This window comes from Pontibacter sp. LHS1, from assembly GCF_058932855.1.
Genome location: NZ_JBZYWF010000013.1, coordinates 1 through 57,671 on the forward strand (window position 1 = coordinate 1; position 57,671 = coordinate 57,671).

At 49.5% G+C, this 57,671-nt stretch carries 46 protein-coding genes and 1 tRNA gene (1 of these 47 running past the window's edge); 12 read left to right on the forward strand and 35 right to left on the reverse strand.

Features of this window, described 5'->3' with window-relative positions; translation table 11 throughout:
- The coding region (locus AC5FXQ_RS18755) for an MBG domain-containing protein (RefSeq protein ID WP_493603950.1) at positions 1 to 1,343 on the reverse strand (1,343 nt) is incomplete at its 3' end.
- A gap of 525 nt (positions 1,344 to 1,868) precedes the next feature.
- Between AC5FXQ_RS18755 and AC5FXQ_RS18760 the strand changes: the two genes are divergently transcribed.
- Entirely contained in the window at positions 1,869 to 2,735 is an 867-nt protein-coding gene (locus AC5FXQ_RS18760) for a DUF2911 domain-containing protein (RefSeq protein WP_493603951.1), read from the forward strand.
- Positions 2,736 to 2,794: 59 nt separating this feature from the next.
- Here the strand turns inward: AC5FXQ_RS18760 and AC5FXQ_RS18765 are convergent, their stop codons facing one another.
- Genes AC5FXQ_RS18765 through mnmA form a run of 5 tightly spaced genes read right to left on the reverse strand, consistent with a single transcriptional unit; the run spans position 2,795 to position 9,447 of the window.
- Complete coding sequence (locus tag AC5FXQ_RS18765; RefSeq protein WP_493603952.1) at positions 2,795 to 5,224, reverse strand: TonB-dependent receptor; 2,430 nt, start codon at positions 5,222 to 5,224, stop codon at positions 2,795 to 2,797.
- A 19-nt stretch (positions 5,225 to 5,243) separates the two neighbouring features.
- Entirely contained in the window at positions 5,244 to 5,897 is a 654-nt protein-coding gene (rpe, locus tag AC5FXQ_RS18770) for a ribulose-phosphate 3-epimerase (RefSeq protein WP_493603953.1), read from the reverse strand.
- 57 nt (positions 5,898 to 5,954) lie between these two features.
- The gene (locus AC5FXQ_RS18775) at positions 5,955 to 7,589 is read right to left on the reverse strand and encodes a S8 family serine peptidase (protein ID WP_493603954.1); all 1,635 of its coding nucleotides are present in this window, start codon (positions 7,587 to 7,589) and stop codon (positions 5,955 to 5,957) included.
- 5 nt (positions 7,590 to 7,594) lie between these two features.
- On the reverse strand, positions 7,595 to 8,320 hold the full coding sequence (locus tag AC5FXQ_RS18780) for a hypothetical protein (protein WP_493603955.1): 726 nt from the start codon (positions 8,318 to 8,320) through the stop codon (positions 7,595 to 7,597).
- On the reverse strand, positions 8,320 to 9,447 hold the full coding sequence (mnmA, locus tag AC5FXQ_RS18785) for a tRNA 2-thiouridine(34) synthase MnmA (RefSeq protein ID WP_493603956.1): 1,128 nt from the start codon (positions 9,445 to 9,447) through the stop codon (positions 8,320 to 8,322). Before mnmA ends, AC5FXQ_RS18780 begins: the two co-directional genes overlap by 1 nt.
- Before the next feature lie 295 nt (positions 9,448 to 9,742).
- Between mnmA and trpF the strand changes: the two genes are divergently transcribed.
- Entirely contained in the window at positions 9,743 to 10,297 is a 555-nt protein-coding gene (gene trpF / locus AC5FXQ_RS18790) for a phosphoribosylanthranilate isomerase (RefSeq protein ID WP_493603957.1), read from the forward strand.
- 198 nt (positions 10,298 to 10,495) lie between these two features.
- Here trpF and trmB read toward each other — a convergent pair whose 3' ends face one another.
- The 9 genes from trmB to holA form a co-directional block, all read right to left on the reverse strand.
- Positions 10,496 to 11,149, reverse strand: a complete 654-nt coding sequence (gene trmB, locus AC5FXQ_RS18795) for a tRNA (guanosine(46)-N7)-methyltransferase TrmB (protein WP_493603958.1) — start codon at positions 11,147 to 11,149, stop codon at positions 10,496 to 10,498.
- Between the two features lie 2 nt (positions 11,150 to 11,151).
- The gene (locus tag AC5FXQ_RS18800) at positions 11,152 to 12,399 is read right to left on the reverse strand and encodes a bifunctional folylpolyglutamate synthase/dihydrofolate synthase (RefSeq protein ID WP_493603959.1); all 1,248 of its coding nucleotides are present in this window, start codon (positions 12,397 to 12,399) and stop codon (positions 11,152 to 11,154) included.
- Between the two features lie 59 nt (positions 12,400 to 12,458).
- The gene (locus AC5FXQ_RS18805; RefSeq protein WP_493603960.1) at positions 12,459 to 13,379 is read right to left on the reverse strand and encodes a hypothetical protein; all 921 of its coding nucleotides are present in this window, start codon (positions 13,377 to 13,379) and stop codon (positions 12,459 to 12,461) included.
- A gap of 13 nt (positions 13,380 to 13,392) precedes the next feature.
- Entirely contained in the window at positions 13,393 to 13,788 is a 396-nt protein-coding gene (locus AC5FXQ_RS18810) for an ExbD/TolR family protein (RefSeq protein ID WP_007656468.1), read from the reverse strand.
- Between the two features lie 2 nt (positions 13,789 to 13,790).
- Positions 13,791 to 14,444: a MotA/TolQ/ExbB proton channel family protein gene (locus AC5FXQ_RS18815; RefSeq protein WP_007656466.1), complete on the reverse strand. Its 654-nt coding sequence runs from the start codon at positions 14,442 to 14,444 to the stop codon at positions 13,791 to 13,793.
- A gap of 52 nt (positions 14,445 to 14,496) precedes the next feature.
- Positions 14,497 to 15,624 carry an HU domain-containing protein gene (locus AC5FXQ_RS18820; RefSeq protein WP_493603961.1) on the reverse strand — a complete coding sequence of 376 codons (1,128 nt, stop codon included), beginning with the start codon at positions 15,622 to 15,624 and terminating at the stop codon, positions 14,497 to 14,499.
- A 6-nt stretch (positions 15,625 to 15,630) separates the two neighbouring features.
- Entirely contained in the window at positions 15,631 to 17,322 is a 1,692-nt protein-coding gene (locus AC5FXQ_RS18825; protein WP_493603962.1) for a TonB-dependent receptor, read from the reverse strand.
- 32 nt (positions 17,323 to 17,354) lie between these two features.
- On the reverse strand, positions 17,355 to 20,405 hold the full coding sequence (locus AC5FXQ_RS18830; protein WP_493603963.1) for a tetratricopeptide repeat protein: 3,051 nt from the start codon (positions 20,403 to 20,405) through the stop codon (positions 17,355 to 17,357).
- A gap of 230 nt (positions 20,406 to 20,635) precedes the next feature.
- On the reverse strand, positions 20,636 to 21,685 hold the full coding sequence (gene holA, locus AC5FXQ_RS18835; RefSeq protein ID WP_493603964.1) for a DNA polymerase III subunit delta: 1,050 nt from the start codon (positions 21,683 to 21,685) through the stop codon (positions 20,636 to 20,638).
- Between the two features lie 149 nt (positions 21,686 to 21,834).
- Between holA and AC5FXQ_RS18840 the strand changes: the two genes are divergently transcribed.
- The 4 genes from AC5FXQ_RS18840 (at position 21,835) to tyrS (ending at position 28,429) form a co-directional block, all read left to right on the forward strand.
- Positions 21,835 to 22,554 (forward strand): 3'-5' exonuclease, encoded by a 720-nt coding sequence (locus tag AC5FXQ_RS18840; protein WP_493603965.1) that lies wholly within the window; start codon positions 21,835 to 21,837, stop codon positions 22,552 to 22,554.
- The gene (locus tag AC5FXQ_RS18845) at positions 22,551 to 24,455 is read left to right on the forward strand and encodes a DUF294 nucleotidyltransferase-like domain-containing protein (protein ID WP_493603966.1); all 1,905 of its coding nucleotides are present in this window, start codon (positions 22,551 to 22,553) and stop codon (positions 24,453 to 24,455) included. The genes AC5FXQ_RS18840 and AC5FXQ_RS18845 overlap by 4 nt, the downstream gene beginning before the upstream one ends.
- A gap of 25 nt (positions 24,456 to 24,480) precedes the next feature.
- Positions 24,481 to 27,054 carry a cellulase family glycosylhydrolase gene (locus tag AC5FXQ_RS18850; RefSeq protein ID WP_493603967.1) on the forward strand — a complete coding sequence of 858 codons (2,574 nt, stop codon included), beginning with the start codon at positions 24,481 to 24,483 and terminating at the stop codon, positions 27,052 to 27,054.
- Positions 27,055 to 27,124: 70 nt separating this feature from the next.
- The gene (gene tyrS, locus AC5FXQ_RS18855) at positions 27,125 to 28,429 is read left to right on the forward strand and encodes a tyrosine--tRNA ligase (RefSeq protein ID WP_493603968.1); all 1,305 of its coding nucleotides are present in this window, start codon (positions 27,125 to 27,127) and stop codon (positions 28,427 to 28,429) included.
- 78 nt (positions 28,430 to 28,507) lie between these two features.
- On the opposite strand, the gene AC5FXQ_RS18860 is transcribed toward tyrS, so the two are convergent.
- Together AC5FXQ_RS18860 and AC5FXQ_RS18865 are read right to left on the reverse strand one after the other, a co-directional pair.
- Entirely contained in the window at positions 28,508 to 28,699 is a 192-nt protein-coding gene (locus AC5FXQ_RS18860; protein WP_493603969.1) for a BF3379 family histone-like protein, read from the reverse strand.
- Positions 28,700 to 28,805: 106 nt separating this feature from the next.
- A complete protein-coding gene (locus tag AC5FXQ_RS18865; RefSeq protein ID WP_493603970.1) occupies positions 28,806 to 30,044 on the reverse strand; it encodes an aminotransferase class I/II-fold pyridoxal phosphate-dependent enzyme in 1,239 nt (412 codons plus the stop codon).
- 208 nt (positions 30,045 to 30,252) lie between these two features.
- Between AC5FXQ_RS18865 and accC the strand changes: the two genes are divergently transcribed.
- The gene (accC, locus tag AC5FXQ_RS18870; protein WP_493603971.1) at positions 30,253 to 31,755 is read left to right on the forward strand and encodes an acetyl-CoA carboxylase biotin carboxylase subunit; all 1,503 of its coding nucleotides are present in this window, start codon (positions 30,253 to 30,255) and stop codon (positions 31,753 to 31,755) included.
- Positions 31,756 to 31,881: 126 nt separating this feature from the next.
- On the opposite strand, the gene AC5FXQ_RS18875 is transcribed toward accC, so the two are convergent.
- From AC5FXQ_RS18875 to AC5FXQ_RS18915, 9 genes are all read right to left on the reverse strand, one after another.
- Positions 31,882 to 33,150, reverse strand: a complete 1,269-nt coding sequence (locus AC5FXQ_RS18875; RefSeq protein ID WP_493603972.1) for a hypothetical protein — start codon at positions 33,148 to 33,150, stop codon at positions 31,882 to 31,884.
- A gap of 80 nt (positions 33,151 to 33,230) precedes the next feature.
- Complete coding sequence (gene bshB1, locus AC5FXQ_RS18880; RefSeq protein ID WP_493604042.1) at positions 33,231 to 33,950, reverse strand: bacillithiol biosynthesis deacetylase BshB1; 720 nt, start codon at positions 33,948 to 33,950, stop codon at positions 33,231 to 33,233.
- Between the two features lie 14 nt (positions 33,951 to 33,964).
- On the reverse strand, positions 33,965 to 35,014 hold the full coding sequence (locus AC5FXQ_RS18885; protein ID WP_493603973.1) for a peptidoglycan DD-metalloendopeptidase family protein: 1,050 nt from the start codon (positions 35,012 to 35,014) through the stop codon (positions 33,965 to 33,967).
- Between the two features lie 135 nt (positions 35,015 to 35,149).
- The gene (gene trxB / locus AC5FXQ_RS18890) at positions 35,150 to 36,088 is read right to left on the reverse strand and encodes a thioredoxin-disulfide reductase (protein WP_493603974.1); all 939 of its coding nucleotides are present in this window, start codon (positions 36,086 to 36,088) and stop codon (positions 35,150 to 35,152) included.
- Positions 36,089 to 36,260: 172 nt separating this feature from the next.
- On the reverse strand, positions 36,261 to 37,124 hold the full coding sequence (locus tag AC5FXQ_RS18895; RefSeq protein ID WP_007656436.1) for a sigma-70 family RNA polymerase sigma factor: 864 nt from the start codon (positions 37,122 to 37,124) through the stop codon (positions 36,261 to 36,263).
- A gap of 192 nt (positions 37,125 to 37,316) precedes the next feature.
- Positions 37,317 to 39,455: a polyribonucleotide nucleotidyltransferase gene (pnp, locus tag AC5FXQ_RS18900; RefSeq protein ID WP_493603975.1), complete on the reverse strand. Its 2,139-nt coding sequence runs from the start codon at positions 39,453 to 39,455 to the stop codon at positions 37,317 to 37,319.
- Positions 39,456 to 39,602: 147 nt separating this feature from the next.
- Complete coding sequence (gene rpsO / locus AC5FXQ_RS18905) at positions 39,603 to 39,878, reverse strand: 30S ribosomal protein S15 (protein ID WP_493603976.1); 276 nt, start codon at positions 39,876 to 39,878, stop codon at positions 39,603 to 39,605.
- 117 nt (positions 39,879 to 39,995) lie between these two features.
- Complete coding sequence (locus tag AC5FXQ_RS18910; protein ID WP_493603977.1) at positions 39,996 to 41,423, reverse strand: LptF/LptG family permease; 1,428 nt, start codon at positions 41,421 to 41,423, stop codon at positions 39,996 to 39,998.
- 100 nt (positions 41,424 to 41,523) lie between these two features.
- Positions 41,524 to 41,925, reverse strand: coding sequence for an START-like domain-containing protein (locus tag AC5FXQ_RS18915; protein WP_493603978.1), 402 nt, complete (start codon positions 41,923 to 41,925; stop codon positions 41,524 to 41,526).
- 135 nt (positions 41,926 to 42,060) lie between these two features.
- On the opposite strand from AC5FXQ_RS18915, the gene AC5FXQ_RS18920 reads away from it, so the two are divergent.
- Positions 42,061 to 42,134: transfer RNA gene (locus AC5FXQ_RS18920), tRNA-Met, on the forward strand.
- 231 nt (positions 42,135 to 42,365) lie between these two features.
- Positions 42,366 to 42,851, forward strand: coding sequence for a DUF4168 domain-containing protein (locus AC5FXQ_RS18925; protein WP_493603979.1), 486 nt, complete (start codon positions 42,366 to 42,368; stop codon positions 42,849 to 42,851).
- A gap of 63 nt (positions 42,852 to 42,914) precedes the next feature.
- On the opposite strand, the gene AC5FXQ_RS18930 is transcribed toward AC5FXQ_RS18925, so the two are convergent.
- The 9 genes from AC5FXQ_RS18930 to AC5FXQ_RS18970 form a co-directional block, all read right to left on the reverse strand.
- On the reverse strand, positions 42,915 to 44,186 hold the full coding sequence (locus tag AC5FXQ_RS18930; protein ID WP_493603980.1) for an alginate export family protein: 1,272 nt from the start codon (positions 44,184 to 44,186) through the stop codon (positions 42,915 to 42,917).
- 230 nt (positions 44,187 to 44,416) lie between these two features.
- Positions 44,417 to 44,761, reverse strand: a complete 345-nt coding sequence (gene rplT, locus AC5FXQ_RS18935) for a 50S ribosomal protein L20 (protein WP_007656428.1) — start codon at positions 44,759 to 44,761, stop codon at positions 44,417 to 44,419.
- A gap of 97 nt (positions 44,762 to 44,858) precedes the next feature.
- Positions 44,859 to 45,053, reverse strand: coding sequence for a 50S ribosomal protein L35 (gene rpmI, locus AC5FXQ_RS18940; protein WP_007656420.1), 195 nt, complete (start codon positions 45,051 to 45,053; stop codon positions 44,859 to 44,861).
- 23 nt (positions 45,054 to 45,076) lie between these two features.
- A complete protein-coding gene (infC, locus tag AC5FXQ_RS18945) occupies positions 45,077 to 45,601 on the reverse strand; it encodes a translation initiation factor IF-3 (protein ID WP_007656418.1) in 525 nt (174 codons plus the stop codon).
- A gap of 119 nt (positions 45,602 to 45,720) precedes the next feature.
- On the reverse strand, positions 45,721 to 47,661 hold the full coding sequence (gene thrS, locus AC5FXQ_RS18950; protein WP_493603981.1) for a threonine--tRNA ligase: 1,941 nt from the start codon (positions 47,659 to 47,661) through the stop codon (positions 45,721 to 45,723).
- Between the two features lie 20 nt (positions 47,662 to 47,681).
- Positions 47,682 to 48,761: a tetratricopeptide repeat protein gene (locus tag AC5FXQ_RS18955; RefSeq protein ID WP_493603982.1), complete on the reverse strand. Its 1,080-nt coding sequence runs from the start codon at positions 48,759 to 48,761 to the stop codon at positions 47,682 to 47,684.
- Between the two features lie 148 nt (positions 48,762 to 48,909).
- Positions 48,910 to 49,701 carry a hypothetical protein gene (locus AC5FXQ_RS18960; protein ID WP_493603983.1) on the reverse strand — a complete coding sequence of 264 codons (792 nt, stop codon included), beginning with the start codon at positions 49,699 to 49,701 and terminating at the stop codon, positions 48,910 to 48,912.
- 61 nt (positions 49,702 to 49,762) lie between these two features.
- Complete coding sequence (locus AC5FXQ_RS18965) at positions 49,763 to 52,510, reverse strand: DNA gyrase/topoisomerase IV subunit A (protein WP_493603984.1); 2,748 nt, start codon at positions 52,508 to 52,510, stop codon at positions 49,763 to 49,765.
- Positions 52,503 to 54,365: a DNA topoisomerase IV subunit B gene (locus AC5FXQ_RS18970; RefSeq protein WP_493603985.1), complete on the reverse strand. Its 1,863-nt coding sequence runs from the start codon at positions 54,363 to 54,365 to the stop codon at positions 52,503 to 52,505. The genes AC5FXQ_RS18965 and AC5FXQ_RS18970 overlap by 8 nt, the downstream gene beginning before the upstream one ends.
- A gap of 346 nt (positions 54,366 to 54,711) precedes the next feature.
- On the opposite strand from AC5FXQ_RS18970, the gene AC5FXQ_RS18975 reads away from it, so the two are divergent.
- The 3 genes from AC5FXQ_RS18975 to fbaA all read left to right on the forward strand — a co-directional run.
- Complete coding sequence (locus AC5FXQ_RS18975) at positions 54,712 to 55,860, forward strand: AI-2E family transporter (RefSeq protein ID WP_493603986.1); 1,149 nt, start codon at positions 54,712 to 54,714, stop codon at positions 55,858 to 55,860.
- A gap of 137 nt (positions 55,861 to 55,997) precedes the next feature.
- Positions 55,998 to 57,407, forward strand: a complete 1,410-nt coding sequence (locus AC5FXQ_RS18980; protein WP_493603987.1) for an exonuclease domain-containing protein — start codon at positions 55,998 to 56,000, stop codon at positions 57,405 to 57,407.
- A 106-nt stretch (positions 57,408 to 57,513) separates the two neighbouring features.
- On the forward strand, positions 57,514 to 57,671 hold the 5' end (the start) of the coding sequence (gene fbaA, locus AC5FXQ_RS18985; protein ID WP_493603988.1) for a class II fructose-bisphosphate aldolase. Its footprint extends 913 nt past the window's final position; 158 of the gene's 1,071 nt are visible here — the first part of the coding sequence; it begins with the start codon at positions 57,514 to 57,516; its stop codon lies off the right edge, out of view.

Here is a 57,671-nt window from a genome sequence, read left to right on the forward strand (position 1 = left end):
GTGAACGTCTCGCTGCCCTCAGAGCCCAAGTGGTTGGCGCTCTCGGCGTAGGTGTAGGAAGCAGTGGCAGTGCCAGCGTTCATGTTGTTGACATAAGTCGCTGCCGGTGTCAGGTTCAAGCCGCCCGCTCCCGTAACGCTTACAGTGGCCGGCTCGATGGCTTCACCCGTGTAAATGAACGGCCCGCCGTTTATGGTCACAACTGTAGTGGTCGGTGCCTTGGCAATGCGCAGCGTGCCAGTAGCACTTCCATAATAGTTATCATTTACAAGCGTTGCAACTACGGCATAACCACCTTCTTTATGATTCATTGGATGCGTAGACGAACCATTGTAAGTAAACGTGAAGCTACTTGTACCTTGGACGTCGGTGGTAGCAGATGCAGATTTTCCATTTCCGTCATAAACATGTTCCAGACTTGAAAGCGTGACAGTTGCAGGAGCTTTACTAATCACCATAGTACCTGTTACAGACGTAGCTTCATAATTTGCATTATCTAGTCTCGCTTCAACCTGGTAACTTCCTGCAGCCGTAGGTACTGTTGTCGAACCATTGTAAGTTACAATTACACCTGCAACGTCAGGCGTAACCGTGACCGTGGCCGACTTCTCTCCGCCATCATACGTGTGGGTCAGGTTACTTAATTCGATTGTTGCTTTCCTTTTATTTACTACTTGTTTAAGTAAAGCTTCACTGTTCTCATAGCCATTATTTCCTTGTGAGGTATTGTCTGTCCCAGTAAAGACAGCTTTGATATCATTTTCTCCAGCAACTAATGTACTAATTGTTAAAGTCTTACTATTATTGTTACTAGTTATAGGAATAGAATTTCCTACTGCAACATCATTCACGTAAAACTGCAGAACACCACTAATAGTATTTATATTATTAGGATTTCCTCCATTTCTCTGTACCAAAGCTGTAAATGTTACAGTTTCTCCAGTTAAAGAAGGGTTCTTACTAGAAGTTAAAGTGATCTTAGTTGGTTGAGCGTCCGTGAAATGTGTCTCTGCCACATATCCTGTATTATTACCTTTAGCGGTCAAATGAAATTTTACGCCCAAATGCCTTTCATCTATTTGAAAAGGTATTGCCCATGTTCCATTTTCATTTACATCTACCTCAAATCTATTTTGATGATCATACGAAGGTTCCTCTTCAATAACTATACTAACCTTTGTATCACTAGTCCATCCATAACCTGAGATAGTAGCTATTTCTCCCGGAGCATAATCGTCCTTATCAGACATAACTTCAGGCTTGTACTCATTGAAGGCATTAACACCCGCAAAGGAAAGCGAAGCAATGAGCGTGACTACATACAGTAGCTTCCACTTCGCCATGTGATTTAGTAAAGTTTTACCATTCATAAATTTTTAATAAAGGATTTAGGGTTAAATACTTTTCAATCATCTCACCTTCCAGACTTAAGGTGCAAGTGGTAGTAGAGCAATAGTGAGCATTCAGGTATGGGCATAAAAAAAGAACATAGCTTTCCTGATTGATGCATAGCAACACTACAGAAGACATGTTCTTTAGAAATCACACCCAAGCTTATATAATTTAAAATAATTAATAGCATTATACAAAAATACGCCTTAAAGGTTATACTCTTCAAATATTTTTTTAGGTTATTTCTACTGAATACAAAAGTTTATATATGTTACAGCCTCTGTTAGGAGAGCTTCTATGCAATTATTTGCTCAAACTGCATGTATAGGCCATGTTATTGCGAAAACAACTTTCGAAATCAGTGCTATTTTTATTTAACTTTGTATCAGAATCTTGATATATATTTTTTTAAGCTCTGGCATAGTTTTTTCAGTATACGCTTATACTAACAAAGACTCGTCACACGTATAAAGATCATGAAGAAGTACCTGCTCAGTTTATTGGCTCTTATTTTTTGCTTCGCGCTTAGTCAGCAAGCTGCCGCCCAGATCAAGTTGCCGCAGGCCAGCCCTGCCGCTATGGTGAAACAAACTATCGGACTGACAGAGATAACGGTGCGCTACCATGCGCCTGGTGTTAAGGGGCGCCAGATCTTTGGTTCGCTTGTGCCGTATGGCAAGCTTTGGCGAGCTGGTGCCAACGAGGCTACTTTAATTACCTTCGAGGATGATCTCTTTCTCAATCACGAGCGTGTACCGGCTGGTACTTACTCCTTCTTTATCTTGCCAGAAAATGAAACAGAGTGGAACATCGTACTCAACAAAGACACGACGCTCTGGGGGTTGGAAGGGTATAGTGAACTAAATGACGTGGCTTACCTGCGTGTGACACCTAAGAAGATACCTTTCCAGGAAACCCTGCAATTCTCCTTTAGTGAGATCGGAACGAATACAGGAACATTAAACTTAGCCTGGGAAAACTCGCAGGTGTCCATCCGCATCGAGACGGAAATTGAGAAAAAGGCACTTGCCAACATCAACAAAGCTCTAAAAGAAGCTGCTCCGGATGATTGGTATACCTGGGCGCAGGCTGCCAATTACCTGACTGCGCGCAGAGACCAGCATGAAAAGGCCTTGGAATACATCAACAAGTCCATTGCCATCAAAGAGAACTTTTATAATAATTGGGTGAAAGCGAGGCTGTATGCACTTAACAGAGAGTATCAAGTGGCAGCCAACCTGAGCGCCAAGGCCATGCAACTGGGACCTAAGGAACCGGAAAGTTATCAGACGTATGCGCGGGAGATCGAGTCGGCGTATAATGAATGGAAAAAACGCAGGTAGTAGCGAAAGAAAGATCAAAAGAGGGCTTAGGTGAAAACCGGAGCCCTCTTTTGATTTGTCTAAAAGCGAGCGATGAAGCGTAGATTAAGGCGCCGGCCTGTCAGAAAATTAGGTATGGCGTAGGTCAGGTTGTTCACGTCGGTAACGTAACTGTAGGAAATGCGGTTCTGTGCGTCGATGATGTTGAGTACCTCCAGTCCTATCCAAAGACTCTCCAGCGATACTTTTTTCCGTTCCGTCAGGTCGTCCCCTAAAGCGATCAGCTTCGAAAAGCCAATGTCCACCCGCTTATAAGACTTCCCTGAAAAGGCGTTGCGGAACTCCGGACGATTAGGCGGACCAAAAGGCAGACCACTGCCATACACCGCGTTCAAATACATCCGGATGGTGGGGTTATCAGGAAGATGGTCCTGGAAAAAGACGCCAATGTTCACCAATTGATCCGTTGGCCGACGCAGATAACCACGATCCCGGCTTCCGATTACCTCGCCTGAACTATTGTATACCAGGCTGGAGTCGCCCTGTACGTTCTCTCGCGTCTGCATCAAACCTAGGCTCAACCAGGACTCCGCTCCTTGTATAAACTCCCCGTTTACCCGCACATCCAAACCGGCTGCATAGGCTTTCGCATTGTTCTGTCCGTAATAGCGCAGTCGCACATTGTCCAGGTCGTAGGGTACCACATTAGTCATGTGCTTATAGTAGGCCTCCGTGGTCAGCTTGAAGTCACGGTCCCAGGCTTTGAAAAGATAGTCGCTTCCGATGACAGCATGAATGGAGCGCTGAGCCTTTAGATCCGGATTAAGCTCTCCCTGAAAGTTGCGCAACTCTCTATAAAATGGCGGCTGGTAGTAAAGCCCGACAGCTGCTTTGAACGATAGATCAGGGTTATGGCGGGTGATAAACGAGTACTGCACCCGCGGCGTAATGGTCAATTCGTTGTTATAGCTCCAGTAGCTGGCCCGGATGCCGTAAGTGATCGTCCTGAGCGAATCCAGTTCGTAGGTATGTTGCACATAGCCGTTGTAGCGCTGCGTGTGCAGATTAAGTTCCGAATTGAGCTGGTAGGCCATTGTCACGTAATCGGAGGAATCGACAAAGCCATATTCTGCCAGCCGGTCGTTGATGCGCTCCAGACTGGCCTTTGCTCCTGCCAATATGGTGCTGCGTCCGCTCAACCGCCATGTATTACGGCTCTCGGCTGCCAGTACCATCGCTTTCAAAGCATTGCGGGCATGGTCAAACTGACTGCCTATGCCCCGGTCACGCAGGCACTCGCCCATGTCGTTGCGGCCTAGTGTGTTCACGTCGCAGAGTCGGTATAATGCTTCTATGTCCCGAAACTCCCGCTCCAGCGAGTGTACGCCCGAGACGATAAACTCTGTTAATAAATTGTCAGATACCTGATGACTCAGGTTAGCTCCCACCTGGTAGGTATCGTACTCCATGTTTTCCTGTCCGTCGTAGGCTACCAGCAGCCGAAGCGGCGCTTGCCGGGTGCCGAAGGTGGTTGTGCGGGTCTCAGGCTCCACACGGAAATTGTTGCGGGCATAACTACCGAGCAGGCCCAGTGTCGTGCGCTGAGGTTCTTTGCCCAGATCGAAACTCAGGTATACCTGCCCGTCAGTGAATACTGGCCGGTACTGGCCGTCGACCTGAAGCCCTTGCAACATATACTGGCTATTCTTATGGCGCAAACCCATTAGGTAAGACACACGTTTGTTCTTCGAGGCTTCCTCCAGGTGAATCGCACCGCCAGTCAGGCTACCGGTTACAGAGCCTGCAAATGAAGTTGGCCGCTTATACTGTATGTTCAACACCGACGACAGTTTATCGCCATATTTAGGCTGCCAGCCGCCAGAGGAGAACTCTACATTGGCGACCAAATCGGGATTTACAAAGCTCAAACCTTCCTGCTGGGCCGCTGAAATCAGAAAAGGGCGGTATATCTCAATGCCGTTGACATACACCAGGTTTTCGTCGTAGTTACCGCCGCGCACAGAGTAGGTGGAGGACAGTTCGTTGTTGCTGGTCACGCCGGGCAGCGTAGCCAGTATCATGTTGAAATCACCGAAAGCAGACGGAAGGTTTTTGGTGAGCGTCGGATCAAGGCGGGTCACGCTGACCTGCTCCCGGGTATCGTCTTCACGTTTGCCCCGCACGTCGACCTGCCGCAACTGCTGAGGATCCGCTTCTAACACAAAGTCGAGTACAAGCTCCTGCCCTGTTTCGAGACGAACAGTCCGCTCCTGTTGTTTATACCCTAGGTAGCGCACCACCAGCACCAGCTCTTCTGCAGCCGGTACTTTCAGGCTATACCTGCCCTGTGCGTCGGTTTGTACGCCAAGGGTACGGCCCTGCACCCCTACCGTCGCCATTTCGAGTGGCTGCCGGCTTTGGTTCAGAACCGTACCCTTTATCATCCCCTGCTGTGCATAGACACCTGCTGGCAGCAGCATCAAGAGCCATACCGCAAGATATCGGTGCATAGGGGGCGTTTAAGTTAAATTAAGCCTGGTTTTTCAGATTGGCGATGGTTTGCAACGGATCAGCGGAGTTGAATACAAAGCTTCCGGCCACCAGCGCATCAGCGCCCTTCTCAAGCAGCAAAGGAGCATTCTGCTGGTTTACGCCACCGTCTATCTCAATCAGTGCGTTTGAGTTGCGTGCAATAATCAGGTTCTTCAGCGCTTCGATCTTACGGTAGGTGTTCTCGATAAACTTCTGTCCGCCAAAGCCCGGGTTTACCGACATCACACAGACCACATCCACGTCAGCGATCACATCGTCGAGCAGTTGTACGGAAGTATGCGGATTAAGGGCTATACCTGCCTTGGCTCCTGTTGCTTTTATTTGCTGGATGGTGCGGTGCAGGTGGTTGCAGGCCTCCAGGTGCACAGAAATGATCTCCGCTCCTGCCTCTCTGAACTGCTCGATGTAAAGCTCCGGCTCCACGATCATCAGGTGTACATCCAATGGCTTTTTGGCATGGCGTTGGATGGCCTGCAGCACAGGAAATCCGAAGGAGATGTTCGGCACAAAGCGGCCATCCATGATGTCGATATGCAGCCAGTCAGCCTGGCTATCGTTCAGCATTTCTACTTCAGACTGCAGGTTGGCAAAATCAGAAGCAAGTACAGAGGGGGCGATAATTGGTTTCATGAAACAAATATAGAAATTAAGATAGAATCCTTCGATTGAAAATCATCCCCAGCGGCATCAGAGCCTGACAAAGCGAAGGGTGACAATTCTGCTGTTAGTACTCACCTGGCAAAGGTATATGCCTTTTTTGAGCTGCGTGGGTCTGATGCTAAGCGTATGTGCGGCCTGCTGTGCGGGTAGCAATTGAGTGTGCACCAGTTTACCGGAAGCATCATACAAATGTGCCAAAGCCTGCTCCTTCTGCCAGTTCTCGTCCATTCGCAGCACAATAGGCTCCTCTGCTACCGGGTTGGTGATGCTGATACCGGCTGCCTGTTCGTCTGCAAGGCTGGTGACGAGTCGGCTGTAAGTTGGAATGCCGTAACCGATGGAATTGTTCGGGTTGTTGTAATTACTCCCCAGTTGGCGCATCAGCTCCAGCAACTCCATGTTGGTGAGCTTCGGCCGGGCCTGCCAGATACAGGCGACCATACCTGCCATGATCGGTCCCGCGAAAGAGGTGCCACTGGAGCGGCCTAAATTACCGGAAGAGGACAGCACGTATACCTGCTGCCCCATCGCTACCACATCCGGCTTTAGTCTTTGATCGGCGGTAGGGCCCACTGAACTGAAAAGCGCATGTACAGCCAATGAATCTACTGCTCCTACAGTGAGCACGGAGTCGGCATCGGCGGGTGCAGAGATATAGCGCCAGGCTTTGTTGCCTTCGTTGCCTGCACTCGTCACCACCAGCATACCGGTAGCAGCAGCCAGGTCGGCAGCGCGGGTGACGATGGTGGTGTTGCCGTTGAGTTCGCTGTAGGTATAGCTGTAAGAAGGCGCATCAAATAAGGTATAGCCGAGCGAAGAATTGATCACATCTACCCCGGCACTATCGGCAAACTCTGCGGCCAACAGCCAGTTCACCTCCTCAATGTTATGCTCAGTGGCAGCATCTTCGGTGCGGAACAGGTAGTAGTCTGCTTTGGGGGCCGTACCTACGATGCGGCCGGGATCATAAGCAGCCATCGTGGAAAGCACCGAAGTGCCGTGCTGGCTGTGGCCGTAGACATCCGTCTTGTTGCCAACAAAGTCGTAGGTACCTTTGACCTGGCCGTTCTGGAAAAGGTGTGAGAAAGCACCGATGCTATTCACACCCGGGAAACCTGCGTCGAACACGGCAATGGTGATGCCTTCACCCTGGTAGCCAGCCGCGTGCAGTTCAGGTATACCCAGCATATCGGACTGGTGAAAGGATGGACCAAAATAAGAGGGATCGAATGAAAGCTTGGCAAGAGCCAGGCTATCGTTTGATTGCGTGGCTTTTTTATTCGAGGCAGGTAGTCGGTTGAGTTGCTGCGTTCCCTTCACAAAGGCAAGCGACTGTAGCTCGGCCAGCTTTTGGGGAGAACACTGTACGACCGCCGCATTGAACCAGCGGGAGGTATAAAGTACCGTAACACCTGTCGCCTTGAGACCGCTTACATAAGCTGGATTAACCGGCAGGTCACGAACAGAAAGCGCTATACCCTGCTTGCTGCGGCGTTCGATCGCCTTGGCTGAAAGGTATAGCGCTGGTTCTGCTACTGCATAAGGGGAATTGTTTTTGTCTGTAAAGTAGATCAGGTGCTTCTGCTCTGCGCCGCCACTCCCCTGCGCCTTTGCACAAAGGGCCATCATCAGGAGAAAAACAAGCAGAAACAGATGCCGCATAAGCTTTAGAGTTTACCGTGCTCGATTAAGATTTCCTCTCGTTCGTGGCCGCTTGTGATTTTAAACCCATCCACGCAACCCACACCACTTGCACAATTCTCGTAGTTCAGTCGGTCGGAAACACGATGCACCAGGCCTATACCTTCTGCATAAACTTCATAACGGTCATCGAGTTTTGTACTGTTTGTTAAGAACTTCTGAAGTACAGTGGCTGTAGACGGATAGGTTTCTCCAGCCACTTCATAGCTCAACCCTACATTTTCGTAGGTATAAACTTCCTTATTATCTCGTATCTTACCATCAGTCACTTGCCACGTATTGTACAAATCGCCAACAAACTCTAACCCGTTCTTAACTGGAAATACAAGCTTAATATAACGAGTATTATCTTTTGTAAGCACGACCTTTTGCTCATGCCTAGTCACAGTCATCACCGAATCATCAAGCCATGTTGCTGTTGCGTTTGAACGGATAGACCGAACAATTTTATAAACAAGCTTACCGGTCTGGTCATGAAAGCTGGTATCAATCCGTTCCCTCAGTTGGTAATTGCGCTCGGAAGGTGTTTCGCTGAAATAAAGTGTTTCCTTCACATCATACACCCGGTACTGCCCTACTTCCAGCGGGTAATAGTCGTAGCCCATTGCAACAGGATCGGGATCCTTGTATTTATTTTCGCAGCCGGCTACAAAAGCGGCCAGCACAACCAGGAGCAAGAGGGCTCTTCTCATTATTGCAACACGTTCAGGTTATAGTCTGAGTTATAGTTCGACTCGATCCAGCCGCCACCCACTACGTCGTTGCCTTCGTAGAAAACGGCCGCCTGACCAGGAGCAATCGCATGCACGCCGCTCAGGAAGTGTACTTTCATCTTATCACCTTCCTGTTCGATAATGGCCTCTGTTCCCGGGTCGTTATACCTTACTTTTGTAACTGTAGGTATAGGCTGACCGATCAGGTTTTCGTACTTCACCATGTTAAGCTTGCCTACGGTCATGGCATTCTTAGCCAGGTCTTCATAGTTACCAAGCACAACACGGTTCGAATCTTTTTCAATACGCGTCACATAAGCCGGGAAACCAAGTGCTATACCCAGACCTTTGCGTTGCCCGATGGTATAGAACGGATAACCTTCGTGCTTGCCTACCACAGTACCGTCTTCCAGCACAAACTCACCACCGGCTACCTGCTCCTCCAAACCTTCAACCCGGCGCTTCAGGAAGCCTCGGTAGTCGTTGTCAGGTATAAAGCAGATCTCGTAAGACTCCGGCTTGTTCACCAATTCAGTAAAGCCGCGGTCCATCGCCATCTGGCGGATCTCCGTCTTGCGCAGACTACCCAGCGGGAAAATCGTGCGGCTCAGGCTTTCCTGGGAAATACCCCACAGTGCATAGGACTGGTCTTTGTTCTCGTCCAAACCTTTGGAGATCACGTAGCGACCATTCTCTTCGCGCACATTGGCATAGTGCCCGGTGGCGATAAAATCACAGCCCAGCTGATCGGCACGACGCAGCAAAGCATCCCACTTGATATGTGTATTACACAGCACGCATGGGTTTGGCGTACGTCCAGCTATGTATTCGTCGGTAAAGTGGTTGATCACAAAATCACCGAACTCTTCGCGTATGTCTATAATATAATGCGGGAAACCAAGCTGTACCGCTATGTTTCGGGCGTCGTTGATGGAGTCAAGGCTGCAGCAACCGGTTTCTTTCTTGCTGGCCCCGCTTGAAGCGTAGTCCCACGTCTTCATCGTCATGCCCACTACTTCATAGCCTTGCTCATGCAACATCACAGCTGCCACGGAGCTGTCGATGCCGCCGCTCATGGCTACCAATACCCTTCCTAACTTACTCATTTATCTTCAGTATTGTAATTCTATTTGCTATAATTTTTCTACAAAGATAGTAACATCGGGGCACTAATAAAGATTCAGCCGGGCAAATATTGTAGCAACAACTGTTAGAAGATGCTGACACATTAAAAAAAACATTAAAAAATATGGCATCGTACCCGATAAGGAACTTACTTTGGAATTCAATAAGAATAACTGAACCGATCCGGTTTTTAAAAGATAGATTGCTATGGGCTTACGTACCTCTGTAATAGTAAATGGTATTAACAATTTGAGTGATGCTCGTTATTGCGCCGGCATGGGCGTAGATATTATCAGCTTCAACCTGAAACTGGACGATAAGGAGCGTATGTCTTCCGATACACTGAAGGAGATCGTAGGCTGGGTATCTGGCGTAAAACTGGCCGGCGAGTTTGAGCGTGCCAAGCCCGATATTATCAATCAGTATGCAGACGACTTCAGTCTGGATTACATTCAACTGGATACGCCTTACCTGATCGATGAGATCGAAGAGATCAACCGCCCGGTAATTCAGAAGGTTTTTATCAATAAAGATACTGTAGAGAGCGAGCTGCTGGAGATGATGGAGCTGTACGGTCCTTCAGTTGACAGCTTCCTGATCTACTCGTCAGATTTCGAAAACATCGACGACACTAATACCAAATTCTTGAGGAACCTCGCAAAGCGCTTTCAGATATACTTGGGATTTGGGGTTCACCGCCACAACATCAACGCGGTGCTAAAGGACATCAAACCTGCAGGCATTGGCCTCCGCGGTGGTCATGAGATTAAACCAGGTCTAAAAGATTTTGATGAACTGCAGGAAATTTTCGAAGAAATAGAGGAAAACTAGGGAGTTAGTGAGTTTAGGAATTTGAGAGTCTAAGAGTACAGCTCAGATCATACGAAACTAAATTTCACATTCTCAAATCATTCTGGCTATACCTGGACACGAACTCAAAAAATCAATTCTTGGATAATAAAAACGGTCCGCTATACCTGAGTATGGCGGACCGTTCTGTTTTGGAATACAGGTAATTCCATTTGTGACCTATACCTTGAACTGCAGGTATTTAATAGTGATTCCTTCAGCCAGGTAGCGTTTCTCGTAGGTGGTGTAGATGCCCATGGTGTGCTCTTGCAGATCAGACTGATATAGATCGTGGGTATAAAGCAGGTCTTTCGGGTTGCGCTCCAGCAGTACTTCCAGGGTATAGTCAAATAGCATCTGGTTGTCAGTCTTCAGATGCAGAATCCCGCCTGGCTTAAGAATCTTGGCATAAAGGTCCAGGAAACGTGGCGATGTGAGGCGACGCTTGATGTCACGGTCTTTCGGTCGTGGATCAGGGAAAGTAACCCATATTTCGTCAACCTCTCCTTCGGCAAAGTTGTCTTCCAGGTTCTCGATGAAAGTGCGTAGAAAGGCGACATTGTGCAGGTCCTCTTCTTCCGCCAGAGAGCTGCCTTTCCAGATGCGTGCTCCTTTGATATCCAGTCCCAGAAAGTTTTTGTCCGGGAACAGTCGCGCCATACCTACGGTATATTCCCCGCGACCACAACCAATCTCCAGGATCAGAGGCTTATCATTCTCAAAAAACTCATCCCGCCACCTGCCTTTCAACTGACCATAGAGTTCTCCTTCTGGTTCTATTACATTCTCACGCTCCGCTATAGCGGCAAACTTTGCTAATTTACTTCTTCCCATTTTTATAGTTCTTCGATCTCTGCGACCACAAAGGTACTACCTCCGATAAAAATTACCTCATCCGGCTCCGCATTTCCCCTGGCAGCAGCGATGGCTTCGTCTACAGTTAGATAGGCTTCGCCTCTCAGCCCGACCATTTTCGCTTTTTCCTGGAGCTCATCCACTGGCAAAGCACGCGGTATCTGCGCCTGACAGAAATAATAGGTATAATCCTTTGGCAGAAGCTGCAGGATGGTGGTCACGTCCTTGTCATTTACGGCGCCAAAAACAAAGTGCACCTGCTTAGGCGCTAAGGCTGCTAACTGAGCAAGTATTTGTTTAACACCATCCACATTGTGGCCTGTATCACAAATTGTTAAAGGTTGAATACTCAATACTTGCCAACGTCCCTTAAGTCCGGTAGTCGTTTTGGTTTGGGCTATACCTTGCCGTATGGCATCATCTGAAATTGTGAAACCTTGCTCACGCAATAACAACACTGACTTGAGCACTCCGGGCAGGTTAAATTTCTGGTATACCCCAGCCAGGTCAGACTGCAGGGACTGTAGCCAGCGATTGCCATGCAGGTATACATCGTATACCTGCCCCTCCAAATGCTGCTCCAGCACCTGTACAGTGATGCTGTCGGTGGCAAAATACAGTGGTGCCTGTTCAGCAGCGGCCTTTTGCTCAAATACATTTGTAATATCAGACTGCTTGGTGCTGACCACAGCAGGTACATGGGGTTTGATGATGCCGGCCTTCTCTCCTGCTATCTCTGCCAGGCTATCGCCAAGTAGCGCCTGGTGGTCAAAGCCAATGTTAGTGATCAGCGAAAGCTCCGGGGTGATGATATTCGTAGAATCGAGTCTTCCGCCCAGTCCGACCTCGATCACAGCAATATCTACCTGCTCGTCAGCAAAATACTGAAAGGCAAGTGCCACGGTCATTTCAAAGAAGGAAGGCTTAACCTGCTCAAACAGCTCCTTGTGCTGCTCTACAAAAGAGATCAGGTAGTCTTGTGGCAGTTCCGTTCCGTTCACACGCACCCTTTCTGTAAATGACTTGAGGTGCGGTGAGGTATAGAGGCCCGTTTTGTAGCCTGAACGCTGCAGTACTGCGGCCAGCATGTGCGAACTGCTGCCTTTGCCGTTGGTACCAGCCACGTGCACCGTCTTAAACTTGTGCTGCGGCTGCCCCAGTGCGTCACATAGGGCAATTATGTTGTCGAGGCTCTTCTTAAAAGCAGCATTGCCGATGCGTTGAAACATCGGCAATTGCTGGTATAGGTAATCAAGACACTCTTGATAAGTCATGAAATCAATAGAAATTAGCGTGATCTGATCACAAAAGTAACGGTACCCGTGGCGCCTGTTGTGCTTCTGCCTCCACCCGTGCGGCTGAAGGTTGTTTTCTGAAGCTGTTCGCGGTACCACTTCTCTACGTGCGGTGACACTGTGCTTTCCAATCGGTCGATGCCAATCAGGTTGCCGTCAGCGTCGATACGGATGCGGAACTTCACAAAACCAGTTTCATTCTCGTAAGGGTCGCGCTTCGGAGAGATGTCATAACGCCAGCCGGCCATATCCAGACCGTCGCCTCCGCCACCGCCGCCCGGCGTACCTTCGTAATTCTTGGCAGTCATCTGACCGCGTGGGTCCCCTTTGTCACCTACTTTATTGGCATCGTTGCCATTGTTGTTGCCAGTGGCCTCGTTTGATGTGCCGGCTTTACCTGTGCCTGTGCTTTCGGTAGGCTTGCCAGGGTATAGCGTACGAGGCTTCTCTGGTTCTGGCTTCTTAACCTCTTCCTTCGGCTGCTCGACCGGCTTCTTCACTTCTTCCACTTTGGGCTGCGGCTTCGGCTGCGGCTTAACTTCCTCTTTCACCGACACCGGCGATTCCACAGGGGCTGTCACTACTTTTGGTGTTTCTACAGGAGTAGGTGGTGTAGGAGTAGCAGCCGCAACAGGCTTGGGTTCAGGAAGCGGATCCGGCTGCGTAGGAGCAGGCTTGCTATCCTGGACATTCTTCGACTCGTTCGGAGTAGCCTTCGACTGCACGTCGCCGCTGCCCATGGCGTCAGTGCCATAGTTTATCTCAATGCCGATCTCCTCGTCCGGGTTGCCGGGGGCACCATTCCAGGCCAGCAGGAAAAAGAGCAGCAATAGAATGATGATGTGCAGGGTAATACTGATACCTGCAGCAATCTTCTTATTCTTTTCCTCTTCCTGTGATAATGCTATCTCCATGTGTAATTCAATACTACTTTGTAGGCTCAGTGGCCAAAGTTACTTTCGCTTTCAAGCTGGCAGCTATACCTGCCACCTTGGCCAGATACTCCACCGGCACGGTCTTGTCTACGTTCAACACCACCACACCTTCTTCTGTTCCCTGCAAAAGTGCTGCCAACTGTGACTCCAGTTGCGACTCGTCAATTTGCTTACCGTTCAGAAAATACTGTATGTCTTTCGTAATCGTGATGTTTACCTTTTCCATCACGATGTTAGACACCTTGCTGGAAGGTAAGCTAACCGGCAGACCGGTAGGTGTCACAAAGTTTGAGGTAAGCATGAAGAAAATAAGCAACAGGAAGATGATGTCCGTCATAGAGGACATATTGAAATCGGGGTTGATCCTGTTTTTAGAGCGTAAATTCATGCTTAAAGTTGTGGTTCTTGTAACAGATCAATGAATTCAATAGAAGAGTACTCCATGGCGTGAACGATGTTATCGATCTTAGACACCAGGTAGTTATACCCTACGTAAGCTGGCAGACCGATCATCAGACCAGTAGCTGTTGTTACCATCGCCTGGTAGATACCAGCTGACAGCAACTGCGGGCTCACAGAACCTTCAGCCTGCGCAATGGCGATGAAGGCCTGGATCATACCTGTAACCGTACCTAGGAAGCCCAGCATCGGAGCGGCACCTGCGATTGTTGCCAAGGCAGCCAGGTTGCGCTCCAGACGGCTGATCTCAATTTTGCCGACGTTCTCAATAGAAGTCTCAATGTTCTTAAGCGGGTTACCAATGCGGCTAACACCCTTGCCCAGCATGCGCGATACTGGCGTGTTAGTCTGCGCGCACAGCATACGGGCACCATTGATGTCACCGGCTAATACCATGCTCTTGATGCGATCACTGAAACCATCCGGGTTTTTGGCAGCCTTCTTAAGAGTCAGGTAACGCTCAAAAAAGATGTAAACGGCAGCCAGCGACAAAAGCAGCAGTGGGATCATGGCCCAACCACCCGCCATTGCCAAATCCAGTAAGGATACCGAGCTTTCCGCAGTTTCTGCTCCATCAGCCAACATAGAAGTCGTGTCAGCAGGAGTTGTCGTAATTTGTAAGAAGAGAGATGTCATGTTAATTATTAAAAACCCAAATATTTTCTCCGAATGTTTGTCTGTAAGTGTTCATGGCAGCTTGCGCCTCCTCTGCTGATGCAAAGTCAGCAACTGATACTTTAAAGAGCCTGCTGCCTTTGCCAGGCTCCAAAACTTTGGCCTCGTGGCCGAACTCCGCAATTTCCTGACGGCTAAACTCTGCGTTCAGCATACGGGCATAACCGCCTGTTATAATATAAAAGCGACCGTCCTTGCCGCTCACCGTCGTGCTGGCATGTGCTGGTGCAGCTACTTCCGCAACAGACTCGCTCTTATCATTAACGAATTCATCTGCAGCATATTGGGTTTCGGGGCTAGAAGTACTGCTAGAGGCATCACTCCAGGCGTCAGCTTCATTTTCTATACCTGAATCCACTGCATCAAATGCATTGGTTCCAGCAACGTGCCCCAGGGTGGCTTCGTTTTGAACTGGTACTGTAGTAGCAACTGCTGTCTGTTCCTCCACCGCCTGCTTATCGCCATTGATCAGCGAAATCGGATTCAGGCTGCTCAGGTTATAGTCTGTTTGCAGGGAAAGCATGTAAAGCGTCGCTCCTACCAAACCTGTTAAGGCCAAACCTGCAGCTACGTGGTAGGCGCGCTTCAGACGGGCTTTGAAAGGCTTTCTGGCAGGTGCAGACTCTGCGGCCTGGCGCTCCTTGATCAGGGTGCGCAGGACTGCCGGCTCTTCATGACGAATCGGTCTGGCAACAATCTCAGGCAGACCAAAGCTCGCTTCCAACAGGTTGTCGCCTTCTGTGTAGTCAAATACCAACTTTCGTTCATGGTTGTATTTGAACACACCGATGTCAGTCAATTCAAACCGTTGCTCATTGTCCAGCCGTGTGCGAACCTCATGCACAAAAGACATAACCAGTTGCCTGGCCTCTTCTTTAGTGATGTTGTTGGCATAGGCGATGGTGCTGATAAGTAGCCCATCGTTCAGCACGAGTTTCTCGTTGAAAGCAATTTTTTTGGACGGTGGCACCAGCGTATGCTTCACCGGATTGATCCGGGCGGGCACATAGCGCGTGATCAACCCGCCAAAATCAGGTATGATCACGCAGTCGTGATTGTAGAGCAGGTGCTTGATGTGCTTTTCTACCATAGGCACTTAGAATGAATAAGAGACGCCTCCTATCAGGTTTATACTTTTGTTCGGGTAATTTACAAACCTTTCGTACTTCTGCGCAAACAAATTATTTACCATCAGGAAAGTCGTGAATCTGTTGGAGAATCTGTAATCCGCCTTCAGGTTCAGGTCCACGATCGTATCTGTTTCCCGCAGCACAAATGTGCCGTCAGGACGGGTAATGCGCCCGAAAGAACTCCCAATATAGTAAAGTTCTGAATTAAAGAGAATCTTATCATAGAAGTTGTAGGTAGCGAAAACGCTTGCCATCAACTCCGGACGGTGAAACGGCTGCTCTAAGGTAGCTGTGCTATATTTGTTATAATCAGCCTTTAATCCTATGCGCAGTTCGTCTGAATAATTAAAAGTGGCTTCACCATAAATATTCAAAACATTTGTCACGCCGTCATCATACACCAGGTCAAACTTGGTAGAGTCGCTTGCCGAGTTGTTGTAGAAGTACATGTTGCGGAAGTTCTGGTAGGCCACACGACCTGTCAGGTGCACAAAGTTGGCAATGTTAGCCTGCATACCGCCGTATACCTCCAGCCCTTTATTCTGATCAGCTACTCTTACATTCGGTGCCAGGAATGGGTTCTCCTGTGTCAGCTGATATAAAGTAACCCTTTGCAAGTCACCCCCTATACCCGCATAAATCAACAGGTTATCTTTAATAGGCTCCACTCCTACTCGTACTGTTGGGTACACATTGAACTTGCGTGCGTCGTTCACGGTATCGCCTGTGTAAGCCACGTTTGCACCAATCGAAAGGCGGATCGCATTCAGCTGGCGCTCGTACTGCGGGTGCAGCTTAAACAAGGTGCGGCTAACAGAAGCAGAGTCCTTGTGAGACACCAGCGACAGGTCGGCATCAACCTTGAAAGCTGACACATCATCCAGGCCATACTCGGTGTTCAACTTAGCTGCGATATTTGTCTCCCGCATGTCGTAGTGGTCGTTCAGGTAGTTCACGTTCAAACCGGCTTTGAACAGAAGTGGCATACCTGCGCCGTGATTATGCATATATCCTTCGGCATGCACGCGGTTGAACACCTGGCTGATGGTATCGCGATCCACGGTCGTTTCCTGCACCGGGCTGTATCCGTAGAAGTGATACTTGTCGCGTCCGTAGCCTAGTTTACCGCCTAATGTAAGGCCTTGCAGGTAGCTCTCGCCGTTCACATTGATCGCCGAATTGGTCACAGCAGAATTTCTGCCGTCAACCGGACCTCTGGCGGAAGTGATATGGCTAACATCGGCTCCATACGAAGCCACATTGCTGCGCTTGTTGTGGAAGTAGCCCTTCAGGTATAAAGTACCGTAGTTGCCTATACCTGCCTTTACATAATTGCCGTACAGTTTGGTCAGTTCGTCCTGTTTGATGGTGAGCACACGCACCTGAAGGTTCACATCCTGGTCCTCGAGGCGGTAATCATTGAAACGATAACGTACATTGCGCTCGCCCGGCTCTGGCTGCACCACCGCAAATTTCTGGTAGTTGCGCGACGCTCTCGGCAGTTCGATCTTGCGATCTTTTTCTACCACTACCTCCGCATCCTGTAGTTTGGCACCTTCGCCCCAGCCTGTTGTCTGTGCCTGGGCATTGTTCAGAAAGCTGTATCCAGCACACAGCACAATCACTGCTATGGAAGCCTTTTTCAATCTATTCTTCATGTTGATGTTTCTCTTCAGCTTGATCTGATGCATTATCTTTTTCTTCCCTTCACTGTGTCAGCTGGGGCCGTACTCGGTGCACCACCCAATTTAGCCAGCTTCTGCTTCGCCTCTGCCACAATTTCCGGCACTGGCGAGTGCTCAATGATAGAGTTAAGTGTTGAAGTTGCCTGGAAAGTTTCGTTCTGCGCCACATAATTGTCGGCGATGATCAGGAAGGACTTGCCCAGCCAGAAGTCGTAGCTGGAGAACTTCGTGTTGAAGTCAAAGGCCACATCAATCGACTCGGCATACTTCTTCTGCTTGTACAAAATCTCGGCTACCAGGTAATGTGCCTCTGCCCCGTTTTCGTCGGTTGCAGACGAGGACGCCTCACGCAGCTCTTTCAGGGCCTGATCCAGGTTGCCTTCTGCGTAAGTAGCTTTGCCTTTGTACAGCTGTGCTGTGTTGTAGACATAAAGCGCAGAATTACCCTGGCTGATCAGCTCGTTGGCAATTCGCTTCGATGCTGCATAGTCGTTCGACAAGAAGTGGCTCTTCATCAGACCAGTCAGCGCTGTTTGCTGCTCACGACGGTTAATAGCCGTATCGCGCAGACGGCTGTAGTACTTGATTGCTTCCGCGTAGTTCTTATTCTCAAACTCCGCATCAGCCACTTTCTGGATGGCACGGTTCACATACTCGCTCTTGTTTTCCTCAACAACAGCTTTCATGCGCTGCAAGCCCTGCTCTGTCTGGTTGGTGCGCAGATACGAATCAGCCAGGAAGTAACGGGCGTCACTCACAAAAGGACTGTTTGGATACGTCTTCAGGTAACTCTCCAATTTAGTCAGTGCCTGATCGTATTTCTCGTTGAAATAAAGCGTTTTAGATGCTTCGAATTCAATGCTTTCTAAAGCATTACTTTCCGGGTTTGCCGTTCTGAATTTCTCTGCATAAGTATCAAATTCACTGCTGCGGTTCTGTGTAGCCAGTACCTCCTGCAGGCTGTAAAGGGAACCGCTGGCAGAACGTGAGTTCGGGAATTCGTCGAGTACGCGCTTATAGTCAGCTGCGGCTTCAGCGTTACGTCCCAGGTTAGCATAGGCTATACCTCGTTTCTCCAGCGCATTCGGCACGAGGCGGCTTTGCGGCCTGCTCTGAATAAGCGCAGTAAAACCTGATACAGCCGATTCGTAATTGCCTGATTCAAACTCAATGATAGCACGTTGATAAATGGCAGGCTCTACGTAGCGCGACTTCTGGTACTGGCTGTACACGGTCTGCAGATTCTGCTTCGCCGCTTCCTTGTTGCCCATCAGACTCAGCACGATACCTTTCTGGAAGTATACATAGTCTTTGTCATTGGAATTAGAAGCCAGTACTTTGTCGTAAAGGGCCAGGGCAGGCGCATACTGCTTGTTCACATAATGCAGGTCAGCCAGTCGCATCATGGCATCGTAGTGGTTTGGATCACTTGTACTGGTACCGTCCACATAAGCCTTGAAGTGCGGTATGGCTTTGTCGTACTCTTTGTTATTGTAGTAGGCGTAGCCTATACCGTAGCGCGACTTCATGTAGTATTCCGACTTACGTGCCTCACTGTTACGGAACACAGCCGCATAGCTGTTGATGGCATCCACGTAACGCTGCCCCATAGAGTAAGCCTCTCCTTTCACAAAGTGGCTGGCTGCTGTGATTTCCTTATCGTATGGATACTGCAGCGATTTATCCAGCATGGAAACCGCCGTCGGGAACTTACCTTCGTTAAAGAGGTTTACGCCGTACAAGTGCGTCATGCGCTGGTAAGTTTCCAGTATCTTATAGCTCTTGTTCGGCATGCTCTCGATGTGGCGAATAGCCTCCGAGTAGTTGTTCGAGTTAAAATACGCCTCTGTCAGCAGGTTGTCGACATCGGCGGCGTGTTCTGACTTAGGAAATTGCTCGTTGAAATTCTGCAGCGAGTTAAACACGTCACGGAAGTTGCCCAGTTCGTAGCTTACCTGCGCAAACTTAACGGTAGACGCTTCGGTGATGGTTTTGTCCTGGTCATTTTTGCGGGCCTGGTCAAAAGCGGTCAGGGCATACTGCTTGTTGTCTTCTCGCAGATAGCTCATACCTAAGTAATAAGCCGCATTCTGACCGAGGGCGTCTTTCTTGCTCGCTACTTCCTTAAAATTGGCAATCGCATTTTTAAAGTTACCGTTCTTGTAGTCGGTATAGGCGATTTTATACTGGATCACCGGATCAAGCTTGCGCTTGCCCTCAGCGTACTGGCTAAAGAACTGCTCAGCAGTCTTGTACTCACCACGCTGGTAATAGGCGTCACCCACTAACAGGGCAATTTCGTCGGCCTGTTGTACCTTAGGGGTTTTAGCCAGTGCTGCTTCCCCGTACCGGATCACTTCAAAGATATCGTGCTCCTTATACAGGATCTCCGTGATCATGTAAGGGACGATCTGGGCGTAAGCTTCGTTCTTTTCGGCAATCAACAGATCCGCTTTTGCGGCGTCGTAATCACCTTGGCGGTAAGCTATATAGCCCGCATAATAGTTCGAAGCATAGGCAAAGCGGTGCTCGTCTTCTCTAAAGCCTGTCGTCTTGTTCTTATCGAACCAGATCTTGGCGTTTTTGAAATCCTTGTTGGCGAAGTAAGAATAGCCGAGTTTAAACTCCAGCTCTTTGTTCTGCTTGATACTCAGAAGATGTGTGGGCGCATTCTCCAGCTTCTCCACCGCCTTCTTGTAATCCTTGTTTTCGAAGTAGTACAGACCCAGCTCGTAATTAGCCAGGGCCGTCTTCGGGTGGGTCGGGAATTTGCGGGTGAAGTTGAGGATCAGCTGTTCGGCGTCCGGGTGCAACAGGTATAGTCCGCTCAGTGCATAGTAATACTGTGCGTCCGCTGTCTTGGCATCGTCTCCGATCAGGTTGATGTACTTGCGGAAGGCCTCCTGAGCTGCTCCGTACTTGGCTCGGTCAAACAACTCCACGCCTTCGTGGTAGTGCTTGTCTTTTGCGGTGAACACCTGTGTGTGCTGGGCCACCGCTATGTGGCTTCCTCCAGCCAAAACCGATGCCAGCGCTACTTTATAGGCTATCTTCATATGTATCTTACTGCTCGCTTATGAGCTATTCTTATGACTTAATCTTAGAAATCAGGTATATGCACCAGACGGCGCTATGCCTTACAGGCAAATTCAAAGTTAGTTAAAATTCGATAACCGCACGAACCAAAGGCGATAAACATCCCACCGAAAAGGGCTGACGCACACTTCACACCTCTATACAATGCAGCATCAATAGCAAATATTGTGCTGATCGTGTGAAATTGTACTTAATGATAGGCTAAAGTCCGTGGTACCGGATGCAAAATCTTGAACACCAGCTCTTTTAAAATTTCAGATTCGCCCATATCGCCACCACTTATGCCCTTCACCTGCAGATCGGCCACCCGGATATGGTGAATGATATCCACGACACGCATCAGCGGGAACACCCGCAGGGCCTGCATGTACTCTTTTACCAGAAAACCACGGTTGCCCAGACTCTTTCGCACGCCGGATTCTGACTTGTCGGCAGACTGGTGCAAGGTCAAAAGCTTGGTGAAAAACGTAAAGAGCAGGCTCAGGTTAGGTATGAGCGGATTATTTTTTGGATTGGCCTCAAAATACTGGATGATCCGGTTAGCCTTGAGCGCATCCTGAGCAATGAGTGCCGATTGCAGCTCAAAGATGTTGTACTCCTTGCTGATGCCCACATTCTCCTGCACCACCCGTTCGTCTATCGCCTGTCCAGGTTTCAGATTAATCAGCAGCTTATCGATCTCATTTGCCTGCCGCGACAGGTCGGCACCGATAAACTCACTCAGCAAAAGCACCGCTTTGGGACTGATTTGTACACCTTTGCTCTTCACATACCCTGTGATCCAGGCAGGTATCTGGTTGTCGTACAGCTTTTTGGTGGTCAGCAGCACGGCGTGTTTCTGCACAGCTTTGCCTAAAGCCTTGCGCCCATCAAGAGTTTTGTGCTTGTGGCAAAATACCAGAATAGTTGAGGGCAATGGGTTCTGAAGATATGCCTCCAGCTGCTTCATACCTTCTTCCCGCTCCAGGTCCACAATGCTCTGCGCTTCCTTCACGATCACGACCTGGCGCTCGGCCATCATCGGGAAACGCTTGGCTTGAAGCAATACGGTAGCCACATCTACATCCTTGCCGTATACCACAACCTGGTTGAAACCCTTTTCGTGCTCCTGCAGGGCGTGTGCCTCAATAAAGTCGGCAATCTGGTCAATATAAAAAGGCTCCTCTCCCTGAAGAAAATACACAGGGGCGAACTGCCTCTTCTTTAATTGCTCCATGATGCCCTCTGGGGTGTGCGACATGCTGTTTGAAAGGTATAAATTGGTGATCGTTCAGGTATACAGACATCAAATATACTGGTATCTGCGCTGCAAATGAAAGGCTGAAGGGCCAAAATAAGAATAAAATCCAATATATTCTGACTGTCCTGAATATTGTCTAATTTTATAAAGTGAACGCCTATCTGCTCTTTGTCGACACCGAAACCTCGGGTTTGCCCAAGGACTGGAGCATGCCCTATTCGGCGCGCGACAACTGGCCACATATCGTACAGGTTGCCTGGGAAGTCTATACCCAACAAGGGGAACTTATTAAGTCTGAAAACTTCTACATCAAGCCCTCGGATTACGAAATGGATGCCGTTTCTGAACGCATACATGGTATCAGCCTGGAATTTCTGGAAAAGAATGGAACAGGTCGCTACGAAGTCTTACACCTTTTGCAGCAGGACCTGGTTCACTACCAGCCACTGGTTGTGGGGCATTTTATGCAGCTCGATTACAAAATGCTGGGCCTGGGCTTTTACAGAGCAGGGCTAGACAACCCGCTGGAGCATCTGCCTACTTTCTGCACCATGCTTGCCACCAACCACTTTGTGCGGGAAGCAAGGCACCGTCAAATGCGCCTGGGGGAGCTGTACATGCGCCTTTTCGATGAACCCCTGCAAAACGAGCATGATGCACGCAACGATGCGCATGCTACGGCCCGCTGCTTCTTTGAGCTGTGGCGCAGAGGAGATATTGACGAACAAACTGTGCAACTGCAGCAGGAACCTCCTCCTCCACTGCCGCTCCGCCGAAGGCCGCGCAGTCACCGACATAGGTTGCTGTATTTTGCCGGATTCCTACTCCTTGTTTTCCTCCTATACCTGATCGCTTTGTTACTGACATGAACCCGAAACACGAATTTCTGAAAACTGTAAAGCCTTTTAGTCTCTTGCCAGACGAGGTAATACAGGGCGTTGCCGAGCTGCTGGAAGAGGTGCACTACCCAAAAGAGCAGATCCTATACCTGCAGGATGAATCAAAATTGCGCGGTGTCGATCTGATTGTGCGGGGGGAGTATGAAGCCTTTTTTTACGACAGCGAACAGAATAAGCGGCTGGTAGCCACTTACGGTAGCGCCTACTGCTACGGTGGAACTTCCATCCTGCTTAATCGCCGTCGCTCCTTCCGTACGGTCATCACCCGAAAAGGAACTGTTGTCTATACCTTGCACCGAAAGGAATTTCTAGCACTGTGCCGGACTTACGAGGCATTCCTTCATTATTTCACTGCGGAGTACGGTCGGCGTATGCTGAACGAGGAATACGCCCACTTTATAAGACCTTCGCGCATACAACCCGAAAACAACATAGCCGCCGATCAGCTCTATTCCCGCAAACTGGAGACGCTGGAACACCGCGCCATTGTTTCCTGCGCTGACAATACACCTATTGCCGAGGCCGCGCAGATGATGATGAATCAGAAAGTAGGTTGCCTTTTCGTGAGGAACGAACAAGACCAGATCACCGGTTTTATCACAGACCTGACCCTGCGCAATAATGTAGTAGCCAGTCAAATCCCCTATACCCAGCCGGTACGCGATGTGATGGACCAGCCCATTGTCTCGATCGGAGCGCAAGCCTATATCTATGAAGCCGTCTTACTGATGTTTCAGACCCGCGCCCGCTATTTATTGATTTCAGAGGGAGGTAGCTTTACTGGTTTTATCAGCCGCAACAAACTGCTGAGTAGCCTGGCACAGTCACCTTTCATGTTCATACAGTCGGTCAAGCTGGCCCGCAGCATACCTGAACTGAAGCAGCGCTGGCACAAAGTCCCCGAACAGGTATACCAGCTGCTCAATCGGGGCGTCAAGTCTGAGATTGTGAACCAGGTGATCACTACCGTTGCCGATACCATTGCCATCAACGTCATTGAGGGTGTGATCGCCGAAATGGGTCCACCACCGGCCAGGTTCGTGTTCATGGTGCTGGGCAGTGAAGGCCGGAAGGAGCAGACCTTGCGCACCGACCAGGACAATGCCATCATCTACGAAGACAAGGCCAACGAGCAGCGCGAGATCGTGCGGCAATACTTTCTGGCCTTCGCCTCCACCGTTTCGGAACGGCTCGACCATATTGGCTTCAGCTTCTGTGAAGGAGGCTTTATGGCCAAAAACTCCAAATGGACGCACTCCCTCTCCCACTGGAAGCGCAACTACAGCAACTGGCTGCAGGAATCTGACCCGGAGGCAGTTCTGAAAGTGGCCACCTTCTTCGACTGCCGCTTCTTGTATGGTGAACAAAGTATAATGGATGAACTGAAAGCGTTTCTGCATCAGGAACTGGAGAGACCCAAGTATATCTTCCTGCACCACATGGCCCAGAATGCGCTGCAGTACGAACCGCCGCTTACGTTCTTCAATAACATCAGAACATTCAGCAAAGGCAGTCAGCAGGTATTCAACCTCAAAAAGACCATGACCCCAATTGTAGACCTCGTAAGGGCTTATGCGCTGCGCAACCGTATTTTTCTCACCAACACCGGTGAGCGACTGGAGGCATTGGCACAAATGGGCATTTTCACGGAAAAAGAGCGCCAGGAGCTGTTGCAGGCCTACTATTACCTGATGGGTATGCGCCTCAGGAAGCAGGCGATCCAGATCATTGACGACCGTAAAGAACCGGACAATCTGCTTGATCCCAAATCGCTCACTAAGATAGAGCAGGTCACACTGAAGGAGATTTTCAAGGTTATCAGTTATTTCCAGACTAAAATAAAGGTGGGCTTTATGGAATCGCTCCACTAAATTCACAACAACACGAATGAAGTATATGAAATGCAGCCTTCGGTCAGGTATAGCCCTGCTACTGATAACTTGGTTTAGCACCAATCAGGCAGCCTATGGTCAATCCACTAACCCCGTGTATGTCGACAAGCAGGGTGTGCTGCGCTGGCAGAAAGGAAACACCGAGGCTAACTTTTTCGGAGTCAACTACACGGTGCCCTTCGCCTATGGCTTCCGTTCACACAAAGCTTTAGGTATAGACATTGAAAAGGCTATTGACCAGGACGTTTACCACATGGCCAGGCTTGGTTTCAATGCTTTCCGGGTGCATGTATGGGACACCGAGATCAGTGATTCACTGGGTAATTTGCTGGAGAACGAACACCTGCGCCTTTTTGACTACCTGATCTACAAACTGAAGGAGCGCAACATCAAAATACTGATCACCCCTATCGCCTTCTGGGGGCCCGGCTATCCCGAGCCCGATTACAAAACGGGTGGCTTTTCGAGCATCTACAACAAGCAGCAGGCTGTTACCGAAGAAACCGCCTTCCAGGCGCAGGAGCGATACCTGGGGCAGTTCTTTCAGCATGTCAACCCCTATACCAAGGTTTCTTACCAGGACGACCCCGATGTGATCGCAGCGGAGGTGAACAACGAACCGCACCACACCGGTCCGAAAGAGCGGGCTACGGAATACGTCAACCGCATGGTGAAAGCTATACGAGGCACAGGCTGGACCAAACCGATCTTCTACAACATCAGCGAATCACCGCGCTATGCCGATGCGGTAGCCAAAGCCAATATCGACGGCGTGAGCTTTCAATGGTACCCAACGGGTTTGGTAGCAAACCGCACCCTGCAAGGCAACTTCCTGCCCCATGTGGACAGGTATAGCATCCCTTTTGACACCATACCTGCCTTTGCAGGCAAAGCGCGGATGGTCTACGAATTCGACGCAGGTGATATCGCCTCTCCAACCATGTATCCGGCCATGGCCCGCAGCTTCCGGGAAGCGGGCTTTCAATGGGCCACGCAGTTTGCCTATGACCCCATGGCGACTGCCTACGCCAACACTGAATACCAGACCCACTACGTTAACCTGGCCTATACGCCCGAAAAAGCCATTAGTCTGCTGATCGCCTCCAAGGCTTTCCAGAAGCTACCCCTCCTGAAAAGCTACGGTACCTACCCCGCTGATAGTGTATTTGATGTATTCCGAGTGAGCCACCGGCAGCAGCTAAGCGAGATGAATACCCCACAGGAGTTCTACTATGCCAACACGACCAGCACCAAACCTGCCAGCCTGAACAAGCTGCAACGACTGGCCGGTGTGGGCAACTCCCCGGTTGTGCACTACAGTGGTCGCGGCGCTTACTTCCTGGACAAGCTGGAGAACGGGGTGTGGCGCCTTGAAGTAATGCCCGATGCTATACCTGTCAGCGATCCCTTTGCCAAAGCCTCGCCACAGAAAGAGGTAGTACGCATACAGTGGCGTGCCCATACCATGCAAGTACAGCTCAGTGACCTGGGTGAGGCCTTTACTGTGGAGGCTTTGAACAAAGGCAACAGGTATAGCACCCAATCCATCAAAGGCAGCTTCACGATACAGCCAGGCTCATACCTGCTTACCAGAAATGGCAAGAGGTATAAGCGCAACCAAAACAGCATCCAAAACCTGAGGCTGGAAGAGTTTGCAGCACCACAACCGCGATCTGCTGAGCCGACAGTTTATCATCAACCAAAACAGGAAGTAACAACCGGCGAACCATTATCTATCAAGGCACTAATAGCAGGTATAAAACCTGAAGATAAGGTTACGCTGTTGATGAACAACTTCTCCGGGGTATGGGAAACCATCGCAATGCAGCCTCGGGATGCCTATACCTGGCAAGCCGATGTACCGGCTGATATCTTATCTCCCGGGTTGATTCAGTACCGCATCCTGGTGCAAAAAGGGCAGGATGACTACACCACCTTCCCCGGTAGCTACAAAGGAAACCCACATGCCTGGGACTATCACCAGCAGGACTACTGGCAGATGTGGGTAGCCGCCGAGAACGGTGCGCTGGAGCTATTCAATGCTGCCCAGGATCGAAATCTTGCTGTATACCCTAACCTGTGGCGCCCGGAGGAGAGACAGTTGATCACCACAGGAACCCCAGGCCAGATGGCGATCAAACTAAATCGTAAGGATCTGAAAGAAGGGGAGCCGCTTATTGCATGGCAGCACTTCATAGGCGACAGACTGCAGAACAGACAATCTGAGTTGCCGGACTTTAAGCGCATCATAGTGAAAGCTCGAACAGAAAATGCGCCTGTACAAATGAAAGTAACCCTCATCACAAGAAACGCAGCAGCCTATTCCGCAACTGTGAAGCTTGATCAGCATTTGCAGGATATTGAAATCCCGCTGGAGTCGCTCCAGCCGGACAGTTTTATCCTGCTCCCAAGGCCATACCCGGGTTTCCACCCTTTCCGGTTTAAATCTGTCTCGGCTGGTAAATTTGATCTTAGCCAAATCGAGAAAATAGAGGTTTCCATTGGAGAAGGTATAGCGCCTGCAGCTTATGGACAGCCTTCTACCTTCGAGGTAGCCTCAATTTGGCTGGGCCGTTAAGCCAGGACAGGCCACTATTCTGCCAACTCTTTCCTATATTTGCTCTGAACTGATGATTTTTTAGGCTTACATGAATCTGATAGAAGAATTAAGATGGAGAGGCATGCTCCACGATTTCATGCCCGGTACAGAAGAACAGCTTGCTTCCGGCATGACAACGGGTTATATCGGTTTTGACCCGACTGCGTCCTCCCTGCACATTGGCAACCTGGCAACGATTATGCTGCTCGTACACCTGCAGCGTGCAGGCCACAAGCCGATTGCGCTGGTAGGCGGTGCCACCGGTATGATCGGTGACCCATCGGGCAAGTCAGCAGAGCGAAACCTGCTGGACGAAGCTACCCTGCAGGCTAATCAGGCAGGTATACGCAAGCAACTCGAGAAATTCCTGGACTTCAACTGCGGCGACAACGCTGCCGAGATCGTGAATAACTACGACTGGTTCAAAGAGTTCAGCTTCCTGGGCTTCCTGCGTGAGGTGGGCAAGCACCTAACCGTGAACTACATGATGGCCAAGGACTCGGTGAAGAAGCGTATCAGTGCAGACGAAGAAGGCAACCGTGCCGAAGGTCTTTCCTTTACTGAGTTCTCTTACCAGCTTATACAAGGCTACGATTTTTACCATCTGTACAAGAACAAGAACGTGCGTCTGCAGATGGGCGCATCGGACCAGTGGGGTAATATCACCACTGGTACTGAGTTGATCCGCCGTATCGACGATGGCAAAGCTTTCGCGCTGGTAGGTAAATTGGTGACCAAATCGGATGGTACTAAATTTGGCAAGTCTGAAGGCGGTAATGTGTGGCTTGACCCGGCTTATACCTCCCCTTACAAATTCTACCAGTTCTGGCTCAACCTGTCAGATGAGGAGGCAGAAAAGCTGATCAAGGTATACACCCTGCTGCCACAGGACGAGATTGAGCGCCTGACGGAAGAGCACAAACAGGCTCCTCACCTGCGTGTACTGCAAAAAGCCCTGGCTAAAGATGTTACAATTCGCGTTCATTCCGAAGAAGACTACAAATCAGCAGTGGATGCGTCTGAAATTTTATTTGGAAAAGGCGATTTAGAGACGCTAAAAGGCCTAAAAGAGGATGTTTTGCTATCTGTATTTGAGGGCGTGCCGCAAATAGAAGTGAGCAGAGGCAACTACGAAGGAGCAGCTACGGTAAGCGATTTGCTTTCTGACGTAACGGGGGGCCAGATTTTCGAATCGAAGGGGGAAGCTAAGCGCATGATCAAGAACGGCGGCGTGAGTATTAACCGTCAGAAAATTCAGGGCACGGAAGACCCTGTAAACTATGAGCTGCTGCAGGAGAAATACCTGGTAGTGCAGAAAGGAAAGAAAAACTATTTCCTGGTATCAGTTAACTAACTGATACATACATACTTAAAAACAAAAAAGGTGATCTAAATAGATCACCTTTTTTGTTGCTATTGCTAAAAGAGTTACTTATTTCTTCTCAGTAGCGCTGTTTTTCATGTCCTGAACTTCCTTACGGATGTCCTGAGCCATGTTTTTCAGGTCCTGCATGCCTTTACGTACGCGAGTACCGGCAGCTGCATTGTTCTTGTCGTAGAATTTTTCGAAGTCAGCTTCCAACGACATTACGAGGTCCTTGAGTTTGCCAAAGTTGTTGTTCATTTGAGGTGTTTATTATAGTGAAACATTTGTTTTTACTGCTCCAATATACACATTAAATGATAACATGCAAAGATTAGCAAACTTTAATATATGCCTTTAAAGCAAATTAAGCGGACACAGAGGCCTTTGAGTATAGACCTTTATCTAGTTTTTGTGCAATCTTTTCAAATGCGTCGATCGTCTCCTTCACATCGTCGAGCGTGTGCACGGCTGTTGGAATAAGACGAAGCATGATCACATCCTTCGGCACTACTGGATACACCACGATAGAGCAGAAGATGTTGTAGTTCTCACGCAGATCGAGTGTCAGCTGGGTAGCATCCGGAATCTGACCGTTCAGGAATACTGGCGTTACAGGCGACTCAGTTGTACCGATATTGAAGCCTTTTCCGCGCAGACCAGTCTGCAGCGCGTTTACCACTTCCCAAAGTTTGTCTTTCAGCTCTGGCTGCGTGCGCAGCAACTCCAGACGCTTGATAGCACCAACTGTCAATGGCATTGGAAGCGACTTGGCAAAGATCTGGGAGCGCATGTTGTAGCGCAGGTACTCTACCACCTGCTCGTCGGCAGCCACAAAGGCACCGATGCTGGCCATAGACTTGGCGAAAGTAGAGAAGTATACGTCGATACCGTCCTGCACACCCAGGTGCTCACCTGTACCGGCACCGGTCTTACCCATGGTACCAAAACCGTGTGCGTCGTCAACCAATAGTCTGAACTGGAATTTCTTCTTCAGCTCAACCACTTCTTTCAGTTTGCCCAGGTTACCAGACATACCGAATACACCTTCCGTGATCACCAGAATAGCACCACCTGTATTTTCAGCCCAGCGTGTAGCACGCTCCAGCTGCTTCTCAAGGCTGGCCATGTCGTTGTGACCGTATACAAAGCGCTTACCCTGGTGCAGACGCACACCGTCAATGATACAAGCGTGTGATTCTGCGTCGTACACGATCACATCATGGCGATCTACCAGCGCATCAATGATCGACACGACACCTTGATAACCGAAGTTCAACAACAGGGCGTCAGGCTTCTGCACAAATTCAGCCAGATCAGACTCCAGCTTTTCGTGCATGTTTGAGTTACCGGACATAATACGGGCACCCATCGGGTAGGCCATACCCCACTCAGCAGCGGCTTCAGCGTCAGCTTTACGCACTTCCGGGTGATTAGCCAGACCCAGGTAGTTGTTAAGGCTCCAGGTAAGTACCTCCTTGCCCCTAAACTTCATGCGCGGAGCGATCTCCCCCTCAAGCTTTGGAAACGTGAAATAGCCATGCGCATAATGTGAGTGGCTGCCTAACGGACCTCTGTTGGTCAACAACTTTTCAAATAAATCCACCTTGTGTTTAATTAAGTTTCGGGATAATTTAAGGTTCTGATATAGCTAGTTATACTATATATTCAGTTCTAAGTATAATGCCTGCAAATTTATGATTTTATAGATTCATAAACAATTTCTAATACTCCTCCCGCTCCTTTTTCGGGTGCTCATTTTTAAGTTTGCCTGTTATACTGTTTCTTTGAAGAAAATAAAGCTTAGCTCCTGCATGAGAAAAATCAACAAGATACTGGTAGCCAACCGTGGTGAAATAGCCTTGCGCGTGATGCGCTCTGCCAAAGAAATGGGTATCAGCACGGTAGCCATCTACAGCGAGGCCGACCGAAACGCCCTGCATGTGCGCTACGCTGACGAGGCTGTTTGCGTAGGTGGACCCAAGTCAAATGAATCATACCTGCGGGGCGATGTAATCATCGAAGTTTGCAAAAGACTGCAGGTAGATGCGATCCATCCTGGCTATGGCTTTCTTTCTGAGAACGCTAATTTTGCCCGACAGGTGCAGGAGGCAGGCCTTATCTTCATCGGCCCTTCTCCAGAAGCAATTGAACTGATGGGTAGTAAGCTTGCCGCCAAAGCCGCTGTATCCAAGTATAAGATCCCGATGGTACCGGGCACTGAAGAAGCTATTTCGGATGTGGAAGAAGCCAAAGAGATCGCCTCCAATGTAGGTTTCCCTATCCTGATCAAGGCCAGTGCCGGTGGTGGCGGTAAGGGCATGCGTGTAGTGGAAAGCGTGGATGTGTTTGAAGAACAAATGAAGCTGGCTGTGAGCGAAGCGACTTCTGCCTTCGGTGACGGTTCCGTTTTTATCGAAAAATACATCGGTTCTCCTCGTCACATCGAAATACAGGTGCTGGGTGATACGCATGGCAACATCGTCCATCTTTTTGAACGTGAGTGTTCTATTCAGCGTCGTCATCAGAAAGTGATTGAGGAAGCTCCTTCTGCTGTCCTCACACCTGAGCTTCGCGATGAGATGGGCCGTTGCGCTGTGGATGTGGCCAAGGCCTGCGACTATGTGGGTGCTGGCACCGTTGAGTTCCTGGTAGATGAGAACCTGAACTTTTACTTCCTCGAAATGAACACCCGTCTGCAGGTAGAGCACCCGGTAACAGAGCAGATCACGGGTTTGGACCTTGTGAAAGAGCAGATATTAATTGCGGAGGGCAATCCGCTTAGCTTCCACCAGGAAGACCTGACCATAAACGGCCATGCACTGGAACTGCGGGTATACGCCGAAGACCCTGCTAATAACTTCCTGCCTGACATCGGCCGCTTGGAAACCTACGTGCGTCCGCAGGGGCTTGGTGTGCGCGTAGATGATGGCTTTGAGCAAGGTATGGACATTCCGATCTACTATGACCCGATGATCGCCAAGCTGGTGACCTTCGGAAAAGACCGCCAGGAAGCTATCGAGAAAATGCTGCGGGCTATCGACGAATATAAGATTACAGGTATAGAGACCACACTTCCATTTGGCACATTTGTGCTCCAGCACGAAGCTTTTGTTTCAGGTAACTTCGACACCAAATTCATTGAGCGCTACTTTAGCCCGAGCGTACTGGAGCCAAAGCCAACTGAAGACGCAGAAGAAATAGCTGCTGTGCTGGCCGCTATGTTGTTAGGAAACAATAAGCCTACAGTAAGCGCACCGAGCACCGGCACACAGAACGGTACGGTTTCTAACTGGCGCAAAAACAGAGTAAAATAAGGTATAGCCTAATTACAATACATGAGTCATCCCGAATTTAGGGATTGACATTGTGTCCAAACATGCATGAGAGCTGTTCGGACGCGGTAAAGCGGCACCAGGGCTTCCTGGTGCCGCTTTCCTGTTCTATGGCACCCCCACCGGAGCAGCTCCTGGAGCTCTTCTGCCTGCAGCAGGCTCAAGAGGAAGGCATACACCACCGAGAGGATCATCATCAGCTTCAGGCGGTTTTGCCAGAACCAGAGCCGGGGGCTTTCCAGGGCCAGCTCGGATTTGGAGTAGCGGAAGGCGGCCTCCACCTGCCAGCGTCTGGCGTAGCAGAAGACCACCCGCCAGGCCTTTTTCACATTGGTGACGGGCAGGTTGGTAAGCATATAGAGCGGGGCGTGCCCCTTGCCGGGCCTGAGGATGATGAGAAAGAGCTTTCTTTTGGGCCAACGGGGGTGGAAGACGGGCTGGAAGTAGAGGCCCATGCGGCGCTGGCACCTGCGGGGCGTGTCCTTGACCAGGCGTTTGGAGAGGCTGCGCCTGCCCCTTGCCAGCTGCCAGCAGGGAAGCTGCCGGCCCTGCTCGTCTACCAGCGCGTACGCCTTGTTCCAGCGCAGGATAAAGTGCTGGCGGCGCTTTAGCAGCTCCTTTAGCCAGGGGGGCACCGGCGTAGCCGCGGTCAAAGACGTGGATGACCCGGCGGCCGAAGTCTTTCACCGCCTGCTCCAGGCACCGCCGCCTGATCGCGGCCGCCTCCTCCCTGCCGCCCTCCGGGCGGGTGCTCCACCACTGCTGCAGGTACAGGCGGGGGGCCGTGTGCAGGCCCATGAGCAGCAGGCCCAGCCAGTGAAAGCCCGGCACATGGACCGGGCGCTGCAGCGGCGGGTTGAAGAAACCCGGCCGGATGCGCACCAGCCGGCGGGCCTTGGCGCTGCGGACCGGGCACAGGCCCTGGGCGCCGATGCTTTCGGGCTTCTCCACCACGCTCTCGTCCCAGTGCAGGAGCACGGGCTGGCCGGGCCACTGCTGCATGGCGGCTTTGGCCTGCGCGCGCAGCCAGTCTGAGAGCAGGCCATAATGCCACTTGCCTGAGCGCAAAAGGTTGCTGATGCGCTTGGTGCCGGCAGGGGCCTTGGCCGGGGAGAGCAGGTAGGCGCCCAGCTCGCTTAGCAGCAGTCCGTGCTGGCGGTGGCGAAAACGGACAATGGCGGCCACCAGCAGCGAGAAGGTACGGACCAGGCGCCGGTCCAGCCGCGCGTCCAGCACCCAGAGCAGCGGGGAGAGAAAGTCCGAGAGCCGGTCGTGAAAAACAGAGCCGATCCGCTTTATCCTTTCTGCCGGCGGCTGCGTATGGGTAAGTAAATGCATAAAGCCTCCTTTTCTAAAGTGATCTGATGCTACTATCACTTACGAAAAGAAGGCTTTGGCTTTTAAGCAATCCCTATCCTAAAGTTCGGGATGACTCATGTATATGATGCGTTAAAATTTTAGATCAGGTTAAAGAGGTTTCGAACGCCTACCTGCTTTGCAGATGTAAAGCCCTCACCAAAGGTTACCCCAATTGCATGCCCATATTCCCTGGCTCTTGCCTCAATAAAATCAAGAAACTCGGGCGAAGAGATGTAGGTGTTAGGAGAATTATCGTCAGGATTATAGAACTGCGTTCTGAAGGCCCGAATGGTTTCGATTTTCTTTTCCCAGTAAGGTGTCACATCCATCACAAAGTCTGGCTTGATATACCGGTCCTGAATGAAGTTGTACATCGCTTTCGGTCGCCATGCCTGCTGCTCTAAACCATCATCGCCCAGGGTCTTAATCATCTTCAGTCCCGCCAGAAAGCAGGCTTCTGCCACTACCGCTGCTCCACGCCCATGGTCTGGGTGCCTGTCGTGCAGCGCATTCATCAGCACGATATCAGGCTGGTACTGCCGCACCTTACGCACAATCTGCAACTGATGCTCCTTGTCGTTGGAGAAAAAACCATCTGCAAAACCAAGATTGTCACGCACTGAAAGTCCCATGATTTTGGCGGCTTCCTCTGCTTCTGCCACTCGCTCAGCGGGTGTGCCGCGTGTACCGAGCTCACCTCGCGTCAGGTCCACCACCCCGGCCTTCTTGCCTGCGGCGATATGGGCTATCAGCGTACCGGCACAGCCAAGCTCTACATCATCCGGGTGTGAGGCAAAGGCAAGTATGTCTAACTTCATCATCAGTATCTTTCTTATTTGATTCGGAGCGAACGCCCAACCTTCAGGGTGGTACGCGTACTGATGCCGTTCAGTTTAGTGATCTGGCTCACAGATACGCCATAGCGCTTTGCTATACCTGACAGGGTATCCCCGCTTCGTACTTTGTGGTAAGAGGCCTTGCGGGATCCGCTGCTGCTACTGCCCTTGGCCCTGTTATAATAGTTGAACAAAGCGGAGGTGATAACGAAGCTCTGTCCTTTGAGCAAATAGTCAGGGAAGTCATACATCAGCTCCGGATCTAGTGGATTGCCCTGGTAGCGTACTTCGTAGTGCAGGTGTGGCCCGGAGCTTCGGCCGGTGCTACCACCTAAACCGATCACTTCGCCAGCCTTCACAAACTGTCCCGTCTCTGCGATGGTTTTACTCATGTGCCCATAGAGCGTCTCCAAGCCGTTGTAATGGCGCAGCACAATGTAGTTGCCATAACCTCCGCCATCCCACTTGTTGATGCGGACAACCCCGTCAAAAGCGGCGTAAATGGAGTCACCGGTGTTCAGGTCAATATCAGTACCGTAATGCCAGCGGTAACCTCTATGTCCGAAACGGCTTGTTACAGGCGTTTTCTCCAGTGGCATTTTGTAATCGCGATTGGATCTTGGATCATACAGTGTTATATCCACTGTATCTTTGAGCTGACGCCCATCCATCCGGTACGGGTTGATGTTCCGTGTATCCCAGATGGCATAGTAACCTGCTATCTTAATCCAGGCCGAGTCAATCAGCACCTCTTCCGATACTTCCACAATGTGCTGCTCCCCTAAGTCAAGCTCTGAGGTATCTTCACTAACAATCGAAAGCTCTCTTTTTGGGTTAAAGAAGATCGATTTGCCAGCATCCGATTCATCTTCCGGAAACTCCTCATACTTAATCAGAATAGTGGTGTCAGGCCGAACATAATCTATCTTAGGTGACTTTACCTTAAAAAGATCCTTGACCTTACCCTGAGCAAAGGCACTTTCAGTCCCAGCTGTAAGACAGAGCAAAAAGAGTGCAATCGTAAGGGGTGCTTTATACTTTAGCATTATATCGAATATTAGGCGGAGCTGTATCAGTAGGCTAATTCACGCAAAACTAACTACAGCAACGCCATTTTATTGTGGTCAGCCCTTACCAGACTAAAAAGAATGTGCTCGGCAGGCTTGACAGATAGGTAATTTTTAGTGCAAATCCTGAGCAGCCAGATAACGTTCGGCGTCCAGCGCAGCCATACAGCCTGAACCGGCAGCTGTCACAGCCTGACGGTAGGTAAAGTCCTGCACATCACCGCATGCAAACACGCCATCAATATTGGTCTTGCTTGTACCAGGAATCGTGCGGATATAACCATTCTCATCCAGGTTCAGGTAATCAGCAAAGATATCGGAGTTAGGTTTATGCCCGATCGCCACGAAAAAGCCCTTGACAGGAATCTCGCGCAACTCGTCTGTCAGCACGTTTCGCACTCTAACACCGTCTACTACCTCCTCGCCCAGTATCTCGTCGGTTACAGAGTTCCAGAGGATCTCGATGTTTTTGGTTTTCTTCACGCGCTCCTGCATGATGGTGGAGGCACGCATTTCGTCGCGGCGGACAATCATGTATACCTTGTTACAGATGTTGGAAAGGTAGGTTGCCTCTTCAGCCGCTGTGTCGCCTGCGCCTACAATGGCCACGTCTTGTCCACGGTAAAAGAATCCATCACAAACGGCACAGGCACTTACTCCATTACCGTTCAAGCGGGCTTCCGACTCCATGCCCAACCACTTGGCAGATGCACCGGTTGAGATGATCACTGTATGTGCCTCAATTACTTTCTGATCGTCAATTGTCACTTTGTGCGGCTGCGAAGAAAAATCTACCGCTGTTGCGATGCCATACCTTACATCAGCACCGAAACGCTCAGCCTGGCGCTTAAAGTCCTCCATCATCTGAGGGCCATTAATGCCATCCGGGTAGCCAGGGTAATTTTCTACATCATTGGTAATGGTCAGCTGACCGCCTGGCTGCAATCCCTGATACAATACAGGGTTCAATCCGGCACGGGAAGCATAAATAGCTGCTGTATACCCTGCGGGACCTGAACCGATGATCAGGCATTTTACTTTTTCTATTTCCATGTTTATGTAGTGCTTTATCGAAATTGGTTGCAAGTATACAAAATTTCTCATGCTCTGCCTGCATACTTCCTATGTTAATTAGCCTGAACACGGCAGACAGCGTGCTCGCATAGCCAGAAATGCAAAGAGCCCTGACCTTACGGACAGGGCTCTTTGTCATGTTATTATTAGCTTAACCTAGATAAGGCTTCAGTGCTTTGCTTCTGGATGTATGACGCAGTCTGCGAATGGCTTTTTCCTTGATCTGGCGTACACGCTCACGCGTCAGGTTGAACTTCTCCCCGATCTCCTCGAGTGTCAGTGAATGTTCACCGTTCAGGCCAAAGTAAAGCGTAATCACGTCGGCCTCACGCTTGGTAAGGGTCGAGAGTGCGCGCTGCACTTCTTTGCGAAGCGAGTCGTTCATCAAACCAGTGTCAGGTGACTCTTCGTCTTCGTTCTCCAGCACGTCCAGCAGGCGGTTTTCTTCGCCCTGCACGAACGGAGCATCTACAGAGACGTGACGTCCAGAGATCTTAAGCGTGTCCACAACCTCAGCAGTTGTCAGCTCCAGTACCTCTGCGATCTCTTCCGGAGAAGGCTCACGCTCAAATTTCTGCTCCAGTTCAGAGAAAGACTTAGAGATCTTATTAAGAGAACCAACACGGTTCAGCGGCAGACGCACAATACGAGACTGCTCGGCCAATGCCTGCAGAATAGACTGACGGATCCACCAAACTGCATATGAGATGAATTTGAAACCTCTTGTTTCGTCAAAGCGCTTGGCAGCTTTGATCAGACCCAGGTTACCTTCGTTGATAAGGTCGCCTAGTGAAAGGCCCTGGTTCTGGTACTGCTTGGCAACCGACACAACGAAACGAAGGTTAGCTTTCGTCAATTTCTCAAGTGCAAACTGATCTCCCTCTTTGATTCTCTGAGCAAGCGATACCTCCTCATCTGGTGTAAGCAAATCAACTTTACCAATCTCCTGAAGGTACTTGTCCAGCGACTGGCTTTCGCGGTTGGTGATCTGTTTGCTTATCTTGAGTTGTCTCATCAGAGTATGTTGTTATTACAAAAAATGTGAAAATCTTAATTCCGGGCTCGGAGTGGTAACATCAGAAAATCGCGCAAAGTTCTTACATTTTAAGAATAAAATCAAGAAGCTAGTACGCGACAGCAAAACATAATACTCCTGACACCACTCCGCCTTATACGGAACGGGCATCAGGAGTATTAATAAGTTTGATTATTGTTGCGCTTCAGCGCCCGGCTTTGGTAATATAGCCTTACGGGAAAGCTTAAATTTACCTGTTTTCTTATCGACGTCGATGAGTTTCACTTTCACTTCTTCACCGATCTCCAACACGCCATCCATCGTTTCGAGGCGTTCGTGCTTGATCTCTGAAATGTGCAGCAAACCATCTTTGCCTGCCATGAACTCTACGAAAGCACCGTAAGGCTGAATCGATTTCACTTTACCAATGTATACCTCTCCAATCTCAGGCTGCGCCACGATCGCTTTGACCTTACTAACGGCACTGTTCATGGAGTCCTGGTTGCTGGCGAAGATGTTCACATGGCCTTTCTCGTTCTTCTCCTCGATGATGATCGTAGCACCAGTGTCTTTCTGGATCTGCTGGATCACTTTACCACCTGGTCCGATTACAGCACCAATGAACTCTTTGTCGATCACCATGTTGAACGAACGTGGCGTATGCGGCTTGTAGTCTGCAGCCGGGGCAGAGATTGTCTTGTTCATCTCACCGAGAATGTGCAGACGGCCGTCTTTTGCCTGGGCCAAAGCCTGGCTCAACACTTCATGAGACAAACCTTGTACCTTGATGTCCATCTGGCAGGCAGTGATACCTTTGCTGGTACCCGCTACTTTGAAGTCCATATCACCCAGGTGGTCTTCATCACCCAGGATATCAGAAAGAACGGCAAACTTGCCTGTTTTCTCGTCAGTAATCAGACCCATTGCTATACCTGACACGGCATCCTTTACAGGAACACCTGCATCCATCAGTGCCAAAGAGCCGGCACATACGGTAGCCATAGAAGAAGAACCGTTAGATTCCAGGATATCGGAAACGATACGGATTGTATATGGGTTCTCAGCGTCAGCTGGAAGTACTTTCTTAAGAGCACGCAGCGCCAGGTTACCGTGACCAATCTCACGACGTCCAGGGCCTCTGTTTGGCTTCACCTCGCCAGTTGAGAAGGCGGGGAAGTTATAGTGCAACAGGAATTTGTTTGAGCCAGATACCATGGCGCTGTCGATCATCTGCTCGTCCAGCTTGGTACCCAGTGTCACTGTAGTCAGCGACTGTGTTTCGCCACGGGTAAATACAGCAGAACCGTGTGTAGCTGGCAGGTAGTTTACTTCTGACCATATAGGGCGAATCTCGTTCAGCTGACGGCCATCCAGACGCACGCGGTCGTTCAGGATCATGTTGCGAACCGCTTCTTTCTCCACATCGTGGTAGTAGGTCTTGATCAGGCCAAGGTCATACTCGTGCTCCTCACCCAGCGATTCGATAAATTCATTCAATACAGAAGCAAATCCTTCTTTACGCTCAGATTTGTTAGCACGGCCACGCTTTGCTACTTCGTAAGCTTTCTCGTAAGTGGCATCGTATACCTTCTGGCGCAACTCGTCGTTGTGAGTTTCGTGTGAGTACTCACGCTTCTGCAGCTTGCCAACCATTTCGGCCAGTTCCAGCTGCGCCTGGCACTGCACTTTGATTGCTTCGTGTGCAAAGGCAATAGCCTCAAGCATTTCTTCTTCAGAAACCTCGTTCATTTCACCTTCCACCATGGCTACGCTGTCCATAGAGGCACCCACGATCATGTCGATGTCGGCGCGCTGCAGGTCAGATGCCAGCGGGTTGATCACCAGCTGACCGTCGATACGGGCAACACGAACCTCAGAAATCGGACCGTTGAAAGGGATATCAGAAACTGCCAGTGCGGCAGAGGCAGCCAACGCAGCAAGTGCGTCTGGCAGGATCTCTGTATCAGCAGAGATCATATGTATTGTCATTTGTGTTTCGGCATGGTAGTCACCCGGGAACATAGGGCGCAGAATACGGTCTACCAAACGTGAAATCAGAATTTCATAGTCAGAGAGACGAGCCTCTCTTTTGAGGAAACCTCCAGGGATCTTACCGGAAGATGCGAACTTCTCCTGATAGTCTACTGATAAGGGCAAAAAGTCAACTCCTTCGCGGGCTTCTCTGTTTGAAACAACGGCTGCCAACAGCATGGTATTACCCATTTTTACTACAACAGATCCGTCAGCCTGCTTGGCTAATTTACCAGTTTCGATTATGATCTCCCGGCCATCCGGAAGAATGATTGTTTTAGTGATCGCGTTTTGTGACATCTTCAATTATTATTTTTTAGCATCAAATAGAACAGGGCTACCGTTTGCAGCCGCTGCTGGGGTACTGGCAAAGAGGAAGGGGGAATACAAAAGGGGGCAGAAAAAATTAGGGAATCCCTGTAAGAAATTCCCTAATTTTCTATAAGCTTATTTACGGATACCAAGCTCGGCGATGATCGCTCTGTATCTTTCAATGTCATTTTTCTGCAGGTAGTTCAGAAGTCTTCTTCTTTTACCTACCAGCTTAAGAAGTCCAAGACGAGTGCCGAAGTCTTTCTTGTGAATCTTCAGGTGCTCTGTCAGATCAGCAATGCGCGTAGTGAACAGCGCGATCTGGCCTTCAGCAGAACCTGTGTCAGTCTTAGACTTGGTCAGGCTGTACTTCTCAAAAATTTCTTGTTTCGCTTCAGTAGTTAATTTCATTGCGTATAAAAAATATCAATCTGTTATATTCAGTGGATAGTTTCCCGTATAAGCCGCAAAGTTAAATAAAATATCTATATTAAAAAACTATTTGCGGCGAGTTATTTTAACACCGGACTATATTTTGCTGCGCTTAAGCCGGGTCATGAGTTTGCGCCAGAAGTCTACCTCCAACAGGCTGGAGTCATTCTGTGCCTGGTACAGGAAAAACATGCCGATGGGCAGCAGGATAGCGTTTGCTCCCCACATACCCGCCTCTACAGAGACAAGCCCCTCTCTGGCCCATTTCTCGCCCAGTATGCCCAGCACATACATCACGATAAAAAACATGATCGAGATGATCACAGGCACTCCCAGACCACCTTTCTTGATGATAGCGCCCAATGGGGCTCCGATCAGGAACATGATCAGGATAGCAAATGACTGGGTATACTTGCGCCAGATCTCAATTTCGTAGTTGTTGGCATCACGATTGAGTGTTGTCACCCGCTCTTTGTAACTACCTGTAAAGCTCTTCACGTTACGGGCTTTGTTTGCTGCTGCCAGCATCACATCAGCCGTGATCGGCGACAGATCCTTCCGCTCGTGCACCGAGTCAGGCAGCACCTTGGTCACCGGCAGTCCGTTTTTCACCTGACCTGTATCGGCTTTAAAATACATGTAAAACGGATCCACATTCGGGGCGTACATCTGCCGCTCCCGCACACCGGAGCGACGCAGGGAGTCCGTTACCGCTGTCAGCTGCCCAATGTTCTTCATCATCTTGTTGTCAGAGAAGAGCTCCTCACGGGTACGCCCCAACTCAAAGGAGGCAAGGCTGAAGATGATTTTTGTTGCATCAAACTTCTCCCTCACAAACTGCTCAGATGAATTACGGAATCCACCATTGTTCTGGTCCACATAGGTATTACCCCTGTAAAGCTCCAGAATCAGGTAATTGTCATCGTGCTCGGTATACATCTGCCCTGAGTCGGCCAGTATAACGGTAGTATTGTTGCCGCCCTTCGAGTGATCATAGATCATGATGTCGCGCAATGAGCGGCCGTCATTTAACTTCTCGTTAATCTTGATGCTGTAGCCGGGCAGTCCGTTATAAAAGGCGCCCTCTTTAAAGTTCATGGCAGGCTTTTTCTGCCTGATGTCCCATAGCAGACTATAAGCCTTCAGGTTAGCCTTCGGAACCACGTAATTATTAAAGAAGAAGGCTCCAATGGAAAGTGAAATCACGAAAAAGGCTACCGGGCGCAAAATACGCGGCAGCGCTATTCCTGACGTTTTGATGGCTGTGAGCTCGTGGTGCTCTCCCAGCGTACCAAATGTCATCAGCGCCGAAAGCAACACCGCCAGTGGCAGTGCCACAGGTGCCATGTTGATGCTGAAATAAAACAGCAGCTCTGCAAAAACGTCGTAACCAAGGTCCTTTCCTACCAGCTCATCGAGGTATTTGAGCATATACTGCGTGAGCAGGATAAACTCCACGATAGCAAACGTGAGCAAGAAAGGTCCGGCAAATGATCTAAGTATTAGCTTATCTAGTTTCTTCATGTGGGCCAATTGGCAAGCGGGCATCAAAAAGCCCGGTTTTTTTCTTTAACACCGGACTTTCAAAAATCGTGCAAAGATAAGCCTTTGGAGCTAAGATGTGCTACCCTCCCACTATTTCACGAAGTTTCTGCAGCAAGTGCTCCCATAGCTCTTCCAGCTCTTCTTCGTCATTTTCATCTGAGTAATCAACTACCTTCAAATACTGCTCCTGCGTCAGTTCACTCGTTTCGATCGAGAAATCGATGTAAGATGGATCGGAAGCGTGTGATTTGTCGTCGTTGAGAAATAAGAAGCGCACAGAGCGATTAGTCCGATGATTTGTCATCTCAGCATAGTGATTGCGACCATCCCAGAAAAAGTTAAACACCTTGTCTTCGTTTACCGAAACATCGTCAGAAAACCACTGGGCCAGACCACTTGGAGTGCTCAGGTATGGGTATAGCAAGCGGGCGGATGCATTTATTGGGTACTCATGCACAAATTTCGTCTTTGTAGCTTTCATTGTCTCGTATTGTAAGTGACTGAGTAAGTATAGTATTAATTTCTGATTTGCTAAATATACAGAAAATAAAATATTTTTTTGTACATCAATTGTTGCTTTTTTAAAAACTTACCCCTTATATTTGCACCACAATTCGGCGGGGTAGCTCAGATGGTTAGAGCGCAGGATTCATAACCCTGAGGTCGGCAGTTCGATTCTGCTCCCCGCTACAAAGCTCCAGACATAGTCTGGAGCTTTTTTTATGCCCTCTTGCCTTTATTATCCATCCCTTCTGCCTTTTGCACAATCTGGCAATTGTTTTGACCTCTCAGAAGAGATTTCTTTTTCTTTTGGCACTAGCTCCTCTTTTTACTATCTTAAAATTTATGGGCTCCTGCAGTTGACCTGCCGGGAGCTTTTTGTGACTCTTTTTTTAACCTAATCCCTTAAAACAACCGATCATGAAAATGAAAAAGATTTTGTCAGGTGCACTCGTTCTTTTCGCTCTTGGGTACGCTCAATCCGCATCAGCGCAGCAGGTAGATGAAGTGCCTCAGCAGGAACAGCTTCAGCAGGACAGATTCTCAGAAGAAGAACTCAAAAAGTTTTTGCAGGCAAACGCAAAAGTGACGGCGATCCAGAAGGAAGGGCAACAGAACATGCTCCGCATTATAGAAGAAGCAGGTATGGACGTGGAGCAGTTTAACAAATTTGCGCAGGCACAGCGTGAGCAGAAGCTGGCAGAGACAGGCGCAAGCCCGGAGCAACTGGCTGCTTTTGACAAAGCTGCACAGCAGATCGTAGAGATACAGCCTGCCGTTAAAGAGAACGTAAAAAAGGCTCTTGAAGAAGAAGGCCTGACCGAAGACAAATACAGAGAGATCGTGACAGCCTACCAGCAGGATGAAGCCGTGAAGGCAAAAGTACACGAGCTAATGGCTAAGTAAAGCTGACACCAGCAAATTAAAAGGTCCTTGCCAGATTTTGGTAAGGGCCTTTTTTATACCTTATCAATCTTTCTCAAACGACTTTAGCAGGATACGCGGCTGGATATTGACCATCACCCAACCCCAATCGGCGTAGGCAGAAGCATTGCCAGACTTTATGGCTTCCATGGAGCTGCCTGCAAACAACGTACTATACCCAATAAAAAACTGAATCTGATCGGAGTGCTTGTAGTGGAGCACCGCATCAAGCTCTGAACCTAAATAACGATCGCTGGTGCCGGGAAGTGTCTCAGTGGCATTCAGGTTTCTGGCCAGTGCAAAATAGTGGTAGTCCAGCGAAAGGCTGTACTTACCCTTTGGGTTATAGCTGGTTTTAAAGTAGCTGTTGTGCAAACCACCCTGCCTTGTGTCTGCCGGAATGTTGATAAAGTAATCCATGAAGCCATAGAACTTATGGTTGGTCGCGTACAGTGTGTTAAAGGACTGAACCTTGCTTTCATGCCCTGCCATACCGGACAGATAATTGGTGCCAATGGTAAAGCGCAAAGGTTGTAAGGTGTAGGCCGCTTCTGCCACTGCCAGGTAAGCTGCAATGCGCTTTCCGCTGCCATGCTCACCTGATTGCCTGTACAGGGCTCCGCTGAACTGCGCACGCTCCTCCTGATAGTTCAGGTCCAGGCCGTAGGTATGCCGGAAGTAAACACCCCCTACTGTATCTGGACGCTGGAAGCCGTCGCTAATATGCATGGCTGAAACCGATAGTTGGTCATTCAGCTGTTTCTGTGCCCACAGGAAGCCTAAAACTTTATAATTGTTCATGCTGTAATGGGTATCAAACAGCGCCTCTCTCTCCTGATTAAAAGCACCGCCGGCATCCAGGCTTATTCCCTGCCACCTTGCTTTGAGCAGCACCCCGTCATGACTTCGAGCCTGCTGTACCCAGTCCACATTGCCAAGCAGGCGATCGTTGTTGTAAACGAACTCCTGCCGGCCTAGCCTGACTGCGAACTTATCTGACAGCGTAATTTCTCCCCAGGCCTCATGCATAGCCGTGGAAGGCACGTCTTTCAGGTGCGGCTCATCGCCCCATACCCTGACGTCCTGCAAACTAAACTTCATCTGCACCTTGTCCTGCTTGTAGTCCAGTGTTAGCCGGGAGCGTTGGTTCACAAAAAAGGCCCCATTCTGACCATCAGGCAAACTTTGGTAGCCATTGCGCCACTCAGCTCTTGGCCTGACCTGGGATGTCAGGTATAGCTGGGCCCAGGCTGCCTCCAGGGGCAGCCAGATGAAAGCTGCTAACAGCAGCAGTTTTCGGGTAAAACTTATTTCCATGTCCGCATCAATTTGGAAGGTGGCATAAACAGGTCAACGTACGCCAGGCTAGTATAACTCACCTGATCATTTGTCTTTGACCGCAACGATGCGAAGTAGCGCAACTTCCTACCCATGCGCGATGACAGCAGTCATACGCAAAGATGACTTTGGTTAGTTTGCAGGCAGGTATAAACGCAAAGAGGGCCTGACTTGCGCCAGGCCCTCTTTTGTAATATATCTAAAGTAAATTATTTTACTTTGTCAACGATGCTCTTGAAAGCTTCCGGATGGTTCATCGCCAGGTCAGCAAGTACTTTGCGGTTCAGGTCGATGTTCGCCTTTTTCAAAGCGCCCATTAGCTGAGAGTAAGACATGCCATGCTCACGTGCACCTGCGTTAATACGCTGGATCCAAAGGGCGCGGAAATCTCTCTTTTTCGCTTTTCTGTCGCGGTAAGCATAAAGCAAACCTTTTTCAATTGCGTTTTTCGCAACTGTCCAGACATTCTTGCGACGGCCAAAGTAACCTTTGGCCATTTTCATCATTTTTTTTCTTCTGTGTCGCGCTGCGACAACGTTTACCGATCTAGGCATTTCTAAAAAGTTTTGGCGGCTGGTGATTAAATTTTAATCTTCAAAAGACCAGACACCGGGTTCGTACTAAATAATTAACCTTTCTAACTCCAGGGAATTAGATTTGAAGCATCAGCTTCACTCTGTCCATGTCAGCTGAGCTTACAAGGCCAGTGTGTGTCAAATTACGCTTCTGCTTAGTCGTCTTCTTGGTCAGGATATGGCTTTTATAAGCGTGTTTACGCTTGATCTTGCCAGTACCTGTCAAAGAAAAACGCTTCTTTGCACCAGATTTTGTTTTAACTTTTGGCATGTGTATATAATTAATGAAACAAATTACTTTTTAGCAGGAGGTGCCACTTTCGGAGAAAGAATCAAAAACATTCTCTTTCCTTCCAGTTTAGGCAGTTGCTCCACCTTGGCGATGTCCTCAAGCGCCTGCGCGAACTTCAACAGCAGGATCTCACCCCTTTCCTTGAACACAATCGTACGTCCGACGAAGTGCACATAAGACTTGATCTTGAAACCGCTTTCGAGGAAGGACTTCGCGTGCTTCAGCTTGAACTCAAAATCGTGGTCATCTGTGTTAGGGCCGAAACGGATCTCCTTGATGACTACTTTTTGAGCCTTGGCCTTCATCTCACGGGTTTTCTTCTTCTGCTCGTACTTGAATTTCGAGTAGTCGATGATTCGGCATACCGGTGGATTAGCAGTTGGCGAAATCTCAACCAGGTCAAGATTCTGCTCGTTCGCTATTTTCTGAGCATCTCTGGTCGAGAATACCCCCTGCTCTACATTGTCACCAACTAACCTGACTTCTCTGGCAGTTATTTTATCATTGACTTTGTATGGCTCTTCCACTTTTCCGCGTGGGATGTAGCGCTTGTTTGGCGTAGCTATGGTTTTACCTCCTTAAATTTAGTTTCTACAATCAGGGTGCGAATATCGCACTTTTTATATCAAGAAAAAAATATCTTTCTTTAATTGTTCAGCATCTCAGCAACTTTTGACTGAAAGCCAGAGATGAACTCCTCCACTGTCATCGTGCCCAGATCGCCTTCTCCGTGTTTCCGAACAGAGACTGCTCCGTTTTCCTGCTCCTTCTCACCAACGATCAGCATGTAAGGCACCTTGCTCACTTCTGCGTCACGGATCTTACGCCCGATCTTCTCATCGCGGTTGTCTACGAAGCCCCGGATATCGTCTTGCTGCAGTCGGTCGTATACCTGCTGTGCAAAATCCTGGTACTTCTCCGAAATAGGAAGGATGGCGAACTGCTCCGGGCTCAGCCACAGCGGGAAATTACCGCCGCAGTGCTCGATCAGAACAGCCACGAAACGCTCCAGTGAACCAAATGGTGCACGGTGGATCATAACAGGGCGATGTTTCTGGTTATCAGCACCAATGTATTCCAACTGGAAGCGTTCCGGTAACTGATAATCTACCTGAATAGTTCCAAGCTGCCATTTGCGGCCCAGCGCATCGCGCACCATAAAGTCGAGCTTTGGTCCGTAAAACGCAGCCTCTCCCAGTTCGGTTACAGTGCGCAGTCCTTTCTCCTCAGCAGCCTCTATGATCGCGCTCTCTGCCTTTTCCCAAGCCTCGTCGCCACCTATGTACTTCTGTTTGTTCTCCGGATCACGCAGAGATATCTGAGCGGTATAGTCTTCAAAACCAAGTGCATTGAACACATATAGCACCAGGTCAATTACTTTCTTGAATTCATCCTTCACCTGGTCCGGACGGCAGAAGATGTGCGCATCGTCCTGAGTAAAGCCACGAACACGGGTCAGGCCGTGCAGCTCGCCGCTTTGCTCGTAACGGTATACCGTGCCGAACTCTGCCAGACGCACCGGCAGCTCTTTATAAGAGCGCGGACGGGTCTTATAAATCTCGCAGTGGTGCGGACAGTTCATTGGCTTCAGGAAGAACTCCTCCCCTTCATTTGGCGTTTTGATCGGCTGGAACGAGTCGGCTCCATACTTCTCGTAGTGGCCGGAAGTGATGTACAGCTCCTTGCTGCCAATGTGCGGCGTCACTACCGGCTGGTAACCGGCTTTCACCTGTGCCTTGCGCATGAACTGCTCCAGGCGCTCACGCAGCAGGGTACCTTTCGGCAGCCACAGCGGCAAGCCCATACCCACTTTTTCAGAGAAAGCGAAGAGCTCCAATTCCTTACCTAGCTTGCGGTGGTCACGCTTCTTGGCTTCCTCCAGACGCTCCAGGTATTCTGTCAGCTCTTTCTGTTTCGGGAAGGTAACACCGTAGATACGCGTCAGCTGCTTGCTTTTCTCGTCGCCTCTCCAATAAGCACCGGCTACGTTCATCAGCTTAGCCGCTTTGATGAAGCCAGTGTTCGGAATATGCGGTCCGCGGCAAAGGTCTACGAAGTTGCCCTGGGTATAGAAGGTAATAGAACCATCCTCCAGGTCTTTGATCAAATCGAGCTTGTATTGGTCACCTTTTTCAGTGAAATACTTAATAGCATCGGCCTTAGAAACCTCCTGGCGTTTGTACTCGTTTTTGGCACGGGCCAGTTCCAGCATTTTCTGCTCTACTTTGGCGAAATCATCCTGCGAGAAAGTTCTGCCCTCACCCAGGTCCACATCATAGTAAAAGCCGTTTTCAACCGGAGGTCCAATGCCGAACTTTATACCCGGATACAGCTCCTCCAGCGCCTCGGCCAACAAGTGGGCAGAAGAGTGCCAAAATGTATTTTTGCCCAGATCGTCGTTCCAGGTGAGCAGCTGCACATTGGCATCTTCTTCAATGGGGCGAGACAGATCCCAAACGGAATCGTTCACCTTTACAGCCAAAACATTGCGGGCAAGGCCCTCGCTAATGCTGCTGGCGATCTCGAGTCCTGTTACACCTTTCTGATACTGGCGTACAGAGCCGTCTGGCAAAGTAATGTTGATCATGTTTTCTTCTTAGTATCGAGTTAAAAGCCCCGCTGCCTGACAGCCATACTGTCCAACTGGGGTCTTGGTCTTTCCAATCTGTATCTTAGCCGGGCAACGCTCTGCATGGCATAAGTATGTTTCGGTTCAATCGTCAGCATGCGTTCGTATGTTCGCAGTGCTGCCAGGTTCTCTCCTAGTCGTTCCAGGCTACTTGCCCGCACAGACAGGTACTTGAGCATTTTGCTGTACCTTGGAGCGCTCTCCAGGTGCTGCAAAGCCAACTCGTAGGCACCCATGCCATGCTGCAGCAGTGCCATCTGAAAATGAGCTGCCTGCATCGTGTCTGCTAAAGACAGCACCTTTTCAAAACTAGCCAGGGCACTATCTTTGCGTGTCGATTGCAGCTGCAGCATACCTTTGTAGTGCCACAGTTGTGGATCTTCCGGTGAATGCCGCAATCCCTGCTCAGTATACTTTCTGGCCTGTGCCAGGTCCTGCTGCGCCAGGTATAGCCCTGCCAGTGATCGGTGCGTCTCCGCAAAGTCAGGCTTCAAGTCCAGGGCTTGCTGGTAATGTCTGATGGCGACAGCTGTATCACCGGTCACTTCTAATACCCTGCCTTTGAAGTAAATTGCATGCGGATCGTCCGGTGACAGCTCAAGCGCCTGTCGCGCAAACCCAGATGCCTTTGCATATGCTCCTTTGTCAAGGTATAGCTCCGTTAGGAGCACATAAAGTGATGAACTTTCATACGAGTTTCGCTCCGCCTGCAGCGCCAGTGGCAGTGCTTCTTCATGACGCCCCATCAGGTATAGCACCTGCGCTTTCACAAAAAAGTTAGCAGGCTCCTTCGAAAGCTTTATCGCTTCGTCTACATCACGTAAGGCTCTATCCAGTTCCCCTTGTCGCAGCAGTACCATGGCTCTGCGTGCGTATAAACTGCCATCGCGCTTTGACCGATCGATCGCTTCGCTCAGGCTTACCAGCTGCTTGACCGGGTCCTCCACAGCCACAGCCTCCAGGTCTACCATCTGCTCCCGGGTACCTTCTTCTTTGCCGCAACCGGAAAGAGTCAATATCCCCAACACTACCCAACTTAAGACCCAACGAGACATCATGTGCTGTCTTTTCTTACAAGCTTGAATGGCGCTAAATTATAGATAATTTGCCTAAATACCGACAATTCGCCTGCCTTATAGTTTTTAAGCAACGCAAAGGGCCTGCTACCATCCGGAAGCAGGCCCTTTGCGTTGCGATTGTATCCTGTTACTTCTGATACTCTTGCAGCATGATCTTACAGCGCCTGCTCAACTCCAGTTCCTCCTTCGTTTGCAAGTCAAGGTTCTGGGCCATGGCACGCTGCAGCGTATAGACACAAGCTTCTTTGTTTTTCATTTCCTGATAAATGTTGGCCAGATCAAAGTAATAGCGCAGGTTGTTCGGGTTATGCAAAATAGCCATCTCCATAGCGTAAATAGCATCCTTGTTGGTAGCAGGTTTATCTGCCATTCCGCCCAGCATCACTTTGTAAGCCGCAATCTCGGCAAAATTGAGGTTTGCCATTTTGAAATACCAGCGACCCAGCAAATGCCAGGCGTCTGCATGTCTGAAATCTGAAGCCAAGGCTCCATCCAGGTACGACTTTAACTCACTGAACGTAGCCAGTCGCTGCTTCGGGCCTGAGATTGTTGCCAGTGAAGCCAGCGAGAGTGCCATGGCATAATTTGAACGGGCATCCGTGGAATCCAACTGATAGGCGCGCTGGGCATAAGACTTAGCAGTGCTAAAGTGATTCAGTTTGCGGCTGTCGTCTGAAAACCGATTGCCCATCAGGCTGTGTAACAGGCTGGCCTGGCACAGCGCTTCATAGTTTGACTCATCAGCAGCAATAATCTGTTCATATACCGCCAGTGCCTCCGTCTCCTTGTACTGCTCCTTCAGCTCGTAGGCCTTCTTTAAAAGCACATCATGCCCGGAATCTCCCAGCACGTCCAGCGGACGAATCAGGAAACCGAGCATGATGAATAAAATGGGTATAGCTTTGAAAAGTATTCGCATAATTTGTAATAAGCAACCTAATATATTGCTTTAAAACGACTTATGCAAAAAAGGATTTAATTTAGAACAAATCCAGCTGTTTCTTTTTCTTCAAAGCCTCTTTTGCACTGCCGTCTTCTGTAAGTTCTTCTACGGTTTCGAGCGCATCTAGTTGAGCCCCACTCACTTTGGCTGCCTCTTCTGCCAACTCCTTTAGTTCGGAAGGCAGTGTTACGGGCTCACGTTTCGTGGTAACTTTCTTCGCTTTAGGCTTCTCTTCCTGCTCAACCTCCTCTTGTCTCGGCACTTTTACATCGAAGATCTTGAAGTAGCTCAGCTTGTTGCCCATGGCCTTCCAGCCCTTCACGTCGATGAATTCACTCAGCAGCAATTTCTCTGTTTCCTTCTCGCCACGGAGCGAGCGTTTGAAGGAGATCGTTGCCATTGGTACATTGTGCGTCGAAACAGCCTCCAGTCTGGAGTTTTTGGTCTCCGATATAAAACTAAACTTCTTGCCTACTGTGGAAGTCTCAATCTTGAATCGCTTTACATAGTATGTTTTATTCTCACCTTCATAATAGATAGCGGAAATAACCAGCTCCGGATCGAACTTCTGCAGCACTTTGATCTTCTCCACGGTATAGTGGTTGGCTAAATCAAAGGTGGTCTGCTCGTAGGTACCGTCTTCGTAAATCACCAGAATCGTATCGTCGGTGTTGAAAGAACCCAGGTAACGGCCACGGCCCTCGGTGTTCAGACGACCGATCACTTCGTCGTAGAAGATCTCGCGTCCACCCAAGGTCGACTCGCCCAAACTCTTCTGCACCACCTTCTTGACTGGATACTTCGTCACGATATTACCATTTGACCCTTTGCCTTTTATCATCAGTTCGGCAAAGTCATAGTCGAAGGTTTTGATACGGGCTGAAGCCTGTGGTGAAAGCGTGATGCTAACTACTTCTGACTCGGAGTTCGGATTGGCCGTCAGGTAGTGAACCTTGGAGTTTTTGTTACCCTTGGTCAGGTCGTACTCCTTATCGCGGGTGATCGACTTCACAGAGAAACGCTTCGCATAGGACACACCTGTCTTGCCATCCACATAGATCATGTTGTAGACCATGTGCTCATCGTTCTTGTTGTAAACGCCGGCCATGATGATGTCCTTACCCACAAAGGTTTTCTCGGCCACTTTGGTCACGGTGAACTTACCATCCTTGCGGAACACAATGATATCGTCCATGTCAGAGCAGTCGCACACGAACTCGTCTTTGCGCAAACCAGTACCAATGAAGCCGTCCTTGGCATTCATGTAAAGCTTCTGGTTAGCAATCGCAACTTTCTGTGCTGTAATCACATCAAATGTCTTCACCTGCGTCTTGCGGTCGCGTCCCTGCCCGTATTTCTTCAGCAAGCCCTCGAAGTAGGCAATGGCGTAACGGATCAGGTTGGCCAGGTTATCATCCACCTCAGCCATCTCCTCTTCCAGCTTATTGATATACTCGTCGGCTTTGAAAGAGTCATACTTGGAGATTCGCTTGATCTTGATCTCGGTCAGACGAATGATATCATCTTGCGTAACCTCCCGGCGAAGTAACTTCTTGAACGGATCCAAGCCTTTGTCAATCGCCTCGAGTACGGCCTCCCACGTCTCACACTCCTCGATGTCGCGGTAAATGCGGTTCTCAATGAAGATCTTCTCCAGCGACGAGTAGTGCCACTTGTCTTCCAGTTCACCCTTGCGGATCTCGAGCTCACGCTTAAGCAAGTCTACTGTTTTGAAAGTAGAAATACGCAACAGCTCGTCCACACTCAGGAAGTGCGGCTTGTCGTCGATGATCACACAAGTGTTAGGCGAAATAGAGACTTCACAGTCCGTAAAGGCATAGAGCGCATCCATGGTCAGGTCAGGCGAAACGCCCGGCGGCAGCTGTACCTGTATCTCCACATCGGCAGCCGTGTTGTCGACTACCTTTTTGATTTTGATCTTGTTGTTTTCGCTCGCCTTTACGATCGACTCCATCAGGCCTGTGGTCGTGATACCATAAGGCACATCGCGGATGATCAGCATGGTCTTGTCTACCTTCTCGATAGTGGCACGCACCCGGATTCTGCCGCCACGCATACCTGAGTTGTAGTTCGTCACGTCGACCATACCCCCATTCGGGAAGTCAGGCAGCAAAGTCGTCTTACGGCCTTTCAGCACATCAATAGAGCCTTTGATCAGCTCCTTGAAGTTGTGCGGCATGATCTTAGTAGAAAGACCAACGGCTATACCTTCCACGCCCTGCGCAAGCAACAGCGGGAATTTTACCGGCAGCGTCACCGGCTCGTTTTTGCGGCCGTCGTAGCTCAGCTGCCACAATGTGGTCTGCGGATTGAACACCACATCCAAGGCAAACTTAGACAAACGGGCCTCGATATAACGCGGCGCTGCGGCACTATCACCCGTACGTACATCACCCCAGTTGCCCTGCGTTTCGATCAACAGATCCTTCTGACCCAGGTTTACCATGGCATCGCCAATAGAGGCGTCACCGTGTGGGTGGTACTGCATGGTCTGACCGATGACGTTGGCCACTTTGTTGAAGCGACCATCATCCATCTCCTTCATGGCATGCAGAATGCGGCGCTGCACCGGCTTCAAACCGTCCTCGATGGCTGGTACGGCACGCTCCAAAATAACATAAGAAGCATAGTCGAGGAACCAGTTTTCGTACAGACCGGATACTGGCGTCACGTTATGGATCACTTCTTCGTCACCGTCTGTAAATGCAACCTCTAGCTCTTCTTCTCTTTCTATACTTTCGTTGTTCAGTTCGTCGTTATGCATATACTTCCTCAACTATGTCTTTCTCAAACTTCAGATTCTCAATAATGAATTGCTGGCGCTCCGGCGTGTTTTTGCCCATGTAATAGCTCAGCATTTTCTGGATTGTTGTGTCTTTCTGCAGGAACACCGGCTTCAGTTTGATGTTGTCGCCAATGAACTTACCGAATTCGTCTGGCGAGATCTCACCAAGTCCCTTGAAGCGGGTGATCTCCGGGCGCTTGCCCAGTTTCTCGATGGCAGCCTGCTTTTCCGTCTCGTTGTAGCAATAGATGGTTTCTTTCTTGTTGCGCACCCGGAAAAGCGGCGTCTCCAGGATGAACACGTGTCCATTTTTCACCAGATCAGGGAAGAACTGCAGGAAGAAGGTCAGGAGCAGCAGACGGATGTGCATACCATCTACGTCGGCATCCGTTGCGATTACTACGCGGTTGTAGCGCAAACCTTCCAAGCCCTCTTCAATGTTCAGGGCGTGCTGCAACAGGTTGAACTCCTCGTTTTCGTATACCACTTTCTTTTTCAAACCAAAGCAGTTCAGCGGCTTTCCTCTCAAACTAAATACCGCCTCCGTGTCTACGTTACGGGACTTCGTGATGGAACCACTCGCCGAGTCACCCTCCGTGATGAAGAGCGTGGAAAGCAAAGCGTTCTCGTGCTTGTCTTCGTTGAAATGTAGGCGGCAGTCGCGCAACTTGCGGTTATGCAGGTTGGCCTTCTTGGCGCGCTGGTTGGCCAGCTTCTTCACGCCTGCCATGTCCTTGCGCTCCCGCTCGCTTTGCTCGATTCGCTTTTTCAGCGCATCATGAACATCGCTATGCTTTCTGAGGTAGTTATCAAGATGTTCCTTTATGAAATCGTTAATGTAAGCATTAACTGAAGGACCGTCAGGCCCCATTTCTATTGAGCCAAGTTTTGTCTTCGTTTGCGATTCAAATACAGGCTCCTGTACCCTGACAGAAATAGCGCCAACGATGGAGGCTCGAATGTCCGCTGCATCATAGTCCTTCTTATAAACATCACGAATCGTCTTCACGATCGCTGTACGGAAAGCCGCCAGGTGCGTACCACCCATGGTCGTATACTGACCGTTCACAAAGGAGTAGTACTCCTCACCGTAGTCGTTACCATGTGTTAGGGCAATCTCAATGTCGGCGCCTTTGAGGTGAATGATCGGGTAGCGCATGCTCTCCTCGTCGGCTTTGTTTCTCAAAAGATCGAGCAGGCCGTTCTCAGAGTAGAATTTCTTGCCGTTGAAGTTGATCGTCAGACCAGCGTTCAGGTATACGTAGTTCCAGATCTGGTTTTCCAGGTAGTCCGGGTTGTACTGATAGTTCTTGAAAATGGTATCGTCCGGCGTAAAGACCGTAAGCGTGCCATTTCGCTGCGAAGTAGCTTCCAGCGGAAGATCGTTGGTTAAAACGCCACGCTCAAACTCAGCGGCCTTCATCTGCCCGTCGCGCACGGACTGAATGCGGAAGTGGCTTGAAAGAGCGTTCACCGCCTTGGTACCCACACCGTTCAAACCTACCGACTTCTGGAAAGCCTTGCTGTCGTACTTACCACCTGTGTTGATCTTGCTCACACAGTCAATCACCTTGCCCAGCGGAATACCGCGGCCATAGTCGCGCACCTGCACCTTGTGGTCCGATATTTTGATGTCAATCGTCTTGCCAAAGCCCATCACGTGTTCGTCGATGGAGTTGTCAATCACCTCTTTCACCAAAATGTAAATACCATCATCGGCCGAAGAACCGTCTCCCAGCTTGCCGATGTACATACCGGGGCGTAGCCTGATGTGTTCGCGGGGCTCCAGCGAGCGAATGCTGTCTTCGTTGTAATTATGCTCTAACTCTGCCATTCTGTAAGCGTAAGTGTATTTGATTTAGTGGAATCACTCGGAAATATAGAAAAATAAAAGAAATCAGACGCTACAAATAGTTCCGGCGCCTGACCGATTCATCCTGCAATGAAGATTATTGCTAATATTTTTAGTCAGCAAATATAGCCAATTTTATCGGATCTGTCAACTAATCTATACAACCATTCCACGAAGCTTACAGTTCACAAAATAAGGAGAAATCAACAGGTTTAAATTGGCTAATTTTATTAGCATAAAAATATTTAGATTTAACTATACTTGAGCACAACATTTGCTTAATTGCATGTGACTAAACAGCCGGTATACTCTTACACAGACACACCCTATGGAAATTAAATTACCCCAGTACGTCAAGTATGTGATGATCTTACTGGGATTCTTTCTGGCGATCTGGGTTTTGCAGACTTTCAAGGCAATCCTTATGCCGCTGGTATTTGCACTTCTGTTTGCCCTGCTCCTGCTGCCCCTCACCCGCGACCTCGAAAAGTTTCGCATCCCAAGGGCGCTGGCTATTCTCTGTAGCATTATCGTGGTGGTGATTGTACTCGGTCTTGTGGTTTGGTTTCTTTCCATGCAGGTGATGAGTCTGACGTCAGAACTGGACACGATCGGCAAAAACTTTGACGCCCTGCTCATGAAAGTGCAGGACTACCTCTACCATAATTTTGGCATACAGCCGGCCAACAAAAGTGAGCTGTTCCGTAACATGGTAGGCGGACTGCGGGAGATGTCTACTACTTTTGTTGGCAGCACCATCTCCCTGACCACAGGAGCGCTCACCGTCATTACCATTGTACCAATTTTCGTGTTCTGTTTCCTGTACTACCGCAACCACCTTGAGCAGTTCATGTATAAGTTTGTCTCCAAGGAACGACGAGGCAGCTTGAACCACACCATCGACAACATACAGGTGGTGGCGCAGAGCTACATCTCCGGGCTGATGATCGTGATCGTGATCGTGGCTTTGCTCAACTCAGCAGGCTTGCTCTTGCTGGGTGTAAAGTATGCGATCTTCTTCGGCGTGTTTGCCTCTATCCTAACCATTATACCTTACATCGGTATCCTGATCGGGGCTATGCTCCCGGCGCTGTTCACACTGGCTACCACAGGCCGTCTGATCGACGCGGTACTGGTGGTGCTGGTGTTCATGTTTGTACAGTTTTTGGAAGGCAATTTCATTACACCCTATGTCGTTGGTTCGAAGGTGAGTATCAATCCGTTCGCCGCCATTGTGGCCTTGCTCATTGGCGGTGAGATCTGGGGAGCGGCAGGTATGATCATCTCCATACCGATGATCGCCATCCTGAAAGTACTTTTTGACGCCTACGAGCCGCTGCGTCCTTTCGGCTTTTTGCTGGCTGATATAGATGAAGTGAAGGAGAAGAAGTCAGGGCGGTTTCGGAAGATGTTCGACAAGCTGCGGGAGAAAGCGAAAAAAGAGCGCTACGAGGATGATCAGGAGGTCGAGCAGTAGCGGGCCTTTGCTAAAACTATTTGCACAAGGTATGGCACAAGCGCGAATTGAAACGTAATGCTAAGAATATTGGTTTACAGGATAACCCTCTGGAACAGACCGGAGGCTGCTTCAAAAAGCCATAAAAGAGAATCAGCTTGTACGCCATCATTGACATTGAGACGACGGGTAGCCAACCCACGCAGGACAAGATCACCGAGATCGCTATCTTCATTCACGATGGCAAGGAGATCGTTGACAAGTATAGCACCCTGATCAATCCGCAGCGCCCTATACCTTACTATATTTCCCAACTCACCGGCATTACCGACGACATGGTGCAGGACGCACCTAAGTTCTACGAGGTAGCCAAAGAGATTGTGCAGTTTACCGAGGGCATGGTATTCGTGGCCCACAATGTGCGCTTCGATTATTCCTTTATCAAGAAAGAGTTTGCAGACCTGGGATTTACCTTCCAGCGCAAAACGCTTTGTACGGTTCGTCTGAGCCGTTCGCTTATACCTGGCTTGCCTTCTTACTCCTTGGGTAAGCTTTGCAAGAGCATTGACATTCCGCTGCAAATGCGCCACCGCGCCATTGGCGACGCGGAAGCTACGGCCAAGCTGTTCGACAAACTGATCAAGATCAACCGTCCTGTGATAGACGGAGCACAGCATATGGCTGACCCGGCCGAGCAGCTCAAAAACGAAATCAAGGCTTCCCTCCTGCCTCCAGCCATCAGCAAGGAACAGGTAGACGCCTTACCGACAGTCCCGGGGGTATACTATTTCTACAACGAATCGGGAGAGGTGATCTATGTGGGTAAGAGCATCAACATCAAGAAGCGCATTATCCAGCACTTCAACATCGATTATAAGAGCCACAAATCGATCGAGTTCAAAAACCAGATCGCTGACATCACCTTCGAGCTGATGGGCAACGAACTGGTGGCGCTGTTATTTGAGTCGGCAGAGATCAAGCGGATGAAGCCGCACTATAACCGGCAGCAGCGGCGCAGCGTGTTCAATACCGGCATTTTCACCTACGAAGACGAAAAGGGCTATAAGCGCCTGACCTTTGGTAGCATCAACAAAGCTGATGATGTGAACATGACACCCATCATTGCGCTATCGAATCAATTCAAGGCGAAAGGTTTCCTTTTCCATAAGGTGTCGAAGTATAACCTCTGCCAGAAGCTATGCGATCTATATAAAACGCCGGGCGCCTGCTTCGACTATCAGGTGCACATCTGCAAAGGTGCCTGCATTGGTGCTGAGACACCAGAGGAGTACAATGCCCGCGTGGATGCCGCCATCGAGTCGTTTACCTATGAGCACAACAGCTTTGTGATTGTAGGCAAGGGCCGTGAACTGGGCGAGAAGTCCATTGTTGTGGTAGAGCATGGTACCTATCTGGGCTTTGGCTTTGTGGACGAGTATTTCTCAGCCAATTCATTGGAAGACTTTAAGTCAGAAATCCAGCGCTACAACGACAACAAGGACATACAGCAAATCATCCGCGGCCACATGCGCGGCAAGAATAAGGATAAGGTGCTGGTGTTTGACTAGGCCCTGCTGCGGGGTATAGACCCGCTTTTGTGAAGCTCCTGCCACCTATCTTCGGTTTAGAAATTTATTATGCTTAATTTCAAATCGAAATAAAACTTAAACATTCATGGAAAAACGTTTCAGATCAGGGGTTTTGTTCGGCGATGAAGTAACAGAGCTGTTCAAGTATGCCAATGAGAATAACTTTGCGCTGCCAGCCGTCAATGTGATTGGCACAAACTCTATCAACGCCGTGCTGGAAACAGCCAAGGCGCTTAACTCACC

What these genes read in the sequence shown, in the direction of transcription:
- AC5FXQ_RS18760 (WP_493603951.1), top strand. Translation starts at nt 1,869, where the DNA reads ATGAAGAAGTACCTGCTCAGTTTATTGGCTCTTATTTTTTGCTTCGCG.
- AC5FXQ_RS18765 (WP_493603952.1), bottom strand. Translation starts at nt 5,224, where the DNA reads ATGCACCGATATCTTGCGGTATGGCTCTTGATGCTGCTGCCAGCAGGT.
- rpe (WP_493603953.1), bottom strand. Translation starts at nt 5,897, where the DNA reads ATGAAACCAATTATCGCCCCCTCTGTACTTGCTTCTGATTTTGCCAAC.
- AC5FXQ_RS18775 (WP_493603954.1), bottom strand. Translation starts at nt 7,589, where the DNA reads ATGCGGCATCTGTTTCTGCTTGTTTTTCTCCTGATGATGGCCCTTTGT.
- AC5FXQ_RS18780 (WP_493603955.1), bottom strand. Translation starts at nt 8,320, where the DNA reads ATGAGAAGAGCCCTCTTGCTCCTGGTTGTGCTGGCCGCTTTTGTAGCC.
- mnmA (WP_493603956.1), bottom strand. Translation starts at nt 9,447, where the DNA reads ATGAGTAAGTTAGGAAGGGTATTGGTAGCCATGAGCGGCGGCATCGAC.
- trpF (WP_493603957.1), top strand. Translation starts at nt 9,743, where the DNA reads ATGGGCGTAGATATTATCAGCTTCAACCTGAAACTGGACGATAAGGAG.
- trmB (WP_493603958.1), bottom strand. Translation starts at nt 11,149, where the DNA reads ATGGGAAGAAGTAAATTAGCAAAGTTTGCCGCTATAGCGGAGCGTGAG.
- AC5FXQ_RS18800 (WP_493603959.1), bottom strand. Translation starts at nt 12,399, where the DNA reads ATGTTTCAACGCATCGGCAATGCTGCTTTTAAGAAGAGCCTCGACAAC.
- AC5FXQ_RS18805 (WP_493603960.1), bottom strand. Translation starts at nt 13,379, where the DNA reads ATGGAGATAGCATTATCACAGGAAGAGGAAAAGAATAAGAAGATTGCT.
- AC5FXQ_RS18810 (WP_007656468.1), bottom strand. Translation starts at nt 13,788, where the DNA reads ATGAATTTACGCTCTAAAAACAGGATCAACCCCGATTTCAATATGTCC.
- AC5FXQ_RS18815 (WP_007656466.1), bottom strand. Translation starts at nt 14,444, where the DNA reads ATGTTGGCTGATGGAGCAGAAACTGCGGAAAGCTCGGTATCCTTACTG.
- AC5FXQ_RS18820 (WP_493603961.1), bottom strand. Translation starts at nt 15,624, where the DNA reads ATGGTAGAAAAGCACATCAAGCACCTGCTCTACAATCACGACTGCGTG.
- AC5FXQ_RS18825 (WP_493603962.1), bottom strand. Translation starts at nt 17,322, where the DNA reads ATGAAGAATAGATTGAAAAAGGCTTCCATAGCAGTGATTGTGCTGTGT.
- AC5FXQ_RS18830 (WP_493603963.1), bottom strand. Translation starts at nt 20,405, where the DNA reads ATGAAGATAGCCTATAAAGTAGCGCTGGCATCGGTTTTGGCTGGAGGA.
- holA (WP_493603964.1), bottom strand. Translation starts at nt 21,685, where the DNA reads ATGTCGCACACCCCAGAGGGCATCATGGAGCAATTAAAGAAGAGGCAG.
- AC5FXQ_RS18845 (WP_493603966.1), top strand. Translation starts at nt 22,551, where the DNA reads ATGAACCCGAAACACGAATTTCTGAAAACTGTAAAGCCTTTTAGTCTC.
- AC5FXQ_RS18850 (WP_493603967.1), top strand. Translation starts at nt 24,481, where the DNA reads ATGAAATGCAGCCTTCGGTCAGGTATAGCCCTGCTACTGATAACTTGG.
- tyrS (WP_493603968.1), top strand. Translation starts at nt 27,125, where the DNA reads ATGAATCTGATAGAAGAATTAAGATGGAGAGGCATGCTCCACGATTTC.
- AC5FXQ_RS18860 (WP_493603969.1), bottom strand. Translation starts at nt 28,699, where the DNA reads ATGAACAACAACTTTGGCAAACTCAAGGACCTCGTAATGTCGTTGGAA.
- accC (WP_493603971.1), top strand. Translation starts at nt 30,253, where the DNA reads ATGAGAAAAATCAACAAGATACTGGTAGCCAACCGTGGTGAAATAGCC.
- bshB1 (WP_493604042.1), bottom strand. Translation starts at nt 33,950, where the DNA reads ATGAAGTTAGACATACTTGCCTTTGCCTCACACCCGGATGATGTAGAG.
- AC5FXQ_RS18885 (WP_493603973.1), bottom strand. Translation starts at nt 35,014, where the DNA reads ATGCTAAAGTATAAAGCACCCCTTACGATTGCACTCTTTTTGCTCTGT.
- trxB (WP_493603974.1), bottom strand. Translation starts at nt 36,088, where the DNA reads ATGGAAATAGAAAAAGTAAAATGCCTGATCATCGGTTCAGGTCCCGCA.
- AC5FXQ_RS18895 (WP_007656436.1), bottom strand. Translation starts at nt 37,124, where the DNA reads ATGAGACAACTCAAGATAAGCAAACAGATCACCAACCGCGAAAGCCAG.
- pnp (WP_493603975.1), bottom strand. Translation starts at nt 39,455, where the DNA reads ATGTCACAAAACGCGATCACTAAAACAATCATTCTTCCGGATGGCCGG.
- rpsO (WP_493603976.1), bottom strand. Translation starts at nt 39,878, where the DNA reads ATGAAATTAACTACTGAAGCGAAACAAGAAATTTTTGAGAAGTACAGC.
- AC5FXQ_RS18910 (WP_493603977.1), bottom strand. Translation starts at nt 41,423, where the DNA reads ATGAAGAAACTAGATAAGCTAATACTTAGATCATTTGCCGGACCTTTC.
- AC5FXQ_RS18915 (WP_493603978.1), bottom strand. Translation starts at nt 41,925, where the DNA reads ATGAAAGCTACAAAGACGAAATTTGTGCATGAGTACCCAATAAATGCA.
- AC5FXQ_RS18925 (WP_493603979.1), top strand. Translation starts at nt 42,366, where the DNA reads ATGAAAATGAAAAAGATTTTGTCAGGTGCACTCGTTCTTTTCGCTCTT.
- AC5FXQ_RS18930 (WP_493603980.1), bottom strand. Translation starts at nt 44,186, where the DNA reads ATGGAAATAAGTTTTACCCGAAAACTGCTGCTGTTAGCAGCTTTCATC.
- rplT (WP_007656428.1), bottom strand. Translation starts at nt 44,761, where the DNA reads ATGCCTAGATCGGTAAACGTTGTCGCAGCGCGACACAGAAGAAAAAAA.
- rpmI (WP_007656420.1), bottom strand. Translation starts at nt 45,053, where the DNA reads ATGCCAAAAGTTAAAACAAAATCTGGTGCAAAGAAGCGTTTTTCTTTG.
- thrS (WP_493603981.1), bottom strand. Translation starts at nt 47,661, where the DNA reads ATGATCAACATTACTTTGCCAGACGGCTCTGTACGCCAGTATCAGAAA.
- AC5FXQ_RS18955 (WP_493603982.1), bottom strand. Translation starts at nt 48,761, where the DNA reads ATGATGTCTCGTTGGGTCTTAAGTTGGGTAGTGTTGGGGATATTGACT.
- AC5FXQ_RS18960 (WP_493603983.1), bottom strand. Translation starts at nt 49,701, where the DNA reads ATGCGAATACTTTTCAAAGCTATACCCATTTTATTCATCATGCTCGGT.
- AC5FXQ_RS18965 (WP_493603984.1), bottom strand. Translation starts at nt 52,510, where the DNA reads ATGCATAACGACGAACTGAACAACGAAAGTATAGAAAGAGAAGAAGAG.
- AC5FXQ_RS18970 (WP_493603985.1), bottom strand. Translation starts at nt 54,365, where the DNA reads ATGGCAGAGTTAGAGCATAATTACAACGAAGACAGCATTCGCTCGCTG.
- AC5FXQ_RS18975 (WP_493603986.1), top strand. Translation starts at nt 54,712, where the DNA reads ATGGAAATTAAATTACCCCAGTACGTCAAGTATGTGATGATCTTACTG.